Origin of the sequence: Flavobacterium sp. BFFFF1, from assembly GCF_002256285.1 — a bacterium.
In the GTDB taxonomy this organism is placed as follows: domain Bacteria; phylum Bacteroidota; class Bacteroidia; order Flavobacteriales; family Flavobacteriaceae; genus Flavobacterium.
On the sequence record NZ_NKJE01000020.1, the window covers coordinates 1 to 57,671 of the forward strand.

Here is a 57,671-nt window from a genome sequence, read left to right on the forward strand (position 1 = left end):
TTTAAACCCAATGATTCCGGATAACGCTTGGATCCTCCGTATTACCGCGGCTGCTGGCACGGAGTTAGCCGATCCTTATTCTTACGGTACCGTCAAGCCGGTTCACGAACCGGTGTTTCTTCCCGTACAAAAGCAGTTTACACACCATAGATGCTTCATCCTGCACGCGGCATGGCTGGTTCAGGCTTGCGCCCATTGACCAATATTCCTCACTGCTGCCTCCCGTAGGAGTCTGGTCCGTGTCTCAGTACCAGTGTGGGGGATCTCCCTCTCAGGACCCCTACCCATCGTTGCCATGGTAAGCCGTTACCTTACCATCTAGCTAATGGGACGCATGCCCATCTTGAACCGTTGTGACTTTAATAATGAAATGATGCCATCCCATAATACCATGGGGTATTAATCCAAATTTCTCTGGGCTATCCCCCTGTTCAAGGTAGGTTGCATACGCGTTACGCACCCGTGCGCCGGTCTCAAGGAAGCAAGCTTCCTCTACCCCTCGACTTGCATGTGTTAAGCCTGCCGCTAGCGTTCATCCTGAGCCAGGATCAAACTCTTCATCGTATATTGTTATGCTGAATTGCTTCTGCATCGTATTTTAGACGAATTCTAACGTATTTATTCTTTTGAAAATCTCTCGATCTTCCTTACTCTCTGCTTACTTCCGAATCTCTTCAGAAGTGCTGTCAATCCAATATATCAATGAACGTGTCAATCTTTCTTAAAACCGCTTGTCTCTCAAAGCGGGTGCAAAAGTACTAATTCTTTTTTACCGTGCAAGCTTTTTGAAAAATAATTTTTAAGTTTATTCCCAAATCCCAAAACACCAATATCTATATGAACTTTCCTTTCCCCTTATCGGGACGGCAAAGGTAAAACTTATTTCCTTTCAGGCAAATATTTAAATGAATTTTTACAAACTTTTTTTAAACACAACCTCGCAGTAAATCAGCAGAACGTCTTTGTCAATGCGGGTGCAAAAGTAACCCCCTTTTTCAGTTTCGCAAACTTTTTACAACCTTTTTTTGAAGAAAATTTAACATCACATCCTAAAACGCTGGACATCAGAAATGTTCGGAAAGTTCGTGAAGTTCGGAAGATCGGGAGATCGGACGATCAGAAGTTCGAGAGGATGAGCAGGCTTAAGATCTTTACCAACTTACCGAACATTGGGTCCCATCGGCGTTAGGGATCACAGCGGCATCCTTTTTTGGGATGGGCGCGGAGCAAAGCGCAGCGGCATCCAAAAAAGATACAGCGAAGAGCCCGACCGCGTTGCCGTGCGAGAGCTAAGGCAATGCGGAAACGCTAAAATAATTATTCAAAGCGGATGGCTTTCACCGGCGAAATTTTGGTAACAATATAAGAAGGAATCAAAAGCACAAGCAGGCAAACCAGCATCGTGCCCAGGTTCAACAGCAAAATATAGTCCCAACTGATATACACAGGGGCCTCATTTACATAATAGCTTGCCGGATCCAGTTTAATGATTCCAAAATACCGTTGCAGCAACAACATGCCAATTCCGATAAAATTGCCCCAAAGCAACCCACGCAAAATTAAATAGAACGCATTGTACAGGAATATTTTCCTGACAGACCAGTTGGCCGCCCCTACCGCTTTTAAAATACCGATCATTTGTGTGCGCTCCAGAATCAGTACCAGCAGCGCTACGACCATATTAATCGTTGACACGGCGACCATCACGCCCAACATTAACATGATGTTGAAATCGAATAACTTGAGCCACTCGAAGATATAAAAGTACTTCTGCACAATCGTTTTGGTATTCAGCAGCGAGCCGGTTTGTTCATAAACTTCCTTGCCTTTTTGCTCGATCTGGCTAAAATCATCTATAAAAACCTCAAACTGCCCTACTTCATCCGGCTGCCATTTGTTTAGTCTTTGGATGTGACGGATATCACCAATGATATAATTGGAATCAAATTCCTGAAAACCGGAATTGTAAATTCCCGAAACGCTGAAAACGCGAAGATTGGGCAGCGCATTACCGCCATCTTTCATAAAATAGGTACTGAATTTATCCCCCACTTTCAGTCCAAGCCTTTTGGCGAGAAACTCTGAAATCAAAATCTGGTTGTTCAAACTCCCTTTAAAATCAGGCAGTTTCCCTGAAACAATAAAGTCCCTGATATAATCCCAGCTAAAATCCTTCCCGACACCTTTGAGTATTACACCTTCAAACGCTGACGCCGTCCTGATAATTCCTGTTTTTGTAGCAACCGCCTGAATATGAGTGATACCTTCGACATTTTTGAATTTCGGATAGAAGTCCTGTTTTGTGGAGATCGGCCTGATACTGACGTCGGACGCATTATTGTCAAAATTTGAAATAACAATATGTCCATTGAACGCAGACACCTTCTCCCTGATCTTTTGCTGCAGCCCAAGACCTGTAGCCACGGAAATAATCATCATCACCATACCAATTGCAATGGCAGAAATGGCAATTTTTATAATTGGCGCAGATATATTACTTTTACCGCCGTTGGCATTTATCAGCCTTCTGGCAATGAAATATTCAAAATTCAAAATGGCGCGAAGTTTTGTTTAAGCTTCCAAAAATACTGTTTTGGCGACGAATTTTCGTGGTTTTGCCCAATTAATTATAGAGACAGCTTGATTATGATTCATAACCTTAATGTGACAAAAAAGTGTTTTCCCCTAACGGTCAGGAAACACTCTAAGTATTTTATCCTGTTGGTTTTTTGTGTGTTTATCTTGTCATGCAAACCTGCACAGGCAGTCACCCATCCCGTAATAATTGGGAATCCTGTTATCGCGAAAAATTCGGATGCGGGCAAAGTAACCGTAATCTTAAATCCAAATGCAGTAAAGTTTGCTACCGGTTCAGACAATTTCGAGAGCTTTTCCTATCTGCTTGAAAACAAACGGGTAGGAATTGTAACCAATCAAAGCGGACTGCTCGCAGACCAATCCCATATTGTCGATTTCCTGGTTCAGAAAAACGTAAATCTCGTCAAAATATTTGCGCCTGAACACGGCTTTCGTGGAACAGCTGACGCAGGAGAAAATATTGCCGATGGCAAGGACATCGCCACAGGCCTGCCGATTATTTCCATTTACGGCGACAATAAAAAGCCTACACCGCAGCAATTAGAAGGCGTTGATATGATTCTATTTGATCTTCAGGATGTCGGCGCCAGGTTTTTCACGTATATCTCTACGCTACATTACGTCATGGAAGCGTGTGCCGAAAATAGTATTCCGATTGTCATCCTTGATCGTCCCAATCCGAATGGTTCGATTGTAGACGGCCCTGTTTTAGAGCCCGAATACACCAGTTTCGTTGGAATGCACCAGATTCCGGTGTTACATGGCATGACCATCGGTGAATATGCGCAGATGATCAATGGTGAAAAGTGGCTTAAAAATGGCGTTCAATGCGATATTAAGGTAGTGGCCTGCTCTGCTTACACCAGAGACATGCCTTACAGTATTTCCGTAAAACCGTCGCCAAACCTGCCAAACGATATGGCCATTAACCTCTATGCCAGTTTATGCTTTTTTGAAGGCACAAATGTCAGCGTGGGTCGCGGTACGGACAAACAGTTCCAGATTTTTGGTTCTCCATATCTGCCTAATGTTGATTATTGCTTCGTTCCAAAACCGAATGTTGGAGCCAAAGATCCTCAATATACGGGTCAACCCTGTTTTGGAGAAGATCTTTCGGGAATTCCTAAAATAGAACGCCTGGAGTTAAAATGGCTTATTCAGGCCTATAATGAAACCGAAGACAAGTCTAAATTTTTCAATTCCTATTTCACAAAACTCGCAGGAACAAAAAAACTACGCGAGCAGATTGAGGCAGGAATGACAGCGTCACAAATCAGGGCCAGCTGGGAAACCGGGTTAATCGAATTTAAGGAGAAGCGCCGTAAGTATTTGATTTATGCAGAATAAAAAGTGATTGTCATTTTTTCGTTCCAAAAAAATAAGAAAATTTTATCATAGGGGTTCATTAACAAATGGATTGTAATGATTAAATTAGTGAAAATTTTGCGAAACGACTAAAACAACATATTATGGAAAGAGCACAAATCTTACTGACACTGATGGACAAGATCCAAAAGTTTATAACGGTAATCAACGGATATATAGAGCAGGGTATCGAAGTCTTCATTAAAGTCAGGGAATGGATTCAGAAGATTATCGGCTACATCGAACAGGGCATTGACCGATTGGTCAGCGCCGTCGGCGGCAGGAAGGAAGATTTGCTGTTGTTTCACGAAGACGACCTTTTCGTTTAAAAAATTATAGGGCCTCTTTTCAGAGGCTTTTTTAATTTATAGCGGTATCTTTTTTTTCATTTCTTCAACAATACGAAATGCTGCGGGACACACCGGTAGGTTTTTTAGCGTGATTTCTGTGATTTGCTGAAATTTCTTGCGATCTGTATGAGGGAATTCGCGGCAAGCTTTTGGGCGAACATCATAAATCATACAATAGTTTTCGGCGTCCAGAAAATGGCAGGGAAGTTGCTGCAGCACATAATCATTGTCTTCGTCAATTCTTAAATACCGTTCAATAAACTGCTGGGGTTTCTGCTTCAAGTGCTTTGAAATACGCTCGATATCCGCCGCCGTAAAAAGAGGACCTGTAGTTTTACAACAATTGGCGCAACTGAGGCAATCCGTTTTTTTAAACTCCGCGTCATGCAATTCCTGCATAGTGTAGTCAAGATTCTTAGGCGGCTTCTTTTTAAGCTTGTCGAAATACTTTTTGTTTTCGATATGCTTATCTTTGGCTAGTTTCGGAAGATTGTCCAGTAGATGTTTCACACCGCAAAATTACAATTTTAAGAGACGAAAATCACAAAAACCCGGAAAAGGTAATGATGAAAGATTTATTTGGGAAGGCAATACTCGATTATCAAACGGATAACAATCCGCAGAATCTGGTGACGGAAACCAGCATTTCTGAAGAGGATGAAATGTCCGTTGCTTACTTGTTTCGGAATTATTCCCAAATGCCTCAAATCGAGCAGAAAGCGCTCCAACTTTCAAAAGGCAAAATATTGGATGTGGGTTGCGGCGCAGGAAGTCACAGCCTTTATCTCCAGGAAGAGGATTTTGACGTCACCGCTATTGACATTTCTCCAAACGCTGTTGAAGCATGCCGTTTGCGCGGATTGAAAAAAACTGTAAATACGGATGTCATGGCTTTTGGGGATGAAAAATATGACACAATTTTACTGCTGATGAATGGTACCGGGATATGCGGCAGGCTAAGTAAAATAGGCATTTTCCTTCAAAAGTTAAAGACACTTTTAAATTACGGAGGGCAGATTTTACTTGACAGTTCCGACATCATCTATATGTTTGATGAAGATGAGATTCCATCTGACACAAGCTATTACGGCGAAGTTATCTTCAAAATTACCTATAAAGGGGAAAGCGAATTGCCTTTTGACTGGCTGTACATTGATTATGACACCTTAAAAACGGCATCAGAGGCAAATGGACTAAACTGTGATCGCATCATGGAAGGAAACCATTTCGACTACCTGGCGCGGCTCACTATAAAAGAATAAGGAAATGTTGAAAACGGTGGCATTTGGTGTTTTTGTATTTTTGAACAAAATCAAAACATGAAGAAGCTACAGTTACTTTCAATAATCTTTTTATTCGTAATCTGGGGCTGTTCCAATGAAGAAAGCAATTCCGCTGTAGAAGATGGAACAAATCCGGCACCTAACTTAAAGGCAACCGGAAGTAGCGCCAATGATTTTCTCTCTGCTGACAAATACAGCTCGTTGGTTATTGAAGTATTTTATGTCGGCGATCTTCAACCGAATGCCCAGACTCTGCAAAACTTGAAGCAGTTCATGCAGGCGCGGCTCCACAAACCTGGCGGTATTACGATTGAACAAAAGCAAATTTCAAGCCCCCAAGGCACACCCTATACGATCAATGAGATTGCGGATCTAGAAAGCGAAATCCGCACCAGATATAACAGTGAAGATACATTAGCTTTGTTTGTCCTTTTCGTTGACGGTAATTTTTCGAGCGATACCAATACCACCCTAACCCTTGGCGCCGCCTATCGAAATACTTCGTGCGTGCTGTTTGAAAATTCCATTAGGACGCTTAGCAACTCACCTACAGAGCCGAATCGCACGGATTTGGAAACCATCGTAATCCTCCACGAATTGTGCCATATCCTTGGATTAGTCGATTTGGGTTCGCCCATGCAAACCGACCATCTGGATGCTGCGCACGGGAAACATTGTTCAAACCAGAACTGCCTCATGTATTATGAAACAGAAAGCAATATCCAAAACATGATGCAGTCAGGCATGCCTGCCCTGGATGCAGATTGCCTGGCTGATCTAAAGGCGAATGGCGGCAGGTAATTACTGAATTAGATCAGTGGTGTTGAGAATGTCGATAATGGCCTTTTCAAGCGTATCAATATCCTGCTGTGAATTATAGGACTGGCAGCTAATCCGCAGAAAAAATCGTCCATTTAACTTTGTAATTGGCACTTCAATCTTATATTTTGAATAAAGCAGCTCCTTTAATTCAATCGGCTTCTGCGTGTTTACAGGAACACTACACATTTGTCCAAGGAATTCAGAAGATACCGGACATAAAGGCGTCGTTTTCAAAAGATCACAGAACCTCTTGTAGTTTTGAAGGATGAGGCTTTTGCTTGACATTGATTTATCAGTCCAATTGTGCTCTTCCAAAAATCTTACTACGGCCGGTGTTGTTAAGAATGCCGACATGTCGCGGGTTCCCTGGAACTCATGGTAATCAATGAAGCGGCTTTTTCCAGGGGATTCGCTATCGTACCCCCAACTTACGATTAAAGGGTCGATGCGATCCTGAAACTCCTTTTTAACATACAAAAAGGACGAGCCTTTTGGCGCAAGCATCCATTTGTGCAATGTCCCGGTGTAAAAGTCAGGATCAAGCGCATTGATATCCAGTTCAATATGCCCGGGAACATGTGCGCCATCCACAATCGTAATTAAACCGAGCTGCTGTGCGCGGTCACAAATTTCCTTTACAGGAAAAATTAACGCCGTGGCACTGGAAATTTGGTTTAGAAAAACCACTTTCGTGTTTGAATTGTATCCTTTCCAAAATTCCTCAATCAGCTTTTCCTTTGAAATGACGGGCATTGAAATAGGCTGCCTGACATATTTTGCCCCCGACTTCCGGCAATAAAAATTCCAGGTCCGATCCATCGCCCCGTATTCATTATCAGTTGACAGTATCTCATCGCCCGGGCTGAGATCCAGATTTCTCATAATGGTGTTAATGGCTGTCGTTGGATTGGGCACAAAGTACACATCATCGGCGTCACAACAAATGTAGTCTGCCAGCGCCTGTCTTGATTGCTGCATCAATTGCGGCAGCCGCTTGGTGATGAATTGTACCGGTTCTTTTTCGAGTTCCCGTTGCCAATATTGATAGTCTGCAAAAATGGGTTCTGGACACGCCCCGAACGAGCCGTGGTTAAGATAGGTAATTTCAGGATCGAGGAGAAATAGTGGTTTCATCAGTTTTGCTTCTAAATTAAAAAAAATCCCAAACTTAGTTCGGGAAATATTTGTTACTATAAAATCCAACGGCAACTTATCTGAACGCCGGAAAGTTTTCCTAAGCGCTTCGAAATCCCCCATCCAGGCGCCTTCTCTCTAAGACACGAATAAAATTTCCGGCAGAAGCCTCCAAATAAAATTGTTCACTTTAGGGGATATTCAAGTATTTATGGGTTTGTAGTGAAACCCGCCATTTTGGATTTTTCATCACATATTCAACAATCAACGGTGTCATTTCTTCCTTTTTGCTCCATTCAGGCTGCAGAAATAAAATAGCATCTTTGTTGACGCTATCCGCCTGCTCTTCAGCAAAAACAAAATCGTGCTTATTATGAACAATGACTTTAAGTTCATGAGCCTTATCGTACACTTCCTGCACGGGCAGCTTCATTTTTTTTGGTGAAAGACATATCCAATCCCAGATACCAGTCAATGGATAGGCTCCTGAAGTTTCAATATGCACCCGTCGGTTTGCGTCTTTAAGCTTTGTGGTAAGTGCCGTCATATCCCAAGTGAGTGGTTCGCCTCCTGTAACCACAACCGTTTCCGAAAATCGGCTTGCGTTTTCAACGATACGATCAACATGTGTCGGTGGGTGTAAATCTGCGTTCCAACTTTCTTTCACATCACACCAATGACAACCCACATCGCACCCTCCGACCCTGATAAAATAAGCTGCTGTTCCAGTATGGAATCCTTCTCCCTGAATGGTATAAAACTCTTCCATCAATGGAAGCATCGTACCTTTCTCTACTTCTGCCTGTATTTCTTTTGAAAGCATTTTTTTAAAATAAAGTGCAAAGATAATCATTTTAAACGCAAAAGACCGGCAACTGTGGTCGCCGGTCTTTCAAGATATGCAAAGAAGTCTATTTTTTGATTAACTTCTGTGTGCTTAAGGCAGTTTCATCTGCGGGGTCAAGTGCCAGTGCTTTGTCGAGGTTTTCCTGTGCTTTTACTTTGTCACCGGTTTTAGCATAAAAGATGGCAATATTATTGTACGCCTCGAGGAATTTTGTTCTGTTAGCTGGCTTGGCAAGTTCGGCCTCTCCTTTTTCAGTTACCACACGGATATATTCCTCATAATATTTAGCCATTTCAGCGCGGGCAGCTGCGTCTTCCTGAAGCAAACTGTTTAGACGGGCTTTATAAATGTACGCATCCTGAGTTGTTGGCGAAGACTTGATTACAGCATCAAATGCAGCATTAGCTTTCTGAACGTCTGCTGGATCGGCTTTTTCTGTTTCAGGTTTTGCTGCGTTGAAAAAGTATAAAGAATACCCTAAATAAAAGTTGTCGTAAAGAAAGTTTCTGGAGTTTTGGTTGGTTACAGCAATCTCATAGATTGCTGACGCTTCCTTATACAATTTCAAGTCAAAAAACTTTTTGCCGAAATCATTTAATTCATTAGCCATTCCAGGATCAAGCTCAACACCTTTTCTAACATCAGCAATACCTGTATCAAATAATGCTTTGTCTACAGTCCCGGAAGGTTTGCCGTCTGCCGTGGTTGTAGTCGTAAGCGCTTTCTGAGTCTTAGCGAGACCCAAATAAAGGTAATCACGACCAATTATCTTTGAACCAGGTTTAGAAATAAACTCATTAAGCGCCTTGATTGCACCATCAGAATTTCCATTTTGATATGCGGAATACCCCAGATATCGCAAGATTCTCGGATTAACTTTATCCAACTGCTGCATCGCAGTCGCCTCAGCCTCAAGCGCTTTGTAATCTTTTGTCAAAACAAGGAAATCTGCATGACGCATACGCGAATCCAGTGAATAATCCGTCATGGTCATATACTTCTCGTAATATTGAATCGCCATGGCATTATATTCAGCATACTTTTGTTTATCATTCAATGCCCAAACATAATAGGTCTCGGCAAGTTCTCTGTATGCCGGCCCGTAATTTGGATTTGTTGCCAGAATTTTGTCAAATGCTGCTTTAGCTTCAGGGAATGCTTTTGAAAACTTTGTAATTACACCTTGCTGAAGTGATGCCCGTAATAATGTCTTATCTGCATCTGCGGCATTTCTATAAGCAGAAAATGCTTCATTTGCGTTCTTATCGCCATAATAAGCATCCCCCAAATAGAGCAATACCTCTGCATTCATGGGTTGGATTACTTTTGCCTTGTTAAGGTACTCTAACGCTTTTTTATAGTCTGGTTTTGTAGGATTCAGGTAGGCTTTACCTATATATAAAAGCTCTTCAAAATCCTTTTTCCTGACACTTGCTAAAGCCTTGTCAAAATTTGCAGTCGCACCACCTTGATTCGCATTCTCAAGGTCTACCTGACCCAGGCCAATGTAATTGAAGTTTGCTTCAGATTTTGCCGCCAGCCCTTTTTGAAAAGTTGCTGTCGCGGAATCCTGAAGTTTTTGCGTCAGGTATAAGTTACCTAAAAAGAAGAAGTTTTTTCCACTTTCAGGTTTGGCAGCCACCAAACCTTTTAATATTTTCTTAGCCTTTTCGTATTGTTCAGCATCGATAGCCTTTTTCGCCTGATCAAGATCCTGTGCATTCGCAGCTGATCCCAAAATCAAAAACGCAATACTTAAAATTCTCAACTTTTTCATATCAGTTTTTATTTAGTATTTATATCCTTTCGGATGGTAATATTTCTTGAAGGAATTCGAACCGGAAGCAATCCAGATTTTAAAATAATCCGCTGTCCCCTCTCTCCGGCAATAAAAGAAGCAAATCCCATGCCCAAACCGGCAGTTCCCTGAAAATTTAACATATATAGCTTTCGGGTGATGGGATATAATCCCAGTGCAATGTTGGACTGATTGGGCTTGTAGTATGCACTATCATTTTTCTGATTTTTAACATTTCTGACTGCCATAACCTTTATGTTATTTACCAATTCCTGACATTTGGCATCTGGTTGCAATATAATATTGATTCCCACCACACCGACCGCATCCGGGTTTCCCGAAATGTACTTCAGTACTTCTTCTGCGGATTTCATAGAATAAACGTTATCGTGAAGCGAATTGGTATTTGTACCGGCTAAATTATTCATGATGCTAACCGTGCCGGAATTCGGATTCTCAAAAACAAGCTTTTTCATCAGTGAAGGTTTTCCCTGCATGACATTTATTGCCTCTTGAAGATCAGCCAAAGTATCTTTTGAATTCTTGTGGGTTATAAAGGCAACTGCATCTGTGCCAAATTCTGTGATCTTGGGATTTATATGCCTTGATGCCAGAATCTCATTCTCTTTAACAGTTAGTTTTCTAGGTAAAATCACAACTTTCGTCTTGTCACTTAAAAGTGCATTCACAACCTCAGACTCTGGTTTAGCAATAAGGTTTATTTTAGCGCGATAATCACTTAAAAAAACATCCCTGACATCTTCTACAATGGGAAATATGGATTCATCGACATAAAACGTGGCTTCGCCGGAAAGTACAGACTCCTCCTGACTGCCCGTTTTCTTTGTGCAACAAATAGCAACCGCGATAACGGCAACACCGACAAACACAATTTTGTATAGTGATGGATTACGTTTTTTCATTTTATTTTTTTTGTAACAACCTAACAAAACGAAGCAGTGAATATACGATAAGGACTATGCCAAGGAAGGTTCTGTAATTATCCGGAATGCCAAGTGGCAGCCGCTTATCAAAAATCACGAACAATCCCATTGTAAGATAAACCAAAAACAACAGTATGCCTATAAAGAGAAGAAATCGCCCTTTAAGCGATTTCTGAACTCTTTGATTTGTATCATTTCGGTACATTAATCTCCTTGTTGAACGATTTTAATCGGAAGATTAAACCTTGATCTTACAGAACGTCCATTTTGAACACCTGGTTTCCATTTAGGAGAACTTCTCAAAAGCCTCTCTGCCTCTTTTCCAGTTCCGTATCCTAGATCCCTAAGCACTTTAATGTCCGTAAGGCTTCCATCTTTTTCAACAACAAATGTCACAATGATGTTACCATTAATGGTTTCACCTTCGGGAACACGAAATTTCTTCTTAACGTACTCGTAGAATGCTGGCAAACCTCCTCCAGGAAACTCTGCTGGAATCTCTACGTTGTTGTAAACCGTATTATCCTCTACAACTTTTGATTCTGGCGGGCCGTCTCCTGATGGATCATCCACCACAATTCTACCATCGTCCTGACCTTTCACATCTTTAGCCCCGACGTTTTTGTCCTTCAGTTCTTCAATTGTCTTGATTTCCTCGACAACTTCCTCCTTCTTAACAACTTTTGGAGGCACAAATTTCACCTCATCAATTTTTGGAGCAGGTGGCGGTGGCGGTGGAGGCGGTACAAGAGGCTTATCTGGCGGTGGAGGCGGTGGTAAATTGGCCATATCGACCATCTTTACCTTTTCCTTTTCATCATCGTCGCTCTTACCCCAGTCAATCATTGGAAGCGCAAGCAATGCACTAAAAAATAACGCACCGATTAGCAACGCAATCATTGTTACTTTAGGATTTTTTTTACGCAATTCGTAAGCACCGTAACTTTTATTACGGCCTTCGAACACCATATCAATCCATTTCTGTTTAAATATATCTAATTTCATCTTTATAATTTGTTATTTGTTTTTGAGTAACAAATTTTACTTTTCAAACAGCTTAGCTTCCTCCTTGGTGATGTCAACGATAGCGTAGGTCGGAACTTTACAAATGGCGATTTCATCTAGAATATCCACCAGATTCTTGTAATTTGCTTTTTTATCCGCCTTGATCAACACAATGACTCCTTTATCAGCAGCTCCCATTGTAATAGGCACCGAAGCTTTTTTCTCAAGGATTTTTTTTCTGATTCCGTTTTTCCCGTATCCTATATCCGTTGGCTCTTCAATTGGTGACGCAAACTGACCCATGTAATATTTCAACCTATTATTCGGTCCAATAAGAACCGTGAGGGTTCTCGCATCAGCAATCTTAATAAACTCAGTTTTAGTCTTATCAGGCATCGGCAAATCCATCGATTGTGGTTTTGACAACGAGGTCGTAAGCATAAAGAACGTAATCAGTAAAAATGCCAAATCCACCATCGCGGTCAAATCCACTTTTGCATTCGATTTTTTACTCCTTACTTTGCCTTTACCACCGCCGCTGTCGCCGGTATTTAATTCAGCCATGTTGGTATGTTTTAGAAATTATCACTCCTCAGTCCGGTGACCAGGTAGAATTTGTTTACTTTTTGATCCTGCAGAATATCCATCACCGCTTTGATCTGAGGATATTGTTCTTTAGCGTCGCCTTTGATGGCGAAGTTAAGCTGTTCCAAATTGGTCTCTGCATTGGCATTTCTTGCCTGCAGTATCCAGTCTGACAACTCGTTTTTGTTTGGGATGGTATCGTGCGGGATACCGATCTGCTGCCCTTTTACGTTACGCTGCGTTGAAGTCATTCCGATTAAAGTCTTCAATTGATTGAACGGAACACCAAACTCATCCATAAGACCGAATTTAGTGATTTCATCATCAGAAAACTTCACCCCTTTAAGTTCTGCCATTTTTTTCAGCGTCTCTCTCCTGATTGGAATTTCTTTGATCCCCATAAAAACCTTACCGTTGTCACCAATGGTAATAATTGCAAGGTTTTTCTCCGGCAGCTTGTCTTCAACCGTAGAGTTTGGTGTGTCTACCGGTAAAGGCTCAGGCTGCTTGGCGGTCGCAGTTAATATAAAGAAAGTCAGCAAAAGGAACGCAACATCACACATCGCTGTCATATCGATGGATGTTGCCTTTTTAGACATTTTTACTTTAGCCATTTTATCTTTTTTACGGATTCCTCCGATTAATAATTAACCTCTTAAACTTCCTCTGAAACGTCTGTAAGTTCCAACGATTGTAGAACCTGCCTCGTCAATTGAATACGTAAGCGTATCAATTTTTGAAGTAAAGAAGTTGTACATGATAATTGCTAATGCAGAAGTTGAGATACCTGTAGCTGTGTTGATAAGTGCTTCAGAGATACCGTTTGCAAGTGCGGCCTGGTCAGGAGTACCTGAAGTTGCCAATGCACCAAACGCCGTGATCATACCGGTTACTGTTCCTAAAAGCCCAGCAAGTGTTCCCAAGGAAACCAAAGTAGAAATGATTGTCAGGTTTTTCTCCAGCATTGGCATTTCCAAAGAAGTTGCCTCCTCGATTTCTTTTTGGATTGTTTCGGCAGCAGCTTCGCTGTCGAAGCCTTCTTTCTTCACTTCATTATATTTAATTAAAGCTGCTTTAATTGCATTGGCCACTGAACCTTTCTGCTTGTCGCAGTCTGCAATTGCTGCGTCAATGTTGTTGCTTTGGATGTTGCCCTGAACGCTTTTCATGAATTTATCCAAACTTCCCGTTCCGGCCGCTTTGGAAATAACGAAGAAACGCTCAATAGAGAATACAATTACCATCAACAATAATCCCATCAACACGGGAACGATTTTACCTCCCTTGTAAACCATCGCAAGATAATCTCCAGGTTTTGGGTGACCTGCCTCAGCGCCGCTGTTGATCATTTCTTTTTCATTTTCAAAGTGAGATGGGTCACCCATCAGGAATTTCCAGATTAATATCCCGATAACAATACAGGCAATAATTACAATTCCGGTAAACAAATTACCTCCATTTGATCCTGATTCTTTCTTCGCTGCAGTAGCGTTTGATGCATTTGCCATTTTCTTAAATTTTTAGTTTTTGAAATTTAATAGTTTTTAATACTTAATAGGTTTGTTAAATGATAATTTTTATCAGAACGACAAATTTATATTTTTAGTGGAGAAAAAAAAATAAATTTTAACTTTTTGTCCATTATTAACAGTAATTAAAGACAATGTTAAATCCCAGTAAATTCAAGGAAAAATGGTCATTTTTTATAAATATGCCCCCAAGAACATTAAATTACGGAATTATCAATAACCCATACGCCAAATTGGACTTTTTTATTGCTAAAACCACAACGCGATATCGATATAATTTTCACACATCCTTTCCTGTTAAAGTTAAACAACGTAACGTTAAATTCACATTCGTTGGGTCGCAGCGCCTTAAAAAGTATTTTTTATACATTTGAAAAAAAACATTAATGAAAAGTTTTGCGACAATAGGCCTGTTGATCTTGTCGAATATATTCATGACGCTTGCCTGGTATGGACACCTGAAGTTTAAGGAACTAAAATGGTTCGAGAACGCAGGACTGATCACAATAATCCTGCTCAGCTGGGGACTGGCGCTTTTTGAATATTGTTTCCAGGTGCCGGCAAATAAGATTGGCTTTGAAGGCAATGGCGGTCCATTTACATTAATGCAATTGAAAGTAATCCAGGAAGCTATAACTCTGGTCGTCTTCGTGATTTTTTCGATGCTTTTTTTTAAGGGCGAAACGTTTCGATGGAACCATGCGGTGGGTTTTCTGTTCCTGATCCTTGCCGTATATTTTATATTTAAAAAATAGTACAATGAAAAGCTACACAATCCAGAAAAATCCGTTTGTAGTCCCAACTACTGATGGAAAATTAATCGAGGAGCATCATGGGAAGGCATCAACAGCAAACGACGCGATCTCTATCGCACATATGATTGCTCCCCCACATTGGAGTGAGCCATTCCAAACGCCTGAATTCGAAGAATATACCTACATCATTAAAGGGAGGAAACAATTTACGATTGATGGTGAAAACATCGTTCTCGAAGCAGGCCAATCCATTAAGATTGAAAAAAACACCAGAGTTCAGTATTCAAATCCATTTGACGAACCTTGCGAATACCTTGCGATTTGCAAACCTGCATTCGACTTTAACAAAGTGCATCGCGAATAAGCTACTCCGTTTTTAAAAGCGACAATATCCTATTTTCAACAGGCTCAGAATCCCATATATTTTCAATATCCGGCAATTGCATGATGCTGTCCATAATGGCCTTCTGCCTGTCGCCTAATGCGAGGGCTTCTGAGTAAGGCCTGTGGCTGAAAGTAACCCTGCTGTATAACGGGATCCACTTGTCAGGATGTTTTTCGTAGAAACGCTTTTCAATCTTCTTTTGAAGTAGAAATTTATCGTCGGCAGTTTTCGAACTCATTTCCATAAAATTTCGATACGATAACTCTGCAATAGCATCCGCATTAGGCTTTCTGGATTTTTCATATTCTGAAAATATCTTTTTCCAGTCATTCCCGTAACGTTGCATCATATCGTTCAAAATTGAAATATCTTCAAATCCCGCATTCATTCCTTGTCCGTAGAACGGCACAATAGCATGGCATGCATCTCCAATTAATGCCACTTTATCGTCATAAGTCCAAGGAAAACACTTCATGGTTACGAGTGTGCTCGTAGGGTTTTTGAAAAAATCCTCGGCCAACTTCGGTATGACCTCAACGGAATCCGGAAAGTTCTTTTCAAAAAACGAAACAACTTCTGAATGAGTGTTCAGCTTTTCAAAGGAATTCTCCCCTTCAAACGGCATAAACAATGTACAGGTAAAACTACCGTCAAGATTGGGCAGCGCAATCAGCATGTATTCGCCGCGCGGCCAAATGTGAAATGAATTTTTGTCGAGCTTATGGGATCCATCGTCATTTGCGGGAATATTAAGTTCCTTATATCCCGTGTTCAAAAATTCCTGAGAATAATTAAACATACTTTGCCGTTGCATACGGTGACGGATTCTTGAAAAAGCACCATCCGCGCCGAAAACCATATCATAGCTAAGGTCTTTCCATTCCCCCCGTTCTGTTTCTCCAATATGCAAAGTGGCATCAGATAACGTAACATCCCACACCCGCTGCTCAAAGAAAAACTGAGCGCCTGCGGCTTCCGCAAGATCAATCATCTTTCTGTTTAGGCTGCCTCTGGAAATAGAATAAATACTCTCTCCTTCCAGCCCGTAATTCTGTAGCGTAATCTTATCGCGGACGTGTATCGCCCGTTTGTCCATCGGAATGGCGATCTCCCGTACTGCATCTCCGATTCCAACGGTATCCAGCGCTTTCCAACCCCGGTGTGACATCGCCAGGTTGATTGACCGCCCGGAAAACTGGATTTTCCTGATGTCTGGGCTACGATCAAAAATATGTACGGTGTGTCCTTCTTTCCTAAGATAAACCGCCAGTAAAGAACCTACAAGTCCTGAACCAACGATTGCAATTTTGAGGGGATTCTGCATCAGGCGATTTGTGAATGAGACGACAAAATTACGCAATAATGAAGATAATCTTATGAAAACGTTTCAAATATTTAATCCACCAAACCACACCTATCTGACCTCTTGGCAAAATCATAAAAATTTGAAGGCGAACATCCCATTAAAAAATCGATTTTGTTAAATTAGTAACGTTTTTTGTAAAATTTATTAAAAATATATGATTTGCAACACCGTACTGGAAAAACACCTACTTTTAAACTGAAAAACCAATTATCCAACAAAATCTCTTACAATGAAAAAAAAATTACTCTTCATTTTAATGTTCCCTATTTACGTGGTCAGCGCACAGGATTACACCCCGTTACAAGTGAGTTCAGGCTATAATGCTGACGTTATAGCTGACGGCATTAACCCTGCAGCGGTTTCTACTACCATCGCAGTGGACAATGCAGACTACAATTTTATGAGTGCGGACTACCAGGCGACTGATACGGATACCCCTCCATCGTATGCCTTACCCCTGTCAGGTTTGATCGAAAGTCCCGATTTAGCCGGTTTGTCTTACCAATTGGCACCGTATTATGACAACAATTCACTTAGGATTGAAAACGAAGGCGATTATGGCGCATTCACTTTTTCCAACCCCGTTATGGCCACCAAAGTTTATGTCATGGCTTGTTCCGGCAGCGGACAAGCGACCATGATAGGTTACATCTATTTTTCCGACAGTACATTTCAGGAAATCACAGCCACCGTGGTTCCTGATTGGTTCTTTAGTACCGCATTGCCTGTAGTCGCTTCGGGGTTTGGCCGCGTAAACAGGCTTACTGACGCAGTGGAAAATCCATCTGGCAATCCACGTCTTTACCAAATCGAAATAGCAATCCTTCCGGAGAATCAGGCCAAGACGATTACAGGAATAGATTTTACAAAAACATCCACTGCTGAGGGTACAATCAATATCTTTGCCGTGAGTGCCGAGGTATTGGGATCCTGCCCAGGTCCTTCGGGTTTTGAGACTGGAAGCACGGCCACTACAGGTTCCGTAAGCTGGAATCCGGCTGTAATCAGTCCTGTAAATGGATATGACTACTATTTTTCAACCGATCCAACAACGCCGGCAGCATCGCAAACCCCGACAGGAAATGTCTCATCATCAACCTACTCCTTAAATTTTGGCAATCTCGTTACCGGGCAGCATTATTATGTATGGGTACGCTCCAATTGCGGCACTAATGATACCGGAAGTTGGCAGCCTGCAGATTTCATTACAGGCCAACTTGACACCACTTATCCCGACGGCGACATCAATACATTATTTATTACTGCCGCAAATATCAACACAGAGTCTGAAAACACCTGCCCTGGGCTGCTGTACGTGGATGTGCCTGCGGGATATAAGATTACCTCAACCGCTGTTTCTTATGACATGCAAACTGCCAGTAATGGTTGGAAAGCAGAACAGCGTTCTATATTGGTTTGTAACACAAGCGGACTTAAGGAAGATGCCATTTCTTCGGGGACGGGCAACACCGGAGGAACACAAAGTTACCTGAGAGAAGGCCTTACGATTGCCAACGATTTGACAGGAAGCGTTGAATTTGAGCTTCGAGCCTGGAGAACCTATGGCAATACCGATTGCGATATGGTTTATAATCGGGTATTGGGTGATACTTTCAAGGTAACAATCACCTACGAAGCATTGCTGAATACTGATAATCTCGAAAGGGAGAAATTCAACATCTATCCTAACCCTGTTCACGATGTATTGACCATTGACGCTAAAGAAGCCATCAGTGAGGTAAGGCTGTACAATATGCTTGGGCAACAGATCGGGTCTAAAAATGGCATGAACGCGCGAAAAGTTCAATTGGGAACTGCTGAACTTTCAAACGGAACATACATCGTAAAAGTCCAAACAGCCTTAGGAACACGTTCAATGAATATCATTAAAAACTAGTTATCGACCTTTTATCAAATAGTCTGTAAGTATAAAAGCCTGAAGTTAATTCAGGCTTTTTTGTTGGATATTACTGAGAAACGATTCCCTGCTTAAGGATTTGACCAAAATCATACATATCCTCAAAAGAACAATATAACGGGACCGGCGCCAACCGGATGACATTTGGTTCACGCCAGTCTGTAATCACGCCATTTTTCATCAGATAATCGAAGAGCGGACGGCCCTCACCGTGCAGAAAAACAGATAATTGGGAAGCACGCTGGAACGGATCCGAAGGCGTGATAATCTCAAACGAACTGCTCACCTCGTTGCCAATTTCGTGCAATATAAATTCCAGATAGGACGTAATTCGGTCGCGTTTTTCAATCAACGCATCCATGCCTACTTCCGCGAACATTTCCACAGAAGCCAAATAGGGTGCTAAACTCAGTATTGGAAGGTTGCTCACCTGCCACCCGTCAGCGCCTTCAACGGGATCAAAATCGGGTTCCATTTTAAAGCGACGTGCCTTATTGTGTCCCCACCAGCCCGCAAAACGATTCAGCGTTTTATCGGCGTGGTGTTTTTCATGGATAAAACATCCTGAAGCATTACCAGGCCCCGAATTCATGTATTTGTAACTGCACCAGGCGGCAAAATCAACGTTCCAATCGTGAAGTTCCAATTTGATATTTCCGGCAGCATGCGCTAAATCCCAGCCTACCAACGCACCAGCTTTATGGCCAGCCGCGGTGATGGTTTTGATATCAAAAACCTGGCCCGTGTAATAATTTACGCCGCCAATCAGCACCAAGGCCAACTCATCACCGACCTCATCAATTTTTGCGAGGATGTCTTCGAGTCGTATATTGTGTTCCCCTTCCCGGCGTTCCAATTCAACAATAGCATCTTTCGGATCATAACCGTGAAAACGGACCTGGCTTTGAAGCATATACTGGTCGCTTGGGAATGCTTTTGCCTCACATAAGATTTTATAACGCTTTCCTCCCGGTTTGTAAAACGACACCATCAACAAATGAAGGTTGACGGTCAGTGTGTTCATTACGGTAACCTCCGATGGTTTTGCGCCTACGATTTTGCCCAGCGGAGCCGCAAATCGTTCGTGGTAGTCCCACCAGGGTTTCTCCGCATAGAAGTGTCCTTCGACCGCAAGATTTGCCCAATCGTCCATGACTTCGTCTACAAAAGCCTTCGTGCGCTTCGGTTGTAGCCCAAGCGAATTTCCGGTAAAATAAATGACTTGTTTGCCGTTCACTTTGGGAAACAGGAATTCGTCACGGTATTTGGCCAACGCATCTTGTGCATCGAGCTGCCTTGCGTAGTCGCGGGTATTTTGAAAAGTCATGGAGTTGTTGTTAGAGGCGTAAAAGTAGAGAAAAGAGTCGAAACCCGAAAGCCGAAATCGAAAGATGTCGTGATCCGTGACCGCGTGAGGGATAGCGGCAGGCACGCGTGCAGCCTATAGCCCGACCCGAAGGGGCACGCCATAAAAAAAAAACCCTGCCATTGCTGACAGGATTTCCTTTATTTTGACTTTCGATCTTGTTACAAAATCAACATCGCATCGCCATAAGAGTAAAACTTATACCCTTCTTTGATGGCTTCTTCATACGCTTTTTTCATGAGGTCGTGCCCCGTAAAGGCCGAAATCATCATCAATAATGTGGATTTTGGGGTATGGAAATTCGTCACCATACAATCTGCAATGCTAAAATCGTGTGGCGGGAAAATGAATTTATTGGTCCAGCCATCGTATGGATTTAGTGTCCTTGCAGACGAAACGGAACTTTCAATGGCACGCATGGATGTAGTTCCTACGGCACAAACCCTTTTCTTATTGACCTTGGCCTGATTTACGATATCACAGGCTTCCTGTGTAATCTTCAGTTCTTCAGAATCCATTTTGTGTTTTGAAAGATCTTCCACCTCAACAGGATTGAAGGTTCCAAGTCCAACGTGCAAGGTTACTTCAGCAAAATTCACGCCTTTAATTTCCAAACGTTTCAACAAGTGTCTTGAAAAGTGCAATCCGGCGGTTGGAGCGGCTACAGCACCTTCTTCTTTCGCATAAATCGTCTGGTAGCGCTCTGCATCTTCAGGTACCACTTCGCGGTTGATGTATTTTGGGATCGGCGTTTCTCCGAGTTCTGTCAGTTTATTGCGGAATTCCTCATATGAACCATCATAAAGGAAACGCAGTGTACGTCCTCTTGAAGTGGTATTGTCAATTACCTCGGCTACCAGAGAATCATCATCCCCGAAATAAAGCTTGTTGCCAATACGGATTTTCCTGGCAGGATCAACCAGCACATCCCAAAGTCGTTGTTCGGCATTGAGTTCACGAAGTAAAAATACTTCAATACGTGCTCCGGTTTTCTCTTTATTCCCGTAAAGACGCGCGGGGAAAACTTTGGTATTGTTCAGGATCATCACATCGCCTTCATCGAAGTAATCGATAATGTCCTTAAACATTTTATGTTCAATGGTTTTTTCTTTTCTGTTGACGACCATCAGGCGGGACTCATCCCTGTTTTCGGCCGGGAACTCGGCGAGCAGTTCTTTCGGGAGGTTAAAGTTAAAATGAGATAATTTCATCTATGAATTTTATTAGGGCGCAAATATACGACTGCGGGATAGGCGTTGTCAAGTGTTTTGGTGTTTATTTACGATAATGGCGTAAAGTTCAATGGGCGCACCGTGTGAGGGTCAGTAAACATTGCATTACATCATTTTCAACACATTAAAACCCATGGTTTCGAAATCTTTCCAAAAATCAGGATACGATTTTGAAACGACCTCTGCGTCTCTTATGGTAATGGGAACATTCACTGCCAGCGGTGCAAATGCCATCGCCATCCTATGGTCGTTGTATGTTTCAATATTTACATCTTCTTTAATGCGATCTGATGGTTTCAGTGTCAGGCTGTCGGCGGTAATCGATACGCTGGCACCCAGTTTCTCCAATTCCGTTTTAAGGGCGTGAAGGCGATCGGTTTCCTTTATTTTCAGCGTATGCAGTCCGGCCAATTCGCATCCGATCCCTAATCCAAAACAGGTTACAGCAATTGTCTGTGCGATGTCGGGTGTATTTTCCAGCGACAAGAACTGCATCTTAGGCTCACATTCCCGCTTGATTAAGGTGATGCTGCTTTCTGAATAAACAGTATCGACGCCAAAGTCCCGGTAGATCGAAGCAATTGCCGCATCGCCCTGAAGGCTGTTTTGTTTATAGGTCTTCAAAGTGACTGAAGTCCCGGCTGAGGCCATCGCGATAATGGAGTAGAAATAAGAAGCGGAGGACCAATCCGACTCGACGGTTAGTGTACGCGGCGCTGGGTGTTCTCTGCCGGGAAATACGACAATTACGTTTCCGATAAACGAAGTCTCTACCCCAAGTTCGCGCACCAAATCCAAAGTCATATTGATATAAGGCCGTGAGGTAATATCACCAACCAGCTCGAGGGTAAGACCATTTTGCATTTTCGGGGCAATGAGCAGCAATGCAGAAATATACTGGCTGCTAACATTGGCATGCAATGAAACTTTGTTTCCAGGCAGCTTTTTTCCCTTAATGCGCAATGGTGGAAATCCTTCGTTCTCGAGATATTGGATGTCCGCACCCAATTGCTGCAAGGCATCGACCAGGATTTTGATGGGTCTTTCCTTCATCCTTAAAGAACCGGTGAGTATTACTTCCCTGTTTTCCAGTATGGCAAAAAAAGCTGTCAAAAAGCGCATCGCGGTGCCGGCGTGGTGGATATCAATAATTTTATCTAAGGAAGAAAGCGCCTGAAGCATCACTTCAGAATCATCGGAAATGGAGGTGTTTTTAAGATTTATTTCAGGATACAATGCCTTAAGCAATAACAACCGGTTGGTTTCTGATTTACTTCCGGTGATATTAAAGGTAAGCGCATTAAAGATAACCTGTGGGCGAAGCTTTACATCCATTTCTTATTGCCCAACGGGCCCTTATTTTAATTTTTCATTGTTGTGGTGGCGATCGTGGTCGCGGTTGGTCTTTAAGTCCATCTTTTTATCAAATGCGGACTGAAGATCGATTCCGGTTTGGTTGGCGAGGCACAAAACTACGAAAACGACGTCAGCCAATTCTTCGCCGAGGTCTTTATTCTTATCGCTTTCCTTTTCTGACTGCTCTCCGTAACGGCGGGCAATTATGCGTGCCACTTCGCCTACTTCTTCCGTGAGCTGTGCCATGTTGGTGAGCTCATTAAAATAGCGCACTCCGTGATCCTTGATCCAGTTGTCTACTGCGATTTGGGCGTTTTTGATATCCATGAATTAATTTTTTTTTTCAATAAATTGTTGGTTTTGTTAACTAGTCTCAAAAATAAAAACCGTTGATCGCATCATGTTTCGCTTAGGTCAGCAAACATATCAAAGACATTGCCGGATGGCCCTATCGAACCGGGATGGTCTTGCATTTTGCCCTATACCTTCTTTAAAACAATTTTCTCGCTTTGCTTATCGATAATTTTCTTATAATAATCTTTTAAAACCGAATAAAAACCAGGGGCCACCAACATTTGATTCGTAGTGTAGGCAGAGGTAATTTGTATATTATTTCCTAAATGCTGTATAGTATAATTGAAGGAAGCTACCCCCTCAGGTGTTGCGACGGATAACGATTCGGGCATAGACTCCACGACATAGCCATCTGGTATCCGGAGTGTGATATTCATCCTGTTTTGCTTCGGATAACCAAAAAAAACCGGCATCGTTCTTTGTTCCTGGTTAAAAGGGTTTTTAGTCTGGCTTAAAAACAACATGGGATTGACATACATTCTGTCATTAATAATTTCGGCGCTATTGTCAGCGCTAAAATCAAAGGTTTCAATAATCGGCAACGACAAATCACCTTCGTTTTCCAAACTATAATTCTTAATTACAATTCCATGTAATATATTTTCCAGATGCTCCAAATACTGATCTGAATTAACGCCTTTAAAATTTTCCCTGAAATGCAATGCCTCGTAATCTGTTCGGTTAAATCTTACTTTACCGTTTACATTTCCCATTTTGTCCAATTCGGCTAAAACAGCTGTCTGGGTTTTGGACACTACGCTCGGCCGCATATCAATTTCTTCAGAATTTCCATCATTTTGTACCAATCTACCATGCCAGTTTAGCGTATAAATCGGCAAAATGCCCATTGGAGCGTTTTTATTTGTAGCATCCAGCAGTAATCGCTTACCACTGATTTCAGTGGCTACGACGACATAGTTAAAACCATTCTGGTTCGGATATACAGGAACGCCATGTTTGACTGTACTTACCAAAACAGGAAACGAAATTACCCCGGACCTGTTGAGCATCGCGCACAAAATAAAATTGATTTCGGCCACATTTCCGGAACGTTCAATCCACGCTGTTTCCACCCCTTTATCAGTAAATTTTCCAAATTCACCGTTCCAATTCATTCTTGTCTTTACAAATTCATACACCAACTTAGCCCGCTCTTCATGGGTCTCAGCTGATCCGAGAATTTGCCGCAGTTCATTGTCCAAATAATCTCGTTTTTTCAATTGTCCTCCGAAATATTCGCTGGAATAAATTTCCTTAGTAACTCCTTCCCATGTTTTCGAAAAGTCTTTTTCCGGCTCAGTTGCACTTCTGATTACCTCCAGTTCGTGGTCCACTGCACTCTGGTAATTTTCGAGGTTATCTACAAAATCTTCCGGCTTTAAGGCAGGAATATCCTTACCGCTGAACGTCGTAGCAACCTGATTAAACTCGAGCATGTCAGTCCGTGTTGTAGTGGCGTTATAGAATCCAATCGAATTGCTTTCTATTTTACTGGCAGAAGTAATACCCGCACCGTAGCCCTTAAGCAATTGTTTATACCCATAAGTAACCGGAATATCGGTTTTATATTCTACGAAGTCAACTGGAATATCCCTCTGAAAAAGAAACGTTGGAAAACTCGACAAATCTTCGCTTTTGAGTTTGTACCTAAATTCGATAACAGACCCCACTTTTACATTTGGGAGCGCTATCGTTACCGTCTTCCAATTGTTATTGACTTTTTCGGTGAATTTCCCATCACTGCTGATTTTTGTTTTCTCAACTTTACCGTCGGCCAAATTGTAAGTGACTGCATCCGTAACCCGAAGCACATCCTGATTGAGGTTCTCATACCCAATATAATACGGGACTTCGTAATTGGCATATCCCAAGCCCTGTTTTTTGTAAATTTTGATACGCATTTCAAACGAGTGTTCAACACTAAAACCACGTTTTTGATCGTATCCAAACGTTGTTTTTCCTTTATTGTATAAAACTGCTGCTGCTGCTGAGGAATCTTTTGGATGTGACGTCTGCTGCAGTTCCGCAACTGAAACTTTTCCAAATTCAAACTTCTGCGCAATTCCGCTTCCGATTGTAAAAAAAAATAGTAACGCAAAATAGCCTTTCATATGTTAAACTTTTTTTAATACAATTTTCTCTTTTTGTTTGTCAATCATTTTTTGGAAAAAGTCTTTGAGCATTTCATAGTTATCCGGCGCTACTATTGCAGAATTGATGTCTGTAATGACAGACAACTGAATCTTTCCATCAGCATGCGCAATGGTGTATCTAAAAGTCGCAAATCCCTCCACAGTGGCAAGGCTTACAGAAGCCGGTATTGATTCTACCTGGTATCCAGAGGGAATCTCGATAGCGACGGTATACTTGTCTTCTGTAGGAAAAGTAAAATCTACAGGATACTCCCTCTTTTCCTGTTTGAACGGGTTGGAATCCAGACTCATAAACAGCATCGGCGTGAAGTACATCTTATCGCCAATAATCTCAACGGTGCTCCCTTTAAAGGCATAGGTCTCAATTATTGGTTTTGCCAGTTCTTTGTCATTTTCACGGGAATATTCTGAAATTTCAATTTTGTTATTTTTATTTTCGAGATTTTCGAGATACGAATCATTGTTCATGTCGGAATAACGCTGCCTGAACACCAGCGCATTGTAATCTGTCAGTTGTTTTCTTAACTTTCCAGTCACTTCACCTTTGTCGCTTATTTTCGCCATCATGTTTACCGATTCCTTTGACAGCATTTTCGGAACCAGGTCCACCTCATTTGAAGAACCTTCTTTTCTGACTAACCTGCCAAACCAATTTAAATCTCTTATCGGAAGTACATTCGGCAACGCATAGCTGTCTGTGGCGTCGAGCAAAATCAGCCCATCTTTGATTTCGACAGCGCAAATGACATAATTGAATGCTGTCCTGGAGGGAAAAAAAGAAATTCCATTTGAACGGGTACTGAGCAAAACTGGGTTTGCATTAATTCCCGAATGTCTAAGCATTGCTGTAAGCATCAGATTGATTTCGGCAACATTTCCAGCACGATCTTTGTAGGCCCTCTTTACACCATCGTTGCAGGCGTAACCGTAGAATCCGTTCCATTTTATATTCTTTTTTACAAAATCAAAAAGGGTTATTATTTTCTCCGTTGGGGTGGTTATTCCAGCGAGTAAAGTGTTTACATCTTCCTCAAAGTAGCCTGTTTTATTTAACTCCGGTCCAAAATCGTCATAGTCATATATTTTCTTTGTAACAGTTTCCCAATCAGTAGAAAGGTATTTTACAGGCGTGTTTGGGTATTTAATAGTGGAAAGCTCGTGGGAAATTCCGGAGACGTAATTATGAATATTATTGACAAAAGCCTCGTCTTTAAGTGCAGGAACATTTTCTGCAAGGTACGTTGTCTTCGTTGCTTCAAAATCAATCTTATCCTGCGTAAAAGTAGTTCTTACTGGTGAAAAACCTTCGCCACCGGTCCGTTCCTTTCCATTTATCGTATATGATTTCTGTGAGTTTTGGGTAGTTACTTTCGGGAAAATGTAGCCTCGCTGATTAATCTTGTACACAAAATACTCCGGAAACTCCGTTTGAAATTCCGAATAATTAACGGGAATCGACATTTGAAAATCCCAATCATCCAACTTAGTAATATTTCCGGAGCTTATCGTATATTCATATTCGATTACAGAGCCTTCTTTAACATTTGGCATGGTGATTTTTTTCTTACCCCAGTACTTGTTGAGCTTTTCGTCGAATTCTCCGTCACTTTTAAGCTTTGACTTCACAATCTTTCCATTCTCAAGATTAAAAGTCGCTGCGTCGGAAAATGAAACAGTCTCTTTTGATTCATTGGGCAAATAGTAGGTTTGTTCGAAGTTCGCCCAGTCATATCCTTCTTTCTTATAAATTTTAATCCGTGTTTTAACCCGTCGCGTCATAGTAAATCCATTCTGTTCATTATAATCAAATGATACTTCGCCTTTTGTAAACAGAACGGCTGCAGTGGCATCGGGATCTGTTGGGTGTTGCTTTTGCTGGAGTTCTTCAACAGATACTTTTCCAAGTTCAAACTTTTGAGCCATTACTGGAAGAGACATCAGGATTGTGGCGATAAAAACAAATAGTTTGGTGTTCATGTTTATTACTTTTTGGTTACTACAATTTTTGCATTGTCGTTTTTGAATACTTGCTCCCGAAACAACCTGTAATCCTCATAATCTTTGCTGTCATACCGGCTGCTGTTGATCAATAGCCTCCGTTTATAGGTGATCGTATTGTCGCTGTTTTTTACAAAGCGGGCTGTATACTCGCCATATTTTGTTTTAGTTTCCAAGACGTCCGGAACAGCTTCTACCTCGTAGCCTTCGGGAAGCTTAATGACGATTTCATCCTCATCACAAAAACCATAGTTGATTTCGAAGGGGTTCTCCCTATTCCTATATCGCTTTGGTGTACGGTGGTTGCAATTGAAAACGTTCGCGACAAACATCATCCTGTTGCCATTGACGGAACAATAACCGTCTGCTGAAAACTGGATGTCCTGCGAAAACGAAATCGATTTTTTGTCATCGACTAAATTCAGCCTGGAAAATTTCAGGTTGTTGATATTGTCAAAGTACTCCTTATAAAAATCATCTTTTTCAGTGGCTGACAATGACGCTGTCTTAGCCGCATCGCTGTATTGTATCCCTTTTGAAACAATCGAAACGGAAGCGCTGATGTTACCATCCGGAGAAATAACGTAACTGCCATGCGAAACCTGCGTATTTTGAGTATCAGGATAGACAACGGTATGCACAATTTGCCCTCCATCCGGCTTGATAACAAGTGCATCCCTATTGTCGGTAAAATGTCCGGAATAACCAAATGGCCCTTGCTGATCAGTACATTCTAGCCATACATAATGGTCCCCATCGGGAATACACAGTATCATATGGTTTCCTTGTTGCGATACAAAATCTGATTGGATATTTACTTTGCGACCACCATAAATGAGGACGTTGTATGCGTTGACATTGACCGCCTTCAATAACGCCCGCGTATAATTGGACAACGCTTTGCAATCGCCATAACCCAGCTTGTCTACGTCCTTGGCAAGCATCGGCTTGAATCCTCCGATTCCCACCTGAATGCTTACATAACGCGTTCTGTCCTGAACATATTTGTACACTATTTTTGCGATCTCCAACGGATTTTGTTCGCTCCCTACTAAAGCTTTAATTTTACTTTGTGTTTCCAAAGGTAATTCGTCTGTACCCGCCAAAAGACTATTGTAATACCATTTGCCATATTCTTCCCAGGTCTTTGCCTCACCATCAACTCCTTCAAGATTAAACTTGTCTGTCCTGAAATAGACAACTGGAGCAATTTCATTGAAACCAGGACTGCTTTCCTCTCCTTTAAGCGCTTTCAGATGATCTGCTGAAAAACTCACAGCAAGCTCAGCATCAGATTTATGAATGGCCTTCTGTCCAAAATTCGCCTCTTTATAATGAAATCCAATATCTTTTGGATAAGTAATGTTAATTACAGATTTTTCTGTGCTGACGTAATACCCATCAAGTGGCGTCCATGAAGGAATGAAAGCGGTATTCGAAGTTTCTGTTTCTGCTTCAAAAACCATGGTAAAGGGATAGCCGACTGGCGTATAATCAAGATAAAGTACCCTGTTGTCGTTAAACACAGAAACTCCATCCGCTACACTAACATCCCTGAAATCCTTTCTCTTTAGCGATTTTATCTCTTTCCCCAATCCATCATACACTGTAGCCGACAACTTTTTAACCTTATTCCTGGGATCATAATGTACTACTGCACCAATATCTTCAAGGCCCGATTCATTGAGTACCGTCACAGCACGTTTTTGACTAACAATCATGCTTTTTTGTGAAGTAATATCGATGTTGTATTGCTCAAGGCGAATCACCGCATTCGCATTCTCTTTTAATATCGGGTCAATCAGTGCTGCGGCATAATTCTCTTTTTGAGCGACACACGGCAAGGAAATACAGAAAAGTAATACAAAGGAAATAACTCGCTTCATTTTTAGATGGAATTTCGCCAAATGTAACTAAATTTAAGAAACTTTTAACTTTAGGATTTGTTTTTTGAGTCCATCAATATGGTAACCGGACCATCGTTTATGAGTGCGACTTTCATATCTGCGCCAAATATTCCCGTGCCCGGCCTTTTTCCCAATCCGGCCTCGAGCTGGTCGATAAAATACTGGTACAATGGTATGGCCTTTTCGGGCCTGGCTGCTTTTATATAGGAGGGGCGGTTGCCTTTTTTTGTCAGCGCGTGCAGTGTAAACTGGCTTACAACGATGATACCGCCATCAATATCCTTTAAGGAAAAATTCATGATGCCATTTTCATCACCAAAAATTCGTAGCCCTGAAATTTTAGCGCTAAGCCACGCTGCATCTTCTTCCGCATCACTTTCTTCAATTCCAACCAGCACCAGCAGGCCTGTATCGATGGCAGCCGTTTGAACGCCATCAATCGTTACCGATGCCGATGACACACGTTGGACAACTACCCTCACGATTTTCTGGTTTCATCGCTCGCAATGCGGTCGTCATTGTAAATGTCAGTGCGGTAATGTTCGTCATCGCCTTCAAGGATTTGCAGGTAGCTGCGGTAACGCGACCAGGCTACGCGGTCTTCCTCTAAAGCCTTTTTTACCGCGCAGTTGGGCTCATCTTTGTGCAGGCAATTGTTAAATTTACATTGTTCCTTGAGCTTGAAGAATTCCGGAAAATAGTCGCTGATTTCACCCTGCTCCATATCCACAATACCAAAACCCTTAATCCCTGGTGTATCAATGATTTTCGCATCAAACGAAAGGTCATACATTTCTGCAAAAGTAGTCGTGTGCTGTCCCTGTTTGCTTTGGTCAGAAATCTCGGTAGTCTTTAGGTTCAAATTGGACTCAATGGCATTCACCAATGTGGATTTCCCTACGCCGGAGTGGCCTGAAAACATACTTACCTTTCCAAGCATCATTTCCCTTACCTTATCAATACCCTTCTTCTCCGTCGAGGAAATCCGCAGGCAGCGATAGCCAATTTCCTGGTAGATGTGTTGCAGGTACAACTGCTCGTCAAGCGTTTGCTCATTCAGGGTGTCAATCTTATTAAACACCAACACTGTTTCGATGCCGTATGCCTCAGCCGTAACAAGAAATCGGTCAATAAATGAAGTTGTCGTCGGAGGATTATCAATCGTAATCAGCAAAAAAACCTGGTCGATATTCGCCGCGATGATATGCACCTGCTTCGACAGGTTTACTGATTTCCGGATGATGTAGTTCTTGCGGTCATGGATCTTATGGATCGCACCGGTCACTTTATCCGAATTGTCGTCTACTTCAAAATCAACCACATCACCCACCGCAATCGGATTCGTACTCTTGATCCCCTGCATGCGGAATTTCCCTTTCATACGGCACTCGATAAAGCCACCTTGCTCAGATTTTACCGTGTACCAGCTTCCCGTTGATTTATAAACCGTCCCTGTCATGGCGCAAAGATAGGAATTTCAATTTGCAGTTCGCAGTCCATATAGGCAGTTTCTCCTGCTGCTTACGACCATTGCCCCCTTTATCATGGCGCCCCCTTTCGGGCCGCGCTCTACGCGCTACACGGTAGCTTGCTGCGATCGCTGGCGCGGCGCCAGGTTCATTTACCCCTCCATCGCTGTATCAAAACGCCGTCATCCCAATCGTCCATTGATAATTTTTTCCTGATGGCTGATGCTCTCCTGGTGAATCGCTTTAAATATTTTGAGGATAAATTCCTCGCTCAAACCCTTTTGCTCCCCTTCAAGAATCATTTTTCCCAGGATTTCGTTCCAACGTTTATTTTGAAGCACGGCAACATTTTTTGCCTTTTTCAGCGCGCCAATCTGCTCCGAAACTTTCATTCGGTTGCCCAGAATTTCAATGAGCTTGCTGTCGGCGATATCAATGTTTGCGCGCAGCTTGATCATTTCGGTATTGAAGTCATCTTCCTCCGACGTTTCTTTCCTGATCTTCAGATTCTGGAAAATGGCTTTCAGTGCATCCGGCGTAACCTGTTGGGCAGCATCACTCCAGGCATTATCAGGATCAATATGCGTTTCGATAATGAGCCCGTCATAATTTAAATCCAATGCCTGTTGCGACACTTCGAGAATCATATCACGCCTTCCTGTGATGTGTGACGGATCACAAATCAAGGGCAGGTCCGGAAAACGGCTCTGCAGTTCAATGGCAATCTGCCATTCCGGGATGTTTCTGTACTTGGTTTTTTCATAAGTCGAAAAGCCCCGGTGAATCACACCCAGTTTCCTGATCCCCGAATTGTACAACCGCTCCACGCCGCCAATCCACAGTGCGAGGTCAGGATTGACAGGGTTTTTTACCAACACGATTTTATCAGTACCTTCTAATGCCTCGGCAATTTCCTGAACCGCAAAAGGATTTACGGTAGTCCGCGCCCCAATCCACAGGACATCGATATTGTGCTCCAATGCGAGTTTTACATGCGTCGCATTGGCCACTTCGATAGCCATCAGTAGTCCGGTTTCGGCTTTAGCGCGTTGCAGCCATTTTAACCCAATGGCACCCACACCTTCAAACCCCCCTGGACGCGTCCTTGGTTTCCATATGCCCGCTCGAAAGATGCTGACATCCGAATTCTTTAGCTGGTGCGCAATCTGCAAAACCTGTTCTTCTGTTTCCGCGCTGCATGGCCCTGCAATGACCAAAGGGTGATCCAGTTTAAAATCATCAAGCCATTTCCTGAGGTTTTTATTGTTTTCCATGTTTTTTTAAGATAAAAGAAGCAGGAGCAAAGATATTCATTGCTGATTTGAACTACATCTTCTTATTTGTATATATTTTTTTCATTCCTGTGCATCAATTTCGTTGCTGCTGCCTGTTCAAAATCTCCCTGATCCTGTTTGTATTCTGCATCTCTTCAAAGATGGCCTCAAAATTATCCTGCTCCAGCAAATTCCTGAAGTGTTCCAGATTCGCAATATATTCTTCCAGGCTTTTCAAAACCTGTTTTTTATTCTGTTTAAAAATAGGCGTCCACATCGCCGGCGAACTCTTTGCAAGCCTCACGGTACTTTCAAAACCGCTGCCGGCCATGTCAAAAATATCGGACTCATGCTTTTCTTTCACAATCACCGTTTTACCAAGCATAAACGAGCTGATGTGCGAAAGATGTGACACATAAGCGATATGCCGGTCGTGTGCCTTAGGCTCCATCAATCGGATGCGCATGCCCAGATCGCGGAACAATTGCATCCCTTTTTCCTGCAGTTTGAAAGCCGTCTTTTCCACTTCACAGATGATATTTGTTTTTCCTTCAAAAAGTCCACGCAACGCGGCAGTCGGCCCTGAAAATTCTGTCCCTGCAATAGGATGTGTTGCCATAAACTGCTTTCTCCTCGGATGATTACTAATGATTTTGCAAACAGCTGCTTTTGTAGATCCGGTATCAAAAACGAGTGCATTGTCGTTGATTAAGTCCAGTACTTTCGGCACAATTATCAAAGCGGCATCGACGGGAACAGCAACGATGACGATATCAGCGTCGGCGACTGCCTCAATCGCTGCACTTTTATGGATGACTCCAAGCCGCTCCGCTTCATTCAAATTGCTGTCATTTGAATCTACGCCAAAAATCACTGCTTCAGGATACAAATCCTGGATGTCAAGTGCCATCGATCCGCCAATTAGCCCAACACCAATTACGTATACTTTCATCTTAAAATCTTTCAATGGCTTTTTGGATTTCATTTTCCGGAACACAAAGTGAAAATCGGATATACCCTTCTCCATTTTTTCCAAAAATCGTTCCGGGTGCAATAAATAAATGCTTTTCATGTAACAGCGCATCGACAAACCGTTCAGCTGAAGAAATCCATTCCGGCAATTTTCCCCATACAAAAAGGCCTGCGCTGTCGCGATTAAAAGTGCATCCTATTGTATTCGCCAGCTTAAACGTCAGCGCCCTCCTTTTTTCATAGATGTCATTTAATTCCGAAAGCCATTGATTATCGGTTTCCAACGCCGCAATGGCGCCTTGTTGGATTGGATAAAACATGCCACTGTCCATATTGCTTTTCACCTTTAACACGGAATCAATCAGCCTGGCATTTCCTGCTACCATGCCCACGCGCCAGCCCGCCATATTGAACGTCTTTGAAATCGAATTCATTTCGAGCGCCATCCCATCAGCGCCCTCAACACTTAAAAGTGACCGTTGTGTATTGTTCAAAATGAAACTATACGGATTGTCGTTGATGATGAGGATATGGTGTTTCCTGGCAAAAGCAATTAATCTTTCAAACAACCTGTCGTCTGCGGAAGCACCAGTCGGCATGTTTGGATAATTGACCCACATCAATTTTACGCGGGATAAATCCAGTCTTTCCAGCGCTTCGAAATCCGGCTGCCAATGATAATCCGCAGTCAGGTTGTAAAATATAGGCTTTGCACCGACAAGATTTGCTACCGATCCATAAGTGGGGTAACCCGGATCCGGAATCAGTACACCGTCACCTTCATTCAAAAAAGCCATTGATAGGTGCATAATTCCTTCTTTAGATCCCATTAACGGGAGTGCTTCGTTCGCAGGATTAAGTCTTACATTAAAATGTTTCTTATAAAACGCCGCCATGGCGTTTCGCAACTCGGGAATACCCTGGTAGCTTTGGTACTGGTGTGCATTCGGATGCTGCAATGCTTCGTGTAACGCAACACTCACAGTTGGCGGTGGCGGCAAATCCGGGCTGCCGATACCCATATTGATGATTGGTTTCCCATCAGCGATCAGTTGCCTTACTTCCCTCAGTTTGGCAGAAAAATAGTATTCCTCGACCACGTTAAGTCGGTGAGCAGGTTGTATCATGGCTGTTGGTTTTTGTATTCGCCGAGCACGTTGAAATGCGTCGACATGATTTCTAATATCGCTTTTGCTTTTGCAAAATCAGCGTAATCATCAAAAGTCACATCAACGAAGAACGCATATTTCCAGGGTGTTTCAATTTTGGGCAACGATTGGATTTTGGTCAGGTTGAGTCTACAATCGCCCATCACATTCAGCACTGCGGCAAGACTTCCACGCTTGTGTTCGAGTTCGAATTTAATGGATGCTTTGTTAACCGTTTCATCGGGTTTGGCGATCTCCGATTTTTGCAAAATTACAAATCGGGTCATATTGTTATCGACCGTTTGAATTTCCGGCGCCAGTATTTCAAGGTTGTACAGCCCTGCTGCTGTTCTTCCGGCAATGGCGGCAATCCCTTTGAGCTGCTGTTCATTGATGCGTTTGGCGGTTTCGGCAGTATCCTTGTCTTCGACGAGTTTTATCTGCGGAAGCGTTTTCAGGAATTCCATGCACTGCAATAGCGCCATGGGGTGCGAGTGCACTTCGCGGATGTCCTCCAGTCTCTGACCTTTCAACGCCATGAGATTCTGGTGAATATCCAGATAATATTCGCCAACAATCGTCAGGTTGTGCTTATCAATCAATGCGTAATTTGGGATGATCGAACCGGCAATCGAATTTTCCAGCGCCATCACTGCCGCTGATGATATGTTGTCTACGAGACTCATCGCCAGCCTATCAAATGACATACATTCGTGGGCTTCAAAATTTTCACCAAAGAAAGCGCCGGCCACCTGGTCGTGAAATGAACCCTTAATTCCCTGTATAGCAATTTTCTTCATATTAGAGCAAAAAAAAAATCCCGATTTGCATCGGGATTTATATCAGTCTTGAATTAATAATTTTCAAATAACCATACAACAATCCCGTTCTTTTGTACTAAAGAAATAAAAGGAGTTGCTGTAATAAAAGCTGTTATTGAACATATCTTTTTGTTATATGGCTAAAATAGAAAAAATTGGTTTCGCTTCGACAAAAGAATTTTTTTTTTTGAAAAAATTAACTTTGCAATTCTTTACTTTTGCTCCAAATCAATTTGTATGTCAATAGAAGTCAGTAATATTTCCAAAAGTTATGGAACGCAAAAAGCACTCGACAATATTTCGTTTAAAGTCGAGAAAGGCGAAATTGTGGGTTTTCTTGGACCAAACGGCGCCGGAAAATCAACGTTAATGAAAATCCTGACCACCTATCTGACTGCAGATGAAGGCACAGCCGCCGTAAATGGGCACGATGTGTCCGGGGATCAAAAAGCGGTGCAGCAATCTGTGGGCTATTTGCCGGAACACAATCCTTTGTACCTCGACTTGTACATCAGGGAGTACCTTGCGTTTAATGCGGAGGTATATAAGACACCTAAGAAACGCATCGACGAAGTCATTGAATTGACGGGACTGACTCCTGAAAGTCATAAGAAAATCGGGCAATTGTCGAAAGGATACCGCCAGCGGGTTGGGTTAGCGAACGCCCTGCTTCACAATCCTGATGTATTGATCCTTGACGAACCCACGACGGGACTTGACCCGAACCAATTGGTTGAAATCCGGAATGTCATCCGGAATGTTGGGAAAGACAAGACCGTTTTCCTTTCTACACACATTATGCAGGAAGTGGAAGCCATCTGTGACCGTGTCATCATCATCGACCACGGAAAAATCGTTACCGATAAAAAGCTGACGAACTTAAAAGAACAGAAAGAACAAATTATCGAAGTTGAATTCGATTTCAAAGTGGAAGCACAACTAATCGCCACCATTCCGGGATTGGTCTCCTATAAAAACATCCATGACATGACGTGGGAGCTGGTTTTTGCTGCCGCAGATGACATGCGCCCGGCCGTGTTTGATTTTGCCAGCGCCAATGGGCTCCGCACCCTTCAGCTAAACCAGAAGAATAAAAATCTTGAGTCCATTTTCAGGGATGTGACGGGGAAGTAAATCCCTAGCCCTGATCGCAGCGGCATCCTTTTACGGCGTAGCGCAGCGGAGCCGTAAAAGATACAGCGGAGAGCGGGAACAGCTCCTAAAAAACCTCCTTCGCAATCGCCTTAATATTCGCGGCTTTTCCCATCGAATAATAATGCACCACCGGAATTCCCGCAGCAAGCAGCTCACGGCTTTGCTGGATACACCATTCAATCCCAATCTCGCGGACGGCGTCGTTGTCTTTCGCTTTCACTATTGACATGATCAGGTCATCGGGTAAATCGACTTTAAAACGGTGCGGAATCAGGTTCAGCTGTTTTTTGGTCACAATGGGTTTCAGCCCCGGAATAATTGGGACGGTAATCCCCTCAGCACGGCATTTGGCCACAAAATCAAAGAATTTTTTATTGTCAAAAAACATTTGCGTAATGATATATTCCGCGCCATTCTTGATTTTCTGTTTCAGGAAATAGATGTCGCTGTCCGGACTTGGTGCTTCCATATGCTTTTCCGGATACCCCGCCACACCAATGCAAAAATCCGTCTGGGCGGAGTTCTGCAGCTCGGGATCCAGGTAAATGCCCTTGTTCAGGTTGTCAATCTGTGTAACGAGCTCTGACGCATACTGATGCCCCTCTTTTTCGGGCCTGAAATAGATTTCGCTTTTTATTGCGTCACCCCGCAATGCAACGACGTTTTGGATTCCAAGGAAGTCGATATCGATCAGGAAATTCTCCGTATCCTCTTTGGTAAAACCACCGCAAAGGATGTGCGGAATCGCGTCTACTGAATATTTATTCTGGATTGCGGCACAAATCCCGACCGTTCCGGGACGTTTCTTCACCACCTTTTTCTCGAGCAGGCCGTTTTCGAGTTCCTTAAATTCATATTCTTCCCGGTGGTAAGTAACATCGATAAACGGAGGCTTAAATTCCATCAGCGGGTCAATGCTGTCGAAAATGGACTGGATATTCTGTCCTTTTAACGGCGGCAATATTTCAAAGGAAAAAAGTGATTTCCCCTGAGCGTTTTCGATATGTTGGGTAACTTTCATTACAAGTGAATTTTAAATTTAAATTATTAATAGTGGGGTTTGCCAGCGGCTCCGTTGCACTGCGCCACTGTCGGGCAGTCCGTCCAGGAGCTTCGGGACACGGCACCCCGCTTGCCTTCCTCACGCGGAGTTGCGATTCAGTCAGCGATATTCGGGGCAAGCCATTTTTCCGCTTCCGCTGGCGGTATGCCGCGGCGTTGGGCGTAATCGTTCACCTGGTCATGTTTTATTTTTCCAAGTCCGAAATATTTACTTTCCGGATTGGCGAAATAATACCCTGAAACAGACGAAGCGGGCCACATCGCCATGCTTTCGGTGAGTTTCACGCCGATGTTTTGTTCCACGTCCAATAATTCCCAAATGGTCGGTTTTTCCAAATGGTCTGGACACGCCGGGTATCCTGGCGCAGGACGAATTCCTTTGTATTCTTCTTCAATCAGCGCCTCGTTTGACAATATTTCGTTTGACGCATAGCCCCAGAATTCCTTCCGAACCTTTTCATGCAGGTATTCTGCGAAGGCTTCTGCCAATCGGTCTGCCAGTGCTTTCACCATAATGGCGTTATAGTCGTCAAGATCCTTTTCAAATTCGACGGCCCATTCTTCAATACCAAAACCGGTACTGACGCAAAATGCGCCCATATAGTCTTTTTTGCCTGAGGCTTTGGGCGCAATAAAATCGGCTAAAGCCAAATTAGAAGCGCCTTTCGTCTTTTGTGATTGTTGGCGTAAGGTTAGAAAACTGGACAGTATGCTTCCATGCGCATCCCGAATTTCAATATCGTCGTCATTCACCTGATTTGCCTCAAAAATTCCAAAAACACCTTTACCTTTAAATCTTTTTTCATTGAGTATCTTTTCTAAAAGTGACTTTGCGTCGTAGAAAAGTGCCGTTGCTTCTTTGCCGACGATGTCATCGGAAAGGATTGCCGGGTATTTCCCGTGTAATTCCCATGTTCTGAAAAACGGCGTCCAATCGATATAAGGCACTAAAATATCAAGGTCTATCTCTATTGTTTTTACGCCGAGAAAATAGGGGGGCGAAGGTTCAAAGGTACTCCAATCTAACTTTAGTTTATTGTGCCGCGCATCCGCCAGCGAAAGGAAATTTTTATCCCGGGATCGGCTTAAATAACCCTCGCGCAGTTCATCATATTCTGATCTTAAAGCGATGGCGTAATCGTCTTTTACATTTTTACCCATTAAGTTTCCTGCCACGGTAACGGCCCTGGATGCGTCATTCACATGAACCACGGTTTTGCTATATTCAGGCGCAATTTTTACGGCTGTGTGCGCACGGGACGTTGTGGCACCGCCAATCATAATTGGAATACTGATGTTTAGTTTCTCCATTTCTTTGGCCAGGTAAACCATTTCGTCCAATGATGGTGTAATCAATCCGCTTAGGCCAATGATATCGACGCGCTCCTTTATGGCAGTTTCTATGATGCGCTCCGGTGGTACCATAACGCCGAGGTCAATGATCTCATAATTGTTGCATCCCAATACAACGGAAACAATATTTTTTCCGATGTCGTGTACGTCGCCTTTTACTGTCGCCATCAGGATTTTTCCGCTGGATTTGGACACACTGTTTTTATCCTGTTCAATAAACGGAAGTAAGTAAGCAACAGCCTTTTTCATGACCCGTGCTGATTTTACGACTTGCGGCAGGAACATTTTTCCGCTCCCGAAAAGGTCGCCTACGACATTCATTCCTGTCATCAGGTTAATTTCAATCACCTCGATTGGTTTCGAAGCCGCGAGCCTTGCTGCTTCGACATCGATTTCAATAAACTCGTCGATGCCTTTTACCAACGCGTGCGTAAGCCTGTCCTGTATGGAACCGGAACGCCATTCCTGGGCGATTTTCTCGGTATTCTTAAAATCCCCTTTTACACTTTCCGCAAAGTCGAGCAATCGTTCTGTGGCATCACCGCGCCTGTTTAGCAATACATCCTCAACCCGTTCGAGTAAATCTTTTGGAATCTGATCATATACTTCGAGCATTTCCGGGTTCACGATCCCCATGGTCATCCCATTCTGAATGGCGTGATAAAGAAACGCAGAATGCATCGCTTCACGAACTTTGTCGTTCCCGCGAAAAGAAAATGATACGTTACTCACGCCTCCGCTCACATGCGCATAGGGAAGATTTTCCCGAATCCATTTGGTTGCCCTGAAAAAATCGATGGCGTTGAGTTTGTGTTCATCCATTCCGGTTGCAACCGGAAAGATATTCGGATCAAATATGATGTCTTCTGCGGGAAAATGGACTTCGTCGACTAAAATATCATAAGATCTTTTGCAGATTTCAATGCGTCGGTCATAGGTATCAGCCTGACCATCTTCATCGAAGGCCATGACAATTACTGCGGCACCATAACGCTTGATAAGTTTGGCCTGCTGTATGAACTTTTCCTTTCCTTCTTTAAGCGAAATCGAATTGACAACACTTTTCCCCTGCGTGACTTTAAGTCCCGCTTCGATAATTTCCCATTTGGAACTGTCAATCATTACGGGAACACGCGCAATATCCGGTTCAGCAGCAATCAGGTTCAAGAATGTTGTCATGGCAAAAACGCCGTCGAGCATACCTTCATCCATGTTTACATCGATGATTTGCGCTCCGCCATCAACCTGTGCGCGGGCCACTTCGACGGCTTCTTCATATCGTTCTTCCTTAATCAGCCTTAAAAACTTTCTGGAGCCCGTTACGTTGGTTCTTTCACCTACGTTGACAAAATTCGTTTCTGGCGTAATAATAAGCGGTTCTAGACCTGACAATTTTAAGTATTTCATACGAATATCAAGCGGATTCAAAAATTTCACGTGGCTTAAACTGGGCGGCAACTTCGGCAATCAACCGGATATGATCCGGAGTGGTACCGCAGCATCCGCCGATGATGTTGATAAGATTATCGCTTAAATATTCCCTTATCAAAAGCTGCATTTCCTGAGGTGTTTGGTCATAATTTCCGAACGCGTTGGGCAATCCTGCGTTCGGATGAGCCGAAATATTCAGCGAAGTATTTCTCGATAATCTCTTAAGATATGGTTTTAGTTGGTCTGCACCCAAAGCACAGTTGAATCCGATGCTGAGCAACGGCATGTGCTCAATGGAGATTAGGAATGCTTCAACGGTTTGTCCGGAAAGCGTCCTTCCGGATGCATCGGTAATCGTTCCTGACACCATTACAGGGATGTCCGAGTTCCTTTCTTCCTTGATTTCCTCAATCGCAAATAAGGCGGCTTTGGCATTAAGTGTGTCAAATATGGTTTCAACCATCAGTAAATCGCAACCTCCATCAATCAAGGCTTCGGTTTGTTGCCTGTAAGCGGCTTTTAATTCGTCAAAAGTCACTGCGCGAAACCCAGGATCGTTAACATCCGGAGACATGCTGGCTGTTCGGTTTGTGGGTCCGATGGAGCCGGCGACGAAACGCGGCCTTTCTGGATTTCTGTTAGTGAATTCATCCGCTGCCTCACGCGCAATTCTTGCCGATTCGTAATTGAGTTCATACACCAATTCCTCCATGTGATAGTCAGCCATCCCAATCGTAGTAGACGAAAATGTATTGGTCTCTACAATATCTGCACCGGCCTCAAAATACTGCCGATGAATTTCGCGAATCGCTGATGGCTGCGTCAGTGAAAGCAGGTCGTTATTCCCTTTTAGTGGGTGTGGAAAATCTTTAAAGCGTTCGCCTCGGAAATCCTCGTCGGTGAATTGATAGCGTTGAAGCATCGTACCCATGGCGCCATCGAGCACAAGGATTCTCTTTGATAAAATCGTTTTGATATCTGACATTCTTAAAGTTTTGTATTGAATGTCATCAGGAAATAGGGCAATACGGAATCGTATTTCTGTTGTTATCTATCCAAATTGGTAGAATGTAGCACCTTCTTTAAGCGTAAAGGGTTGCTAAGGCTTCAACGGGTCTAATCCCTCTGCCTTTCGTGATAACTTTCAATAAATTTATGAACAATGCAAATTACGGGAATACAAATGTATTTAACAACATTTAATCTAAAATACTCCGAAATCGATTGAGTTATGTCTAAAAAAAAAAGCCCACTTAAAAAGTGGGCTTTTCTAATCAGTATAAATTATTTTTTAACAATTTTCTTAACTACTGTTCCTTTATCAGAAGTAATATTTAAAAAATATACCCCTGCAGAAAGATCGGAAGCACTAATCTGAACATTTGCCGCAGCAACTACGTTGTTTGATTTAACTGTACGCCCCTTCAAATCCGTTACTTTCACATTAGTAATGATAGCATCATTGGTATTGTTGATGTTAATAACATCATTTGCAGGATTTGGAAAAACGGTAAATTGAGATGCAAGATAATCTTCTGTACCCAAAACCTGGCTTACCGCCACATTATCAATGAACGTTGCATGAGTTCCTGCATTTACTGCGTTAGTGGAATGAAAACCTAAATAGTATGTGCCTGCAGATGGTGCAACAAAAGAAGATGTTTTCTGTACATAAGTAGCGCTGGTCTCACTTTCAGTCGCGATCGGAATTGTCATTCCCGCTATATCCTGAGAAGTACCCGCTTTCAATTCATAAGTAGAAGTCCCGGTACTTGTAGCGTTAACATAGTTTCTTACATAGTAACTAACTGTGACAGTCGCACCTGCGTTAAGGTCAAGACCTCTTGACATTAACCATGAATCGTTTGGTCCCGATGCAGCATTGCTTGAAAAAATCAAAGCCATATTGTCACCATCCTGAACCAATGGACTTCCAGCTCCCGCAGGATAAACTTGCCAGCTCTCACCTGCATAAGTAGCCGGTTCATCAAGTGTCCATCCTACGAAATCAAAACTAGTTTCCTCAAAACTTGTATTATATGGAGGGGTTGCTGGAGTAAACAGTGTACTGAATGATATTGGACCTGCCCACACACTAAAATCACCAAACCCGCAATTTGATCTGATATAAAAGTCGTAAATTGAATTAGGGCTTAATGTAGTCAAAGATACAGAGGTGTCAGCTGTTGAAACCAATGTTCCCGTACCTTGAACAAATCCTGTCGGCCCATACTCGAAATCGTACCCTTCAGGGAAACCCTGTGCAGGTGCCGTCCAACCCAAACCAACAGAAGTAGTAGTAGGCGCTGCTGTGTAAGTAAAACCGGTAGGTTTGAAACAAGTAGCTGCGGTGAAAGTGAAATCAAAAGAAAAGCCTGTAGCAGACCATCTGTTGTCCCATACAATATAATAAGTAGTCCCAGCTGTCAATGTAATATTAGAAATGGCAGAACGATAATCCTGGCCAGCCTCGTTAATATCATCATTCAATGCCACACAGGTATATGGACCACCACAAGCGCCCGTAAAAACACTCAAACGCGTATCCGTTGTTGCTACTGGATTTGCAGCAATTCCGCTTGTAACCGAAAGTACTCCACCAGTAGCCGGTGTAAATTTGTACCAAATTGCTTTTGGTGCTGTTGCTGGTGCTGTATAGCATAACCCCGTTCCCGCCGGATAGGTTCCTGTAATAGCCGGACACACCAAGGTACCAGTCCCGGAAATGTTCGTCGCCGTTGCACAGGTGGTCTGCGCATACATGCTAATCGAACCAAACACAAGGCCCGTCAATAGTAATAGTTTTTTCATAATTTTTAATTTATTGATTTAATGAACGGTAAAAATATAAATTTTTTCAGATAAAAAAAACTTATTTCCCCAAAGTTATAAATTTTGAAAAGGGTTTCATACATTTGCAGTCGAAAAATATAAAGAGGAAAAATTTGTCTGATTGCAACCTCATAAAAAAATGCTAAAGCAGGTTCCCTTCTTTAGCTTTAGCTGTCGCAATTTTTTCCCATAAAATTCAATAAAAAAATTAATTTTTATGGCTTATTTATTTACTTCCGAGTCTGTTAGTGAAGGGCACCCTGACAAAGTTGCCGACCAGATTTCTGATGCTTTAATCGACAACTTCCTGGCTTTCGACAATGAGTCGAAAGTAGCCTGTGAAACACTAGTTACGACCGGACAGGTAATCCTTGCCGGAGAGGTAAAATCGAAGACTTATCTTGACGTGCAGCAAATAGCACGTGACGTAATTAAAAAGATTGGTTATACAAAAAGCGAATACATGTTTGAGGCCAACTCTTGCGGTGTATTGTCGGCAATCCATGAACAGTCACAGGACATAAACCAAGGTGTAGATCGTGCTAATAAAGAAGAGCAGGGCGCTGGTGATCAGGGAATGATGTTCGGTTATGCCACTAATGAAACTGCCGATTACATGCCATTGGCGTTAGACCTGTCCCATAAATTGCTACAGGAACTCGCGGACCTTCGACGGGAAAATAATGAAATTAATTACCTGCGCCCTGATGCAAAATCGCAGGTTACCCTCGAATATGATGATCATAATAAACCATCCCGCATTGATGCTATCGTCATTTCGACCCAGCACGATGACTTCGATGAGGAAACTGCGATGCTTTCAAAAATTAAGAATGATATCGTCTCTATCCTGATTCCAAGAATCATAGCAAAATACCCACAATACGCGCACCTCTTCAATGATAAAATCCAATACCATATTAATCCAACAGGTAAATTTGTAATTGGTGGACCACACGGCGATACCGGGTTGACCGGACGCAAAATCATCGTAGATACTTACGGCGGCAAAGGCGCACATGGCGGCGGTGCTTTCTCAGGGAAAGATCCGAGCAAAGTAGACCGAAGCGCGGCGTATGCCACAAGACACATTGCTAAAAACCTTGTTGCAGCTGGCGTGGCCGATGAAATTCTGGTGCAGGTATCTTACGCTATCGGTGTAGCGAAACCCATGGGAATTTACATCAATACGTATGGCACTTCAAAGGTGAACCTCAGCGATGGCGAGATTGCGAAAAAAGTGGAAGAAATTTTCGATATGCGTCCTTATTTTATTGAGCAAAGATTAAAACTCAGAAACCCGATTTACAGCGAAACCGCTGCCTATGGGCATATGGGGCGCAAACCTGAAATCGTCACCAAGACCTTTAAAAGCCCTGGCGGCGAAATTAAATCAGTTACCGTCGAGCTGTTCACCTGGGAGAAACTTGATTTTGTAGATACTGTAAAAACGTCTTTCGGAATTTAGTAACTTCATTTAAAATAGCAAAGCCCGGCAATCGTCGGGCTTTTTTCATTATTTTGCATCAGGTAAAACAAAGATGGACAAACTCATAGGGTATTTCTACGCAAAAACTACAGGTCTGATTGCTAATCCAAACTACCTGATGCTGCTTGCATTCTTTAACGCAGCGTTGCTCATGAATTTCCATTCTTTCTACAGGACAAATCTTTTTGCGGCGCTTTTATTGCTGTTTTTTGGCTTTGTTTCCGCAGTCGATTTCCGCTTCTGGTGGGCCAGTCTCATCAATACCGTTTTGGCGGTTTATTTCTTTGTGCCAAAATTCCCGAGATTAGCCAACCACTCCAATATTGAGCTGGTGGCAGGCACGATTATTATCGTCTTATTGCTGATGAAGATCAGGAAGCCCAGTCTTCGCATTTCGGGTCATTTGATCACGCAAATTTTCCGGGTATCGCTGGTGACCATTTACTTTTATACCGGATTTCATAAACTTAACACTGATTTCCTGGACAGTTCCGTAAGCTGTGTAAACCGAATTAATGAATACGCACTCGAAAATCTTACCGGAAACAACATAATCCTGACAAAAACAGCTTCACACCTTTTACAGCTTGCCACGCTTTTCGTTGAACTCATCCTGCCTTTCGGGTTGCTATGGCGCAAAACCAGAAAAGCTACTGCGGCAGTATTGCTGGTCTTTCATGGCTATCTCGCTTTCACCGTTTTCGCCGATTTCAGTGCGCTGGCGTGCTTCATGATTCTTGGATGCCTTGTCGACCCCGGCGTAAAATCGCTTCATCCCAAAACTGCCTTCTATCTGAGGATTTACCTTTTCTTCACGGTAATCTCTTTGGCAGCACGGCCGTTTCTCGATCGCTTCCTCATGGCGGAAAAAGTACCGTTCCTGCATGGCGTCATTTTTAATATTGGCGTTTTGATTTTCTTTATCCACTATTTGAGGAATTACGCCGCTTCCGCAGACGAAACCCGCCCAAAAAAAATCACGCTGCCGTTGCTGTGTGTGCTCATTATTAGCTTTTGGTCTATGAAATCATACATCGGGCTTGGAAATAGTGGAAACCTGACCATGTTCAGCAACCTTATTACTGAAAAAAGCCGAAGCAATCACTTGCTAATTGACACCAAACGAACAAAGATTGTCAATCTTGAAGAAGACAACCTATTTATACTGGAATTGGACAACAGACTTCAATACGAAAAGTTACAAGGCTACTTCCTGCCCGTTTCAGAGTTTAAGTTTAAGGCTGCAAACTGGGCAAAGAGGTTTAAAAACATACATTGTAAACTGGTTTATCAGGGTGACACCATCAAAACAGCAAATCTTAGCGAAACTGATTTCACTAAAACCGACTGGTGGTATCGGCTTGTAAATTTCAGGAAAATTCAGCCAGACGGCGCCTGCAAGTGCCTATGGTAACTAGTAAGTACCGTTTTTCATGCGTTCTAAAACTTCCTCATACTTCGATTTTGTATCCGCATCATCCATCAGCAAAGCGGCCTTAACCGCTTCGCGCTCCTTCGAAATCGCGCGCTCCTTTTCTCCATTCAAATAATACAACTGAGCCAATGTATCCAGATAGTAGGCATTTCCAGGTTCGATATGCAAACTCGTTTCCGACCAATGTATCGCATTTTTTACCGCCGATTCATGTAATCGGTGCTCCACGACATACCAGGCCACTGTGTTTGCTGTACCCGCAAATGACTGCTTATAATTTGTCCAATCCAGCTGTCTCGTCGCTTCATTTTCATTAGTATAAACCCGGTCCAGGCTTTCAATAATACTTGCATTCGGCTGTACCACGGCATTGTAATACCTACCATAAACATCAAGGTATTCCTGCGACGTCCCTTCGTCCAATATCGCCTGAAGGAAATCGAAATACAGCTTTAAGCCATTCACATTATCTCCAGTGGCAACCACAAATTTGCGATAATATTGAAGTAATTTCTGCCGGCTTGTTTCATTGTCCATAGCGGAATCTGCAATGCTTTTAAAGAATCGATCCAAAACAAAATTCACATCGTTTCGTTGGTAATGGATTTCATCGTGAAATTCGGCTTCCGCTTTGCGTATCTCTTCGAAATGCACAAAAACATAGTTCAGGAATTGAAAATCTGTTTCTTCCGGCGCTTCTTTTCCCTTACCAAAAAGCTTTCTTGTGAAACCTTTTCCATATACCTCCGCTAAACCAACATCAATAAAATCCTGATCATAAAGGTTCTTCTGCTTAAAATACGAGACAATTTGCGCCCACTTTGAATTGGTGGTATTTGGATCGGCCTGAAGCTGGTATAAATTTTCCTTATCCCGAATGACATCAGGAGTATAATCATAGTCCTCCTCGTCGTAAGAATACGATACCACCGTCGTATCGACGACCGTTTCGGTGTAGGTTTCCGTGTAAGTTTCTGTTTCAACTTCTGTGGCTGTGGGCACAGGGACGGCGTAGTCGGCGCGATTACCGGGCGACGCAACTTTTGAAACGGATTTGAAGGCTTTCACGGTTGCTGCCTGCGTTGACTTCCTGTTCGATAGGACACGGTCGAATTTGAGGTATTCATTTGCCCTTGCAAGTTCATCATAGGCAGAATTATAAGTGCCGAAATAACCTGATGTATTTAGCTTTGCTGTGCTGTGGTAAATCAAATCACCGCCAGCATTAAAAACCAATATCTGAGGTTTTTTGAGATCAAACTTATTTTTCACCAGCAAATTTTTGTCCTTTTCTGAAGCCGGGTAAAAATTAAAATGGTCTTCCGCTGCATTGTATTCGCCCTCCATTTTGTTGCTCACCAGCGTTTCCATTCTGGCGACAAATTTCTCAAACTCGGCTACACGCTTTGTGTTATCATAGTCAAAAGCAACTACTAAAAATTTATCTTTGGATCTGGCCGTGGCTTTTTGCGCTTCATCAAAAGTTTTTTCAACGGCATATTTAAAATTATAACTTTGTACCACCTCCTCTTCCAAAGCCATCTGTTCATCGGTGTCTGTTATAAGTCCTGCATTTCTCGCAAAATCCGGATCTTCAATCACTTTTGCAGTAAGGGTTTCCCTTTGAACTATTTCGCTTTCTTCAGTAAAAATTAGTGGAGAAGGTGATTTCCCTGCAGCCATCACGATTTCATTATTTTCATCCCGATACAGTGAAAAATCGAGATTGTCTATGCCTCCGTAGCTGTAATCCAGGTCAATTTCAGAAACATCATCCGGAATTTCAAATTTCGAAATGGACGTAGCCTTTTTTTTCGCAGGACGAAAATCAGTGCCGCCGTAATTTGCAAAATACAAGAACTTTGTTCTTTCAATGGTAAATAGAATGGGTTCTTCCGAATCAAAGTCTACAGACTTCATATAGTCCTTTATGCTCTTGTATTCCGCCGGACGGGATTCCGTTTGCTGCGTGCCGATATAAATATTGTAAACAAAGTACCTTGACATTTTGTTCGTCATCTTTATCGTGATGTATCGGGAGGCCTTATCCCGGGCAACAGGAATAACAGAAAATGCACCTTGCTGCGATTTTTCGGGATTCAGTTTGATGGTATCGCCCTGCTGTTGGTACAGTCCATGAAGAAAGACGAGCTCATATGTCTTATCCTCATTCATTTTAAGGATAAAATCCTGTCCTGCAGAATTGGAATGGTATCTTCCGGGTTTGATCTCTTTGGTTTGGGCGAGGCCCATGACAGGCAGTAACAGCAACAATAATCTCTTCATAGGGCGATTGATTTTTGAAGTCAGAAAGATATTATAATTTTAGTTCGGCAATGAAATTTAAACAAAAAAAATCCGCCGTTAGCGGATTTTCTGTTCGATCTACAAATCGTATTTTAAACTAAAAAGCAAATACCTTGGCTGTACAAAATACTGCGACGTCCGGGTGGAGAATTGCGAAAACCCGTCGTCATTGAGCGACGTCGTGTTGAGCAGGTTTGTACCTGATACTTTAAATTCCCATTTGCTGTCCTTTTTCTGGTAACTTAAACTGGCCGTAAGAAAATCATATTCATTGTTGACCGTATTGTCGTTGTTGTGGTAATGGTAAAACTCATAATCCATCGTAAACGAAAATGCTTTCAAAAAATAATAATCGAGGCTGGCAAATGGTTTGTCGGTGATAAAAGTCGAATTGTTGTAATCGTTGATACTGATGTTGTAGCCGATTTCAAGATTGGGCATATTTTTGAAAATCGTCGCTGCTTTCACGGTATAACTGTGCGTAAAACTCTCGGTTGTACGCTGGATTCCGTTCTGGATGTTGTTGAACTTTGACCAGTTCAGGCTGGCGTTAAGCGACGCTTTGTAATTCCTCAGGAAAGATCTTCCGTAATTGCCAAAAGCGGAAAAATTCTCGTCAGCAAAATTCGAATTATAGGGCGTCGAAAATTGATTGATTCCATCGAAAACAGCATTTGTTTTGACCGCATCAGTTTTTCTGGAATATTGGAGGTAGCCGCTGATATTTTCAAAATTGAACATATTGTATTTAAAATACCGCAGCGAGTGCACTTGTGAAGTCGCATTTTCCAATGTCCTGTTGCCCCGAAACAAACTGCTATACGACGAAAACACGTTGCCTTCTGTCAATTGGTTAATATCGGTAAAGTCATTACTAATGGCAAAATTGTACGTCAGGGTTTCGGCTTTCTTAATTTGATACAAGGCAAAAAAATCGGGTAAAATCCGAAAGAAATCCTGTTTGTATTCGGTCCCCAATTGTATATTATTCATGGTATACGAGTGGACGCTGAAACCTGGCGTAAACGTGAATTTACCCGAAAGCACCTTATAATGAAAGCCCAAAAAAGCATCGTTAAAATTATAGCGGACTCTGTTGTTATTTGCCGGTTCGTCCAGATCGTTTGTGGAATTGTTGTCCAGAATCTGGAAAATATGTGAATTGAAATCCTGGTGGGAGTAGGTGTCGCCAAAAGTAATATTGATGTTGCTTTTCGGTGTAAGCATGTAATAGTAATCCAGTTTGGCATCCAGTTTATTGGTTTTTACGAAGCGCTCCTGGTTGATCTCATTTCTTGCCTGGCCGGATAGGTAGCCGGGAAGGTCGAAAGGCTGCGTCTGTAGGTTCGCGTTATAAAAAGGATCTTCATCCTGATACAGGTGTTGTACTTCCAGCGCAAACACATTTTTATCGCTTTGTGTATAATACATGCTTAGGTTTTGGTTCACCGATTTGGGACTTTGGTCTTTTCCGGTGAAGATGTCCTCCGAAGTAGCGGTGTTGTTTACGATTTGCTGGCGGAATAATCCGGTATCTTCATTTTGTTTTGACAGTTTGGAAAGCACATCGTAATCAAACTGGAATTTACTATTGGGCTTGTAACTGGAGCTGAACTTAAATAATCCGAGTTCGCTTTTTTGCAATGATTTTTCATCACTCTGCTGCTGGTCGCCCGTGTCCAGGATCACCGTCTGCGACTTGGTTTCCGTCTCTGTGGTTGATGAGGAAAGGATTGCAAATCCGCTGAGGCCCCAGGTTTTGGTAATGTTATAGGAAAAGTTGGTCGCGCCAAAACGCGTTTCGATCTCCTTGGCACGGTTGTTCCGCAGCAAAGAGATGCCCAGGTCATTTGAGGACACATTAAAATTGCTTCCTCCCTTTTTCATCATGCTCCGAAAGCCACCTGTAAATTTGAAGTAATCCTGGACCGTCAGTGGCAATTCACCGATATTATTGAAATTGGTGATGACGTTGATACTGTACTTTGGATTATAGTAAAATACTTTCGGATTCAAAAGGTAGCGTCCGTCAGGACCTGCTCCAGCTGTAAAATCACCAAACCAGAAATTCTTCTTCCCATCTTTCAGTTTGATATTCATGGCGATGCTTTCCTCATTATTTTCAAGGCCTTTGAGCGCTCCGACTTCGTTATAATTGCGCAGTACCTGTACCTTGTCAATGGCGTCAGCGGGAATGTTTTTCACACCCAGTTTGGTGTCTCCATCAAAAAAGTCCTTGCCTTCCACCATCAGTTTTTGGACTTTCTTGCCTTCAACTTCGATTTCACCATCCGCATTAACTTCCACTCCCGGAAGTTTCTTGAGCACATCACCCAATTTCTTTTCGGTTCCTGTTTTAAAAGAATCCGCATTGTAGACGATCGTATCCCCTTTTATGGAAACCGGCATTTCCCGAACGATTTCTACTTCATCCAGCATGGCCCCTTCCTCAAGGGTGATGTTTTTCACGATACTTTCACTTGCTGTATTGATTGTAAGCTCTACCGCTTTATAGCCTACGTAACTAATTTTAACAAGGTAAGCCGTATTGGGTTTCAGGGAGAGTTGGAATTTCCCTTTGTCATTCGTAATGGAGTAAGAATCCATAGCCTTAGTTTCCTGGTTGACGGCCATTACGTTTGCCATTTCCATGGGCACAGCCTTGTTATCCGTCACGAGGCCTTCAACCTTTACCACCTGTGCATTGGATGCGAAAGCAAATAACAGGATATAAAGCAGTAAATATTTTTGCATATTGTTTGTTTTTGGGAAAGAAGAAATTAGTCGCGCATTCTCATCATCCTGCCGCCGCCCGGACCGCCGCCCATTTCCCTGAATTCCTCCATCTTCTTGAGAACGGTTTCATCGTATTCTTTTTGCGACACTTCCTTTCCGTTCGTAGGCGCCTTAATTTCAGCCTTTTCCTTTGGATTGATCACGATTTTTGAACACAGGATAATCGTTTTTCCATCATTTACTTCGAGGATTAAACCCGGCAAGCCCCAGTAGTTGTCCGGACCCTGGCTAACCGGAATCTCAGGCGTGTACCATGCTGTAATCGTGATTTCTTTTGGGATTTCGACATCGTCCATGAAATTGGTTTTCTTAGGTTCATCCTTTTTCTCCTCCTCTTTTTTACCTTCTTCCTTTTTCTTAAGCCTGAAATTCTTAAAATCGGTCTTACTAACGGCCATCACCGCAGTGGCTTTATAGCAGGTGTATCCTCCAATCTGGCGTGTTTCGCTTTCCAGCTTCCAATTCAGTCTAGGCAAAGAATCCTTGACTAGAAATTCCTTACCCATAAATTCCTTATTGACGGTATACGTTTTTTCTTTTACATTTTTGTAATAGGTCCCACCCCCGCCCATGAACGATCCCATCATGCGCATTCCAGGGTTCTGGCCGGGCGCCTCCAGCTTTTCCTCTTCTTTGTAAATGGAAGCCGACTTATCGAAATGGAGTATAAAGGTTTTTTCAAACATCTTTTTCATATTCTCTTCAATCATTTTCTGCATTTCAGGAGTAATCTCCTTGTTTTCGGCGAAGCGGCTTTTGAATTCACTGGTACTGGTTTTCGATTCATAGACTGCCGTGCCCTGAAATTCCTTCTGAGCCAATGCTGGGGTGATGCCACACATGAATAAGATGGCTAACGCTGAACCGATTAAATTTGTTTTCATTTTTATGTCTTTTGAAAAGGTACTGGCAAATATGGCGAAAGCTTGTTGGTTTTGTTACAAATCTTTTGTTAAATAACGCATGATGACGAACTGGAATTTTCGTAATTTGGCAACGTATGAAAAAAATCCTAATCATTATTGCAGCCTTTTTCCTGACACCAACGTTCCCACAGGACACCATTTCGGCAGTCCGGAAAAATTTTCTTTCCATCAGCGCTGATGATTTCGTGGGGCGTGATGACTTTGGATTTGTCTATTACATCAAAGACAATGTGCTGTTCAAAGAAAAAGACGGAAAATCGATGGATTACAAAAATCTTGGTCTCGGCAGGATTAAACGCGTCGACCTGCAAAATCCATTAAAAATCCTTATTTTTTACGAAGACTTTAATACGGTGGTAACTGTAGACAATCAGCTGAATGAAACCCAGAAAATCAACTTCTCAGCACTTGATGCCTCACCAGTGATTACTGCCGCCGGAACAGCGTCACAAAACCGCTTTTGGATTTACAACAGCCTGACGCAGCAAATCGGATTGTTCGACTACCTCAAAAACACTTATTTGTTTATCGCGCCGCCGGTCACTGGAACGATTGCCACTTACACTTCCGATTTTAACTATTTCCAATGGATTGACGCAGATGGAAAGTGGTATTCCTGCGATTTGTTTGGAAAAGTGCAAAGCATGGGAAGTGTACCACAAAATGACAAATTGTGTTTCATCGGACGCGAGGGACTAATCTATGCCGCCGATGCGAAATTGTATTTTTTCAGCATTAAAAATGATAAAAAATATTACATTGAGAATATTGATAAAAGCTTCCAAACTTTTTTTTTCAAAGACCAAATTTTATCTATTTTTACCAATCGGGGAATTACGAATTATAAAATCACCTTACCATAATGCACATAGCAGTAGCAGGAAATATTGGCGCCGGAAAAACCACACTTACGCGTTTATTGTCGAAACATTTTAAATGGGAGCCACATTATGAAGACGTGGTGGACAACCCCTACCTCGATGATTTTTACCACCAGATGGAGCGTTGGTCTTTTAACCTGCAGATTTACTTCCTCAACAGCCGTTTCAGGCAAATCCTGCAGATTCGGGAAAGTGGTAAAAAGATCATCCAGGACCGTACCATTTATGAGGACGCCCATATTTTTGCGCCAAACCTTCATGCGATGGGATTGATGACCAACCGTGATTTCCAGAATTACACGTCATTATTTGAACTGATGGAAAGCCTTGTAAAGGCGCCAGACCTGATGATTTATCTCAGAAGTTCCATTCCAAATCTCGTCGGGCAGATACACAAGCGCGGACGGGATTATGAAAATTCAATTTCGATCGACTATTTAAGCCGCCTGAACGAACGTTACGAAGCATGGATCCAGACATACAACAAGGGAAAACTATTGATCATCGATGTGGACAACATTGATTTTGTGAACAATCCAGAAGATCTTGGAGAAATCCTAAACCGTATCAATGCCGAATTAAACGGGCTTTTTTAGCCTAATGCTTGAGTATTTCCCTGCAGTAATTCACGCCAAGATTATCCAATAATTTGAGGTGCTTCATAAGCCGTTGATAAAAATCGCTATATTCTTCAGATTTGGCGGTGCCCCATAACACTTCGGAAAGTGCGGCAATCCTGGGAAAAACCATGTATTCCACATGGTCTTCTGAGGCAATGTATTCCGTCCAGACATTTGCCTGAGCGCCCATGATATATTTTGCTTCAGACGCCGACAAGCCTTCCGGAACCGGATGAAAAGAATATACTTTTTCCGTTGTGATCATGCCGCCAATGGCAAGCGGTTGTGTGCTTGAATCTGCCTGATATTGGTCAAAATAACAGTGTGAGCCCGGTGACATCACAACATGATGCTGCTGTTTCGCTGCTGCGATACCGCCCTCAGTGCCACGCCAACTCATTACAGCGGCATTTGGCGCCAAACCACCTTCCAGAATTTCGTCCCATCCAATGATTTTTCTGCCTTTTGAATTCACGAATTTTTCAATCCTCGTAATAAAATAACTTTGAAGCCCGTGCTCATCTTTCAATCCGAGTTCTGCTATCATGGCCTGACAATGCGGGCATTTTTCCCATCTCGCTTTTGGACACTCATCGCCACCAATATGAATATATTCCGAAGGAAATAGTGGCATCACTTCAGACAAAACGTCTTCCAGAAATGCAATCGTTGCTTCTTTCGGACAGAAAACATCATCCAGAACGCCCCACCGTCGGGCTACTTCAAACGGACCTCCAGTACATGATAGCTCAGGATAAGCAGCTAAGGCAGCCTGAGCATGCCCTGGCATTTCAATTTCGGGAATAATTGCAATATGCCTTTCTTTGGCGTAGGCCACGACTTCCTTAATTTGCTCCTGTGTGTAAAACCCGCCATAGCGGATGCTATCGTATTTTTGATCGTTGTAATGGCCCACCATCGTTCCGTTCCTCCACGCTCCTATTTCAGTCAGTTTTGGGTACTTCTTAATTTCTATACGCCAGCCCTGGTCGTCAGTAAGGTGCCAATGAAAGGTATTCATTTTGTACATGGCGAGGTAATCGATGTATTTCTTCACAAAATCTACAGAGAAAAAATGCCTGCAAACGTCGAGGTGCATGCCGCGCCATTTAAAAAGCGGCGCGTCGGAAACCCGGATACACTTGATTGGAAGCGATGCCGATTTTTCAACTGGCAACAGCTGAACCAACGTCTGTACGCCATACCAAATACCAGTAGCACTTGACGAAATGATATCAATCCTGGTCTTTTGAACTTCGAGACGGTACTTCCCTTCCTGTTCATTCGATGTATCGGAAGGAACAATTGAAAAATATATGACACGCTGGTCCGTCGAAGGTTTTGTTGTCAGTGTTCTCAATTCAATTCCGTACTGCCCGGCAACGTAGTCCTTTAAAAACCGGGCTTCAAAAGAATCTTTTCCTGCTGAAATAAATGTGTTTCCGTCAAGCAGGAAATTCCCATTCTGAAGATGAGCTTCAATAGGTTTCGGAATTAAAGGCAACGATGATTGCGCCAGAGCGGCCTGAGAAATCAGTAAAAAGAAGAGTATTTTTTTGTACATCCGAAAAGTTTTGGACTAAGATAAAAAAAATATATCCCGAAGTTTCGGGTAGCAACCAAAACAATCGGGATATATACCAAATCTAAGCTCCCCTAGCTTAAAAAATATGAAGATTTCAAACTTGTAACCAGCCACCGCATTACGGAAAAATTTACCAATGGTCCCCTAAAAATAAATTAACAATCCGGCGCCGGTTACAATATGTATAGTGTTTGAACAGGACAAAGATGGGAAAGGTAAACGACAAAAAAAATACCCTCTAGAGGGTATTTTTTAGGTAAATTTCAAGAAATAATACTACTTATCTTACATCCTCATTCAGGATTAGATCAATGAATAAATTAATCTTGTTCTTTAATTCTTTCCTTGGTGTAATGAAATCCAGAAAACCGTGCTCTAAAACAAACTCTGCGGTCTGGAATCCTTCCGGCAGGTCCTTTCCGGTAGTATCTTTTACCACTCGTGGACCTGCAAACCCGATTAATGCTCCGGGCTCTGAAATATTTACGTCACCCAACATGGCATACGATGCTGTCGTTCCTCCGGTGGTTGGGTCTGTGCAAAGGGAAATATACGGGATTTTAGCTTCTGCCAATTGTGCCAGTTTAGCAGAAGTCTTTGCCAATTGCATTAAGGAATAGGCCGCTTCCATCATTCTGGCGCCTCCGGATTTTGAAATCATTACAAACGGCACTTTATTCTTAATCGAATAATCGATTCCGCGCGCAATTTTCTCTCCTACCACAGCACCCATAGATCCTCCGATAAAAGCAAAATCCATACAGCAGACGACCAGTTCACGTCCTTTTGACTTTCCAACACCAGTGCGCACCGCATCCTTTAACTTGGTTTTTTCCATCGCATCTTTAAGACGGTCAGAATATTTCTTGGTATCCACAAAATGCAAAGGATCTTTTGAGGTCATTTTGGCATCAAGCTCCTTAAATTCGTTGTTGTCAAAAAGGATTTCAAAATATTCCTTACTGCCAATCCTTACATGGAATCCATCTTCAGGGCTTACATAAAGATTCCTGGCCAGTTCATCTGCATCAATAATCTTTCCTGTGGGTGACTTATACCAAAGCCCTTTAGGAACATCTTTTTTATCTTCTGTTGCGGTAGTAATTCCCTTTTGTGTTCTTTTAAACCAAGCCATACTTAATTGTGAATTGTGAATTATGAATTAAGAATGACAGCCACCCTCAATCCCTAAATCGTAATTTGAAATTATAAAGTGTTTACGTTGTTTAAGTCGGCAAATGCCTGCTCTAACCTTGTATTGAAGGTAACCTCGCCTTCACGTACCCATTTTCTTGGGTCGTAATGTTTTTTATTCGGTGCGTCTGACCCGTCAGGATTACCAATTTGTGTTTTCAGGTATTCGATATTTTTGGTCATGTAGTCCCGAATTCCTTCGGTGAAAGCAAACTGGAGATCTGTATCGATGTTCATCTTAATCACGCCATAACTGATTGCTTCCCTGATTTCCTCGACGGTAGAGCCCGATCCGCCATGAAATACAAAATCAACCGGATTCTTGCCTGTGTTGTGCTTTTCCTGAATGTAATCCTGTGAATCCCTAAGTATTGTCGGGGTCAGCTTAACGTTGCCCGGTTTGTATACGCCATGGACATTTCCGAATGCGGCGGCGATGGTAAAACGTGGGCTCACTTTAAGCAGTTCTGTATAAGCGTAGTCCACATCTTCTGGGGTTGAATACAGTTCTGAATGGTCTACACCTGAATTATCCACACCATCTTCTTCTCCGCCGGTGATACCCAGTTCAATTTCAAGCGTCATACCCATTTTCGACATCCTTTCAAGATATTTTTTACAGGTCTCAATATTTTCATGCATCGGTTCTTCGGATAAATCCAACATATGCGAGCTGAAAAGCGGCTTTCCTGTTTCAGCAAAGTGTTTTTCACTTGCATCAAGCAGACCGTCGATCCATGGTAAAAGTTTTTTAGCACAGTGATCTGTATGGAGGATTACAGTAGCTCCGTAAGCTTCCGCTAAAGTGTGTATATGTTTTGCACCGGCAATAGATCCTAAAATTGCTGATTGCTCACCGGCATTAGAAAGGCCTTTCCCTGCATTAAACTGGCCGCCACCGTTTGAAAACTGAATAATCACTGGCGCCTTCAACTTTGCAGCCGTTTCCAAAACACCGTTAATCGTACTGGAACCAGTTACATTTACCGCCGGAAGGGCAAACCCTTTTTCCTTTGCATACCTGAATATTTCCTGAACCTGATCACCAGTTGCAACTCCCGGTTTAATAGAATGAGCCATTATGTTTTCTGTTTTAAGTTAAGTTTACAAAAATAACAATTCTTGCTTTAGAACGGATAATTAATCCCAATATTTAAAACCGAGTTTGCGAAATTGTAGTCCCTGAACCACTTCTTTCCTGACGTATCGGCGGGGTTGTAAGTCTTGAATCCCATGTCAATGCGCACCACAAAGAAGCTCAGGTCGTAACGCAATCCAAAACCAGAACCCACCGCCATATCTTTAAGTGAAGCGATTCCTTCAAAATTCCCTCCTTCAGCTTCATAAGGTCCGTCGTCAAATACATTCCAGATGTTCCCGGCATCGACAAACAACGCGCCTTTAAAGTTATTGAGGATCTTAAAACGCATTTCTGCACTGGTAGTCAATTTTAGGTTCGCTTCATTAAAATCATTGACGGCGCCACTTCGTCCAGGACCCAGACTGTATGGCTGCCACGCCCGGATGTCATTTGACCCACCCGCAAAGTAGCTTCGTGAAAACGGTACACTCGTCGAATTTCCGTAAGGGATGGCAATCCCGAAAAAACCACGCACCGCGAGTACTTTCTCCCGCGTAAAATCCCAGTGCCTGATGTATTCGAATTCCGTCTTTATATATTGGGAATATTCAATACCGAAAACCTTCTTTTTTGAAAGTTGGTTGTCGATGGTTTTTGTTGCGGTAGCAAAAAGCGACAGTACATTGCCGGCCGATTCTATTTTTGTTCGGAAAATGTAAAAATTATTATCGCTTAGCGAACTTTTGGTAGTCTTCGAAAAACTATAGCTCGATGCGAGGATCAGGTTGTT

The 57,671-nt window shown here is 42.5% G+C and carries 47 protein-coding genes, 1 rRNA gene and 1 riboswitch (1 of these 49 running past the window's edge); of the genes, 12 read left to right on the plus strand and 36 right to left on the minus strand.

Translation table 11 applies throughout. From position 1 onward, the window contains the following. Together CFE23_RS12130 and CFE23_RS12135 are read right to left on the minus strand one after the other, a co-directional pair. A 16S ribosomal RNA gene (locus CFE23_RS12130) occupies positions 1-564 on the minus strand; the annotation flags it as partial. Positions 565-1,317: 753 nt separating this feature from the next. After that, on the minus strand, positions 1,318-2,553 hold the full coding sequence (locus CFE23_RS12135; RefSeq protein WP_291088375.1) for an FtsX-like permease family protein: 1,236 nt from the start codon (positions 2,551-2,553) through the stop codon (positions 1,318-1,320). 93 nt (positions 2,554-2,646) lie between these two features. On the opposite strand from CFE23_RS12135, the gene CFE23_RS12140 reads away from it, so the two are divergent. Further along, entirely contained in the window at positions 2,647-3,945 is a 1,299-nt protein-coding gene (locus CFE23_RS12140; RefSeq protein WP_291088377.1) for a DUF1343 domain-containing protein, read from the plus strand. A 122-nt stretch (positions 3,946-4,067) separates the two neighbouring features. After that, the gene (locus tag CFE23_RS12145) at positions 4,068-4,292 is read left to right on the plus strand and encodes a hypothetical protein (RefSeq protein WP_291088379.1); all 225 of its coding nucleotides are present in this window, start codon (positions 4,068-4,070) and stop codon (positions 4,290-4,292) included. A gap of 36 nt (positions 4,293-4,328) precedes the next feature. Here CFE23_RS12145 and CFE23_RS12150 read toward each other — a convergent pair whose 3' ends face one another. After that, positions 4,329-4,823, minus strand: a complete 495-nt coding sequence (locus CFE23_RS12150) for a YkgJ family cysteine cluster protein (protein WP_291088381.1) — start codon at positions 4,821-4,823, stop codon at positions 4,329-4,331. 56 nt (positions 4,824-4,879) lie between these two features. On the opposite strand from CFE23_RS12150, the gene CFE23_RS12155 reads away from it, so the two are divergent. Together CFE23_RS12155 and CFE23_RS12160 are read left to right on the plus strand one after the other, a co-directional pair. Beyond that, positions 4,880-5,575 carry a class I SAM-dependent methyltransferase gene (locus CFE23_RS12155; RefSeq protein ID WP_291088469.1) on the plus strand — a complete coding sequence of 232 codons (696 nt, stop codon included), beginning with the start codon at positions 4,880-4,882 and terminating at the stop codon, positions 5,573-5,575. 57 nt (positions 5,576-5,632) lie between these two features. Then, positions 5,633-6,397, plus strand: a complete 765-nt coding sequence (locus CFE23_RS12160) for a membrane metalloprotease (RefSeq protein WP_291088383.1) — start codon at positions 5,633-5,635, stop codon at positions 6,395-6,397. Here the strand turns inward: CFE23_RS12160 and CFE23_RS12165 are convergent, their stop codons facing one another. From CFE23_RS12165 to CFE23_RS12200, 8 genes are all read right to left on the minus strand, one after another. Beyond that, positions 6,398-7,552 carry an aminotransferase class V-fold PLP-dependent enzyme gene (locus tag CFE23_RS12165; protein WP_291088385.1) on the minus strand — a complete coding sequence of 385 codons (1,155 nt, stop codon included), beginning with the start codon at positions 7,550-7,552 and terminating at the stop codon, positions 6,398-6,400. Between the two features lie 190 nt (positions 7,553-7,742). Continuing rightward, positions 7,743-8,375 (minus strand): 7-carboxy-7-deazaguanine synthase QueE, encoded by a 633-nt coding sequence (locus tag CFE23_RS12170; RefSeq protein WP_291088470.1) that lies wholly within the window; start codon positions 8,373-8,375, stop codon positions 7,743-7,745. An 88-nt stretch (positions 8,376-8,463) separates the two neighbouring features. Further along, entirely contained in the window at positions 8,464-10,176 is a 1,713-nt protein-coding gene (locus CFE23_RS12175; RefSeq protein WP_291088386.1) for a tetratricopeptide repeat protein, read from the minus strand. A gap of 8 nt (positions 10,177-10,184) precedes the next feature. Then, positions 10,185-11,120, minus strand: coding sequence for a substrate-binding domain-containing protein (locus tag CFE23_RS12180; RefSeq protein WP_291088389.1), 936 nt, complete (start codon positions 11,118-11,120; stop codon positions 10,185-10,187). 225 nt (positions 11,121-11,345) lie between these two features. Continuing rightward, positions 11,346-12,146 (minus strand): energy transducer TonB, encoded by an 801-nt coding sequence (locus CFE23_RS12185; RefSeq protein WP_291088391.1) that lies wholly within the window; start codon positions 12,144-12,146, stop codon positions 11,346-11,348. Positions 12,147-12,182: 36 nt separating this feature from the next. Further along, on the minus strand, positions 12,183-12,710 hold the full coding sequence (locus CFE23_RS12190; protein ID WP_291088393.1) for a biopolymer transporter ExbD: 528 nt from the start codon (positions 12,708-12,710) through the stop codon (positions 12,183-12,185). A gap of 11 nt (positions 12,711-12,721) precedes the next feature. After that, a complete protein-coding gene (locus tag CFE23_RS12195) occupies positions 12,722-13,345 on the minus strand; it encodes a biopolymer transporter ExbD (RefSeq protein ID WP_291088395.1) in 624 nt (207 codons plus the stop codon). A gap of 33 nt (positions 13,346-13,378) precedes the next feature. Then, positions 13,379-14,239: a MotA/TolQ/ExbB proton channel family protein gene (locus CFE23_RS12200; protein ID WP_291088397.1), complete on the minus strand. Its 861-nt coding sequence runs from the start codon at positions 14,237-14,239 to the stop codon at positions 13,379-13,381. Positions 14,240-14,646: 407 nt separating this feature from the next. Between CFE23_RS12200 and CFE23_RS12205 the strand changes: the two genes are divergently transcribed. Next, positions 14,647-15,015 carry a DMT family protein gene (locus CFE23_RS12205; RefSeq protein WP_291088399.1) on the plus strand — a complete coding sequence of 123 codons (369 nt, stop codon included), beginning with the start codon at positions 14,647-14,649 and terminating at the stop codon, positions 15,013-15,015. A 4-nt stretch (positions 15,016-15,019) separates the two neighbouring features. Further along, a complete protein-coding gene (locus CFE23_RS12210; RefSeq protein WP_291088401.1) occupies positions 15,020-15,379 on the plus strand; it encodes a cupin domain-containing protein in 360 nt (119 codons plus the stop codon). Position 15,380: 1 nt separating this feature from the next. On the opposite strand, the gene CFE23_RS12215 is transcribed toward CFE23_RS12210, so the two are convergent. Beyond that, complete coding sequence (locus tag CFE23_RS12215; RefSeq protein ID WP_291088403.1) at positions 15,381-16,724, minus strand: NAD(P)/FAD-dependent oxidoreductase; 1,344 nt, start codon at positions 16,722-16,724, stop codon at positions 15,381-15,383. A gap of 271 nt (positions 16,725-16,995) precedes the next feature. On the opposite strand from CFE23_RS12215, the gene CFE23_RS12220 reads away from it, so the two are divergent. Further along, complete coding sequence (locus CFE23_RS12220; protein WP_291088405.1) at positions 16,996-18,663, plus strand: T9SS type A sorting domain-containing protein; 1,668 nt, start codon at positions 16,996-16,998, stop codon at positions 18,661-18,663. Between the two features lie 70 nt (positions 18,664-18,733). On the opposite strand, the gene kynU is transcribed toward CFE23_RS12220, so the two are convergent. From kynU to CFE23_RS12285, 13 genes are all read right to left on the minus strand, one after another. Further along, positions 18,734-20,011, minus strand: coding sequence for a kynureninase (kynU, locus tag CFE23_RS12225; RefSeq protein WP_291088407.1), 1,278 nt, complete (start codon positions 20,009-20,011; stop codon positions 18,734-18,736). 200 nt (positions 20,012-20,211) lie between these two features. After that, positions 20,212-21,261: a tRNA preQ1(34) S-adenosylmethionine ribosyltransferase-isomerase QueA gene (gene queA, locus CFE23_RS12230; protein ID WP_291088409.1), complete on the minus strand. Its 1,050-nt coding sequence runs from the start codon at positions 21,259-21,261 to the stop codon at positions 20,212-20,214. A 126-nt stretch (positions 21,262-21,387) separates the two neighbouring features. Beyond that, the gene (locus CFE23_RS12235; RefSeq protein WP_291088411.1) at positions 21,388-22,617 is read right to left on the minus strand and encodes a 3-phosphoshikimate 1-carboxyvinyltransferase; all 1,230 of its coding nucleotides are present in this window, start codon (positions 22,615-22,617) and stop codon (positions 21,388-21,390) included. 21 nt (positions 22,618-22,638) lie between these two features. Next, complete coding sequence (locus CFE23_RS12240) at positions 22,639-22,965, minus strand: nucleotide pyrophosphohydrolase (protein ID WP_291088413.1); 327 nt, start codon at positions 22,963-22,965, stop codon at positions 22,639-22,641. 152 nt (positions 22,966-23,117) lie between these two features. Next, entirely contained in the window at positions 23,118-25,103 is a 1,986-nt protein-coding gene (locus CFE23_RS12245; RefSeq protein ID WP_291088416.1) for a DUF3857 domain-containing protein, read from the minus strand. 3 nt (positions 25,104-25,106) lie between these two features. Next, positions 25,107-27,122 (minus strand): transglutaminase domain-containing protein, encoded by a 2,016-nt coding sequence (locus CFE23_RS12250; protein WP_291088418.1) that lies wholly within the window; start codon positions 27,120-27,122, stop codon positions 25,107-25,109. Between the two features lie 5 nt (positions 27,123-27,127). After that, positions 27,128-29,029, minus strand: coding sequence for a DUF3857 domain-containing protein (locus CFE23_RS12255; protein WP_291088420.1), 1,902 nt, complete (start codon positions 29,027-29,029; stop codon positions 27,128-27,130). Positions 29,030-29,079: 50 nt separating this feature from the next. Beyond that, the gene (dtd, locus tag CFE23_RS12260; RefSeq protein WP_291088422.1) at positions 29,080-29,532 is read right to left on the minus strand and encodes a D-aminoacyl-tRNA deacylase; all 453 of its coding nucleotides are present in this window, start codon (positions 29,530-29,532) and stop codon (positions 29,080-29,082) included. After that, positions 29,529-30,509 carry a ribosome small subunit-dependent GTPase A gene (rsgA, locus tag CFE23_RS12265; RefSeq protein WP_291088424.1) on the minus strand — a complete coding sequence of 327 codons (981 nt, stop codon included), beginning with the start codon at positions 30,507-30,509 and terminating at the stop codon, positions 29,529-29,531. The genes dtd and rsgA overlap by 4 nt, the downstream gene beginning before the upstream one ends. 192 nt (positions 30,510-30,701) lie before the next feature. Further along, positions 30,702-31,793, minus strand: a complete 1,092-nt coding sequence (locus tag CFE23_RS12270; protein WP_291088426.1) for a bifunctional 3-deoxy-7-phosphoheptulonate synthase/chorismate mutase type II — start codon at positions 31,791-31,793, stop codon at positions 30,702-30,704. Positions 31,794-31,887: 94 nt separating this feature from the next. Continuing rightward, positions 31,888-32,745: a prephenate dehydrogenase gene (locus CFE23_RS12275; RefSeq protein ID WP_291088428.1), complete on the minus strand. Its 858-nt coding sequence runs from the start codon at positions 32,743-32,745 to the stop codon at positions 31,888-31,890. Between the two features lies 1 nt (position 32,746). Beyond that, the gene (locus CFE23_RS12280; RefSeq protein ID WP_291088429.1) at positions 32,747-33,892 is read right to left on the minus strand and encodes an aminotransferase class I/II-fold pyridoxal phosphate-dependent enzyme; all 1,146 of its coding nucleotides are present in this window, start codon (positions 33,890-33,892) and stop codon (positions 32,747-32,749) included. Continuing rightward, positions 33,889-34,713: a prephenate dehydratase gene (locus CFE23_RS12285; RefSeq protein ID WP_291088431.1), complete on the minus strand. Its 825-nt coding sequence runs from the start codon at positions 34,711-34,713 to the stop codon at positions 33,889-33,891. Before CFE23_RS12285 ends, CFE23_RS12280 begins: the two co-directional genes overlap by 4 nt. A gap of 258 nt (positions 34,714-34,971) precedes the next feature. Between CFE23_RS12285 and gldA the strand changes: the two genes are divergently transcribed. Continuing rightward, positions 34,972-35,868 carry a gliding motility-associated ABC transporter ATP-binding subunit GldA gene (gldA, locus tag CFE23_RS12290; RefSeq protein ID WP_291088433.1) on the plus strand — a complete coding sequence of 299 codons (897 nt, stop codon included), beginning with the start codon at positions 34,972-34,974 and terminating at the stop codon, positions 35,866-35,868. Positions 35,869-35,953: 85 nt separating this feature from the next. On the opposite strand, the gene metF is transcribed toward gldA, so the two are convergent. The 4 genes from metF to CFE23_RS12310 form a co-directional block, all read right to left on the minus strand. After that, positions 35,954-36,910, minus strand: a complete 957-nt coding sequence (metF, locus tag CFE23_RS12295) for a methylenetetrahydrofolate reductase [NAD(P)H] (RefSeq protein ID WP_291088435.1) — start codon at positions 36,908-36,910, stop codon at positions 35,954-35,956. Between the two features lie 137 nt (positions 36,911-37,047). Continuing rightward, positions 37,048-39,711 (minus strand): methionine synthase, encoded by a 2,664-nt coding sequence (metH, locus tag CFE23_RS12300; protein ID WP_291088436.1) that lies wholly within the window; start codon positions 39,709-39,711, stop codon positions 37,048-37,050. Positions 39,712-39,718: 7 nt separating this feature from the next. Beyond that, positions 39,719-40,720: a homocysteine S-methyltransferase family protein gene (locus CFE23_RS12305; protein WP_291088437.1), complete on the minus strand. Its 1,002-nt coding sequence runs from the start codon at positions 40,718-40,720 to the stop codon at positions 39,719-39,721. 59 nt (positions 40,721-40,779) lie between these two features. Beyond that, positions 40,780-40,879, minus strand: a riboswitch (SAM riboswitch). Between the two features lie 140 nt (positions 40,880-41,019). Next, positions 41,020-42,546 carry a T9SS type A sorting domain-containing protein gene (locus tag CFE23_RS12310; protein ID WP_291088438.1) on the minus strand — a complete coding sequence of 509 codons (1,527 nt, stop codon included), beginning with the start codon at positions 42,544-42,546 and terminating at the stop codon, positions 41,020-41,022. A 238-nt stretch (positions 42,547-42,784) separates the two neighbouring features. Between CFE23_RS12310 and metK the strand changes: the two genes are divergently transcribed. Together metK and CFE23_RS12320 are read left to right on the plus strand one after the other, a co-directional pair. Then, positions 42,785-44,035 (plus strand): methionine adenosyltransferase, encoded by a 1,251-nt coding sequence (gene metK, locus CFE23_RS12315; RefSeq protein WP_291088439.1) that lies wholly within the window; start codon positions 42,785-42,787, stop codon positions 44,033-44,035. Positions 44,036-44,108: 73 nt separating this feature from the next. Next, on the plus strand, positions 44,109-45,470 hold the full coding sequence (locus CFE23_RS12320) for a hypothetical protein (RefSeq protein ID WP_291088440.1): 1,362 nt from the start codon (positions 44,109-44,111) through the stop codon (positions 45,468-45,470). Here the strand turns inward: CFE23_RS12320 and CFE23_RS12325 are convergent, their stop codons facing one another. The 3 genes from CFE23_RS12325 to CFE23_RS12335 all read right to left on the minus strand — a co-directional run bounded on the left by CFE23_RS12325 (position 45,471) and on the right by CFE23_RS12335 (position 51,478). Further along, positions 45,471-47,777, minus strand: coding sequence for a hypothetical protein (locus CFE23_RS12325; RefSeq protein WP_291088441.1), 2,307 nt, complete (start codon positions 47,775-47,777; stop codon positions 45,471-45,473). A 99-nt stretch (positions 47,778-47,876) separates the two neighbouring features. Then, the gene (locus tag CFE23_RS12330; RefSeq protein WP_291088442.1) at positions 47,877-50,552 is read right to left on the minus strand and encodes a TonB-dependent receptor; all 2,676 of its coding nucleotides are present in this window, start codon (positions 50,550-50,552) and stop codon (positions 47,877-47,879) included. Between the two features lie 26 nt (positions 50,553-50,578). Next, positions 50,579-51,478, minus strand: a complete 900-nt coding sequence (locus CFE23_RS12335; RefSeq protein WP_291088443.1) for a GLPGLI family protein — start codon at positions 51,476-51,478, stop codon at positions 50,579-50,581. A gap of 116 nt (positions 51,479-51,594) precedes the next feature. Here CFE23_RS12335 and CFE23_RS12340 point away from each other — a divergent pair, with 116 nt between their 5' ends. After that, entirely contained in the window at positions 51,595-52,383 is a 789-nt protein-coding gene (locus tag CFE23_RS12340) for a hypothetical protein (protein ID WP_291088444.1), read from the plus strand. Continuing rightward, positions 52,383-52,997, plus strand: a complete 615-nt coding sequence (locus CFE23_RS12345; RefSeq protein WP_291088445.1) for a deoxynucleoside kinase — start codon at positions 52,383-52,385, stop codon at positions 52,995-52,997. The genes CFE23_RS12340 and CFE23_RS12345 overlap by 1 nt, the downstream gene beginning before the upstream one ends. Before the next feature lies 1 nt (position 52,998). On the opposite strand, the gene CFE23_RS12350 is transcribed toward CFE23_RS12345, so the two are convergent. The 4 genes from CFE23_RS12350 to CFE23_RS12365 form a co-directional block, all read right to left on the minus strand. Beyond that, on the minus strand, positions 52,999-54,585 hold the full coding sequence (locus tag CFE23_RS12350) for a beta-N-acetylhexosaminidase (RefSeq protein ID WP_291088447.1): 1,587 nt from the start codon (positions 54,583-54,585) through the stop codon (positions 52,999-53,001). A 301-nt stretch (positions 54,586-54,886) separates the two neighbouring features. Then, on the minus strand, positions 54,887-55,741 hold the full coding sequence (gene accD / locus CFE23_RS12355; protein WP_291088449.1) for an acetyl-CoA carboxylase, carboxyltransferase subunit beta: 855 nt from the start codon (positions 55,739-55,741) through the stop codon (positions 54,887-54,889). Positions 55,742-55,812: 71 nt separating this feature from the next. Further along, positions 55,813-56,880, minus strand: coding sequence for a class II fructose-bisphosphate aldolase (fbaA, locus tag CFE23_RS12360; RefSeq protein WP_291088451.1), 1,068 nt, complete (start codon positions 56,878-56,880; stop codon positions 55,813-55,815). Positions 56,881-56,927: 47 nt separating this feature from the next. Further along, positions 56,928-57,671 carry the 3' portion of a BamA/TamA family outer membrane protein gene (locus CFE23_RS12365; RefSeq protein ID WP_291088453.1) on the minus strand. Its footprint extends 1,860 nt past the window's final position, so only the last 744 of its 2,604 coding nucleotides appear in the window; its start codon lies off the right edge, out of view; the stop codon is at positions 56,928-56,930.

Excerpts from the sequence above, each read along its gene's own strand:
- CFE23_RS12140 (WP_291088377.1), top strand. The coding sequence starts at position 2,647 with ATGATTCATAACCTTAATGTGACAAAAAAGTGTTTTCCCCTAACGGTC.
- CFE23_RS12145 (WP_291088379.1), top strand. The coding sequence starts at position 4,068 with ATGGAAAGAGCACAAATCTTACTGACACTGATGGACAAGATCCAAAAG.
- CFE23_RS12155 (WP_291088469.1), top strand. The coding sequence starts at position 4,880 with ATGAAAGATTTATTTGGGAAGGCAATACTCGATTATCAAACGGATAAC.
- CFE23_RS12160 (WP_291088383.1), top strand. The coding sequence starts at position 5,633 with ATGAAGAAGCTACAGTTACTTTCAATAATCTTTTTATTCGTAATCTGG.
- CFE23_RS12165 (WP_291088385.1), bottom strand. The coding sequence starts at position 7,552 with ATGAAACCACTATTTCTCCTCGATCCTGAAATTACCTATCTTAACCAC.
- CFE23_RS12170 (WP_291088470.1), bottom strand. The coding sequence starts at position 8,375 with ATGCTTTCAAAAGAAATACAGGCAGAAGTAGAGAAAGGTACGATGCTT.
- CFE23_RS12175 (WP_291088386.1), bottom strand. The coding sequence starts at position 10,176 with ATGAAAAAGTTGAGAATTTTAAGTATTGCGTTTTTGATTTTGGGATCA.
- CFE23_RS12180 (WP_291088389.1), bottom strand. The coding sequence starts at position 11,120 with ATGAAAAAACGTAATCCATCACTATACAAAATTGTGTTTGTCGGTGTT.
- CFE23_RS12185 (WP_291088391.1), bottom strand. The coding sequence starts at position 12,146 with ATGAAATTAGATATATTTAAACAGAAATGGATTGATATGGTGTTCGAA.
- CFE23_RS12190 (WP_291088393.1), bottom strand. The coding sequence starts at position 12,710 with ATGGCTGAATTAAATACCGGCGACAGCGGCGGTGGTAAAGGCAAAGTA.
- CFE23_RS12195 (WP_291088395.1), bottom strand. The coding sequence starts at position 13,345 with ATGGCTAAAGTAAAAATGTCTAAAAAGGCAACATCCATCGATATGACA.
- CFE23_RS12200 (WP_291088397.1), bottom strand. The coding sequence starts at position 14,239 with ATGGCAAATGCATCAAACGCTACTGCAGCGAAGAAAGAATCAGGATCA.
- CFE23_RS12205 (WP_291088399.1), top strand. The coding sequence starts at position 14,647 with ATGAAAAGTTTTGCGACAATAGGCCTGTTGATCTTGTCGAATATATTC.
- CFE23_RS12210 (WP_291088401.1), top strand. The coding sequence starts at position 15,020 with ATGAAAAGCTACACAATCCAGAAAAATCCGTTTGTAGTCCCAACTACT.
- CFE23_RS12215 (WP_291088403.1), bottom strand. The coding sequence starts at position 16,724 with ATGCAGAATCCCCTCAAAATTGCAATCGTTGGTTCAGGACTTGTAGGT.
- CFE23_RS12220 (WP_291088405.1), top strand. The coding sequence starts at position 16,996 with ATGAAAAAAAAATTACTCTTCATTTTAATGTTCCCTATTTACGTGGTC.
- kynU (WP_291088407.1), bottom strand. The coding sequence starts at position 20,011 with ATGACTTTTCAAAATACCCGCGACTACGCAAGGCAGCTCGATGCACAA.
- queA (WP_291088409.1), bottom strand. The coding sequence starts at position 21,261 with ATGAAATTATCTCATTTTAACTTTAACCTCCCGAAAGAACTGCTCGCC.
- CFE23_RS12235 (WP_291088411.1), bottom strand. The coding sequence starts at position 22,617 with ATGGATGTAAAGCTTCGCCCACAGGTTATCTTTAATGCGCTTACCTTT.
- CFE23_RS12240 (WP_291088413.1), bottom strand. The coding sequence starts at position 22,965 with ATGGATATCAAAAACGCCCAAATCGCAGTAGACAACTGGATCAAGGAT.
- CFE23_RS12245 (WP_291088416.1), bottom strand. The coding sequence starts at position 25,103 with ATGAAAGGCTATTTTGCGTTACTATTTTTTTTTACAATCGGAAGCGGA.
- CFE23_RS12250 (WP_291088418.1), bottom strand. The coding sequence starts at position 27,122 with ATGAACACCAAACTATTTGTTTTTATCGCCACAATCCTGATGTCTCTT.
- CFE23_RS12255 (WP_291088420.1), bottom strand. The coding sequence starts at position 29,029 with ATGAAGCGAGTTATTTCCTTTGTATTACTTTTCTGTATTTCCTTGCCG.
- rsgA (WP_291088424.1), bottom strand. The coding sequence starts at position 30,509 with ATGACAGGGACGGTTTATAAATCAACGGGAAGCTGGTACACGGTAAAA.
- CFE23_RS12270 (WP_291088426.1), bottom strand. The coding sequence starts at position 31,793 with ATGGAAAACAATAAAAACCTCAGGAAATGGCTTGATGATTTTAAACTG.
- CFE23_RS12275 (WP_291088428.1), bottom strand. The coding sequence starts at position 32,745 with ATGAAAGTATACGTAATTGGTGTTGGGCTAATTGGCGGATCGATGGCA.
- CFE23_RS12280 (WP_291088429.1), bottom strand. The coding sequence starts at position 33,892 with ATGATACAACCTGCTCACCGACTTAACGTGGTCGAGGAATACTATTTT.
- CFE23_RS12285 (WP_291088431.1), bottom strand. The coding sequence starts at position 34,713 with ATGAAGAAAATTGCTATACAGGGAATTAAGGGTTCATTTCACGACCAG.
- gldA (WP_291088433.1), top strand. The coding sequence starts at position 34,972 with ATGTCAATAGAAGTCAGTAATATTTCCAAAAGTTATGGAACGCAAAAA.
- metF (WP_291088435.1), bottom strand. The coding sequence starts at position 36,910 with ATGAAAGTTACCCAACATATCGAAAACGCTCAGGGGAAATCACTTTTT.
- metH (WP_291088436.1), bottom strand. The coding sequence starts at position 39,711 with ATGAAATACTTAAAATTGTCAGGTCTAGAACCGCTTATTATTACGCCA.
- CFE23_RS12305 (WP_291088437.1), bottom strand. The coding sequence starts at position 40,720 with ATGTCAGATATCAAAACGATTTTATCAAAGAGAATCCTTGTGCTCGAT.
- CFE23_RS12310 (WP_291088438.1), bottom strand. The coding sequence starts at position 42,546 with ATGAAAAAACTATTACTATTGACGGGCCTTGTGTTTGGTTCGATTAGC.
- metK (WP_291088439.1), top strand. The coding sequence starts at position 42,785 with ATGGCTTATTTATTTACTTCCGAGTCTGTTAGTGAAGGGCACCCTGAC.
- CFE23_RS12320 (WP_291088440.1), top strand. The coding sequence starts at position 44,109 with ATGGACAAACTCATAGGGTATTTCTACGCAAAAACTACAGGTCTGATT.
- CFE23_RS12325 (WP_291088441.1), bottom strand. The coding sequence starts at position 47,777 with ATGAAGAGATTATTGTTGCTGTTACTGCCTGTCATGGGCCTCGCCCAA.
- CFE23_RS12330 (WP_291088442.1), bottom strand. The coding sequence starts at position 50,552 with ATGCAAAAATATTTACTGCTTTATATCCTGTTATTTGCTTTCGCATCC.
- CFE23_RS12335 (WP_291088443.1), bottom strand. The coding sequence starts at position 51,478 with ATGAAAACAAATTTAATCGGTTCAGCGTTAGCCATCTTATTCATGTGT.
- CFE23_RS12340 (WP_291088444.1), top strand. The coding sequence starts at position 51,595 with ATGAAAAAAATCCTAATCATTATTGCAGCCTTTTTCCTGACACCAACG.
- CFE23_RS12345 (WP_291088445.1), top strand. The coding sequence starts at position 52,383 with ATGCACATAGCAGTAGCAGGAAATATTGGCGCCGGAAAAACCACACTT.
- CFE23_RS12350 (WP_291088447.1), bottom strand. The coding sequence starts at position 54,585 with ATGTACAAAAAAATACTCTTCTTTTTACTGATTTCTCAGGCCGCTCTG.
- accD (WP_291088449.1), bottom strand. The coding sequence starts at position 55,741 with ATGGCTTGGTTTAAAAGAACACAAAAGGGAATTACTACCGCAACAGAA.
- fbaA (WP_291088451.1), bottom strand. The coding sequence starts at position 56,880 with ATGGCTCATTCTATTAAACCGGGAGTTGCAACTGGTGATCAGGTTCAG.